This window comes from Mesorhizobium sp. M1006, from assembly GCF_040318825.1.
In the GTDB taxonomy this organism is placed as follows: domain Bacteria; phylum Pseudomonadota; class Alphaproteobacteria; order Rhizobiales; family Rhizobiaceae; genus Mesorhizobium.
Window position 1 is genome coordinate 53,058 of sequence record NZ_JAMYMZ010000012.1, and the last position, 55,848, is coordinate 108,905.

Below are 55,848 nucleotides of genomic sequence, written 5' to 3' on the forward strand. Positions count from 1 at the left end.
CGATCAGCAGCTATGGGAGCGATTGCTGGCGCTTGTGTTGGCGTCGGCCATCGTCATGGGCAGCCCGGGGCCGGCGACGATAAGCGTCACCGCGATCGGCGCCGCGTTCGGCCTGCGCGGTTCGCTGCGCTATGCCTCGGGAATCGTTGTCGGGACGGTTCTCGTGCTTTTGGTGGTGGCGACGGGCATCATGGCCGTTCTCACCGCGCTGCCGAAGCTCGCGGCGCTGTTGGCGGTCGCGTCAGCAGCCTACATCCTCTATCTGGCGTTCAAGATAGCGACGGCGCCGCCGCTGGCGGCACGCATTGGTGGGGCGGCACCTCCCACTTTCCTGGGCGGGTTCCTTCTGGCCGTTGCCAATCCGAAAGCCTATGTGGCGATTGCCGCCGTGTTCGCCGGCGCGTCTCCTGGCGCGGGCGGTCTTGCTATTTCAGCCAAGCTGGCGGTCCTCGCCTTGATGATTGCTGCCATTCATCTCTTGTGGCTTCTCGCCGGCGCGGCTTTTGCACATTTGCTGCGCAAACCGCTGGCGTCGCGGATCATCAATCTGGTGTTTGCCGTGACGCTGGTTGCAACAGCCGCCCTGGCTGCCTTGCCGTGAGCCTTTCTGGCATGCGCGGCGGGTGTCTCAGCCTTTCAATTCAGGTTTCGCATCGAGCTCACCAAGCCGTTTCATTGCCGTCGGCGGCATCGGCGGCGGGTTCGGCGTCTGTGCCGCCTCGACGAGAAGCTGGTCGCAGGCGGCTTCCGTCTCGCCGATCAGCCGTTGCATGAATTCGTCCTTGCCGAGGCCGGGCGGGATCGGTGGCAGGAAGCGCGCCTTGATCGTGCCGGGATAGCGCAGGAATTTGCGGCGCGGCCAATAGAGACCGGCAACGTGGGCGACCGGGACCACCGGAATGCCAAGTTGCGTGTAGAGTTCGACGATGCCGTATTTATAGACCGGCTCGTCGCCCGGCGCCCGGCGCGTGCCCTCGGGATAGATGATCAGCTGACGCGGATTGCGCGCCAATTCCTGTTTGGTCGCGGCGATCACCATTTTCAATGCCTTCGAGCGGCTGCCGCGGTCGACAGGAATCATCCGCATCTTCAAAATGTACCAGCCGAAGAACGGGATCCAGGTCAGCTCCCGTTTCAATATGTAAACGGGATCGTCGAGATAAGGCAGGAAAGCGATCGTGTCCCAGAAGGACTGGTGCTTCGGCGCCAGGATGAAAGAGCCGTCAGGCAGGTTTTCCTGGCCGGTGATCTCACTTCTGGTGCCGGCGATCTTGTCGTAGAGCCACATGCTGGTGCGCGACCAGAATTTCGGCACGAACCAGGCGCGATGGCGCGGCGACAGGAAATAATACGGGGTCCAGAGGATCATCTGGACGATCAAATTGAGGTAGAAGGCGAGATTGAACGCCAGCGAGCGGAAATACAGCATACAGCAAGTGCCCGGTGAGGAGGTGTGCGTTGGTTACACCAAGCGCCCGCAAAAAGGAAACGCTGCGAGGCGGGCGATCGGCCCGGCCTTGCGAGGGCCGTCTTCGTCACGTTTCCCATGCGGCCTGCAGCAGGCGCTGTCTCAGGCGCGGGGCGGCGAAGTCGAGGAATGCGCGCAGCTTCACCGGCAGTAGCCCCTGGCCGGCATGGACGAGGCTCACCGGCCATGGGTCTGGCTCAAACTCTTGCAGCACCGGGCGCAGCGTACCCGACCGGACTGCGGCGGCGATCTGGTAGGAAAGCAGCCTCGTCACGCCGACGCCGGCAATCGCCGCATCGATCGCTGCCTCAGCCGTGTTGACCCGTAACCTGGAGCGGATCGGCACGCTGAATTCGGTCTTGCCGGTGGCGAAGCTCCAGGCTGCGGCGGTGAGCCCTTCGAAGGTGATGGCACTGTGTGCTGCAAGCTCCTGCGGCGTTTTCGGTGTGCCGTGCTCGGCGAGATAAGTCGGGCTCGCGCAAACGACGCGGCGGATTGAACCCAGGCGGGTGGCGATCAGGCTCGAATCGGCAAGCTCGCCGATGCGGACGGCGAGGTCGAAGTGCTCTTCGACCAGCTGGGTTATCCGGTCGGCGAGTGTCAGCCGCACACTCACCTCAGGATAGGCGGAGAGGAAGCTGGTGACGACCGGCAGCACATGCAGGCGGCCGAATACGATCGGCGCAGTGACGATCAGTTCGCCGGTCGGGGCGCTGTATTCGCCGGCGGCTATTCGCTCGGCCTCGCCGACCTCATCGAGAATGCGACGACAGGCGGCGAGATAGGCGTGGCCTGCATCGGTCAGCGACAGCTGCCGCGCCGAGCGGTTCAACAGCCGTGTCTTCAGGTGCTTTTCCAGGTCCGAAACCTTGCGGCTGACCGTCGTCAGCGGAATGCCGAAGCGGCGCCCGGCAGCCGAGAGGCTGCCTGTCTCCGCCGCGGCAACGAAAAGCGACATGGACTGGAGGCGATCCATAGCTCTCCCGAAAATTTGCCCTTCCGGAAAACGGAAGGATGGATTGCAGATATGGCATCTGCATCTCGAAGATGGAAGGACGTATTTTCCTGACTAGCAATGCAGCGCAGCTCGGCGCTTGATGAGGCTTCCATGAACGCTCACACCAGCGATGTTGCTTTCACCCCGACGGTGAAGGCGATTCAGGCGCGCAAGGGCTCGCGCCAGGCCTATGCCCGTGTCGAGGAGCGTGGCGGCTGGCAGGCGGCAATTACGCCCGATCTCGCCGCCTTCATCGAGGCGCAGACCAGCGTCTTTCTGTCGACCGCCAATGCGGACGGGCAGCCTTACATCCAGCATCGCGGCGGGCCTGCCGGTTTCCTCACGGTGCTCGACGAACGGACGATCGGCTTTGCCGATTTTTCCGGCAACAGGCAGTTCATCACCCAGGGCAACCTCAGCGACAACCCACAGGCTTTCCTATTCCTGATCGATTATGCGCACCGGCAGCGCATCAAGATCTGGGGCAAAGCGCAAGTCGTCGAGGGCGATGCCGAGCTGACGGCAAAGCTGATGCCGCAAGACTATAAGGCGCGACCCGAGCAGGTCATTCTGTTTACGGTTTCGGCTTGGGATTCAAATTGCTCGCAGCACATCCCGCAGCGTTTCGAAGCGGCCGACGTGGCGGCGGCGCTCGGCGAACGCGACAAGCGCATCGAACGGCTCGAACAGGAGATCGCACGCTTGCGATCGGATGCAGCAGCCAGGGAATAAGAGCCAGGGAATAAAAGTGCCGGTGCCGTTCAGCTTCCGCCTGCGGCGTCGGCCAGCGCGACGCTCTCGGTTTGCTTCACCGGCATGATGCCGCGCGCCAGCGCCAGCAGGTATTTGTTGTATTCGGTGAACAGCACGCGCAGCGCTTCCGGCTTGGTCAGCCAGCCGCCATTCTCGAGGTTAGTGTTGACCACCGGATAGGGCTCGAGCCTTGCGCCGTGCAGCAGCCGGCCCATTTCCAGCAGGCTACGCGGCATATGATAATTATTGGTGACGAGAATGACGGTGCCGTAGGCATGGTCCTCGACCCATTTGGCACTTTCCTCGGCATTGCCGATCGTGTCGAGCGCGGCGCGGTCGATGTCGACGCAGCAGGAAAACAGCCTCTTGTCGCCGCCGGTCGCGGCCTGAAGCTGGCGGCGGCTGGCGGAGGGATGGACGCCGCTGATCAGCAGCCGCTCGCCCTTGCCTAAGGCAAGCAGGCCCATCGCAGCGTCGAGGCGCGATTGGCCGCCGGTCAGCACGATGATAGCGTCGGCCCTTGCCGGATTGGCGGGCGTAGTCAGGCGGCTGACGGTATTGGCGAACCAGCCGAAGCCGGCGACAAACAGCGCCATAAAGGCCAGCAGAAGGAGAGCCGAGATGCGCAAGGAGCGCCCTGCCAGCAGCCGCCCACGTTCGGCGAACTGATCCGGCTTGGCAAATTCATCAGGCTCGGCGAATACAGGCGGGCGCGCAACCAGCACTGGCATGCATCCAGCGGTATCGGTCGAGTCCCGAACGTCCATCATGAAATGGTTAATCCCGAAATACGGCCTTTGGTAGGAAAAAAATGCAATTTTCGTGACGATGCGTTTTCATCCGTGATCGATCTTTCCTTTAGCCGGCGTCCGGCTGGCGAATGTCGATGTCGCTGAGATAGGTAACCACGGTGAAATGGGAGGTTGCCGCCGTCAGCGCGCCGATCACCAGCACCATGACAGCGACCCCGAGATAACCCGCCGAGCCGATGGCGAAATTGCCGAACAGGGCGGTCGCCTGGTCGGCCTGCGGCGTTGCCATGTTGCGTGACGACCACCAGGAGAAGACGATGAAGACCAGGATCGCCGCGGCGCCGCCTGCCGCGGCGCCCTTCATGCCGGTGACCAGAAAATGCCGGCGGAATTCGCGCGCGATGAAGCGCGCCTCGGCGCCGACAAAATGCAGCACCTCGATGATGTGGCCATTGCCGGCCATGGCGCCGCGCGTTGCGAACACAACGGTCAGCACCGTCGCCGACAGCATCAGCGCCAGCACTGCAATACCGATCGTTACCGTGGTGCGGGCCATGGCAACCAGCCGGTCGACCCAGGTGCGATGATCGTCGAGCGAGGCACTCGGCAGCTTCGGCGTGATCGCCGCGCGCAGTGCGGCGAAATCGGGCGGACTATTCTCGTCGATGGTGATGATGATCAAGCGCGGCACCGGCAGCTCATCGATGTTCAGGCCCGAGCCTAGCCAAGGCTCGAGCAGTCGGGCCGTTGCTTCGCGATCGATGATCCTGGCGCTTTTCACGCCAGGGAATTCGCCGGCGATCTGCGAGGCCAGCGCAAGTGCGGCCTCCATGTCGAGGCCGTCGACCGGCTTGATCTGGATGGTCGCTTCGCGCGAGATCTGGTTCTCCCAGACGGAGGCGGTGTCACGCACCAGCGTGACTGCGCCAAACGTCAGACAGGACAGAAACGTCATGATGGCAATGACCAGCACCAGCGCCCGGCCGGCGATGTTCTGCGCCGGCACGATCGGCGCCATTTTGCGCTGGACGCGGGGCTTTGCCGCCGCGGCGTCCTGACCCTCGAAATGTTCGACGGAGAGCTCAGTCATAGATGTCCAGCCTTCCGCCGGCCAGGATCATTCGCCGTGCGTCGACCTGTTCCATCAGGCCGAGGTCGTGTGTGGCGATCACCACGGCGGTGCCCAGCCGGTTGAGTTCGATGAACAACCGCAGCAAGCGTCGCGCCAGCGGCGGGTCGACATTGCCGGTCGGCTCGTCGGCGAGCAGGATCTCGGGCTGCTCGATCAACGCCCGGGCAATGGCGGCGCGCTGCTTCTCGCCGCCAGACAGCACCGGTGGCAGCACATGCATGCGCTCGCCGAGGCCGACCCATTTCAGCAGCTCGGTGACGTCGGTGCGATAGGTCGCCTCCTCGCGGCCGCGCACGCGCAGCGGCAATGCCACGTTCTCGTAGGTGGTCATATGGTCGAGCAGGCGAAAATCCTGGAACACCACGCCGATGCGACGTCTCAGATGCGGCAATTCGGTGCGCGAGATGCGCGAGCGGTCCTTGCCGAAAATGGTGATCAGGCCGCGCGTCGGCTTCAGCGACATGAACAAAAGCCGCAGCAACGTCGTCTTGCCGGCGCCTGAAGGTCCGCTCAGGAACTGAAACGAGCGCTCCGGAATGTGCAAGGAGATGTCGCGGAGAATCTCCGGACCCATGCCATAGCGGAGGCCGACATTTTCGAAGCGGATCACTTTCGACGACCTGAAATTCTCGGCGGCAAGATGCCAGCCCTTTCTGTGGAAAGACCATCGGCCGGCATGGTTAACCGACGGTTAATTTGGGGGCTTTTCGAGCGAGTCACAGGGGTTCCGGTGGGGAAGCGTTAACCATTTCCGTTTACCCAAAAGAAACGAACAGCGAACAGGTGCGGTAGTGTTGGGCCATGATGGCTGAGGATCGAACCGCGCGCCCGGTTTCCGGCGAAATCATGACCGATCCGGCCGCCGAGCCGGAACGCATCATGCGCGACGTGACCGCCGAGGTCATCGATGCCGACTATGAGGTGCTGCCCCGCCATTTTACACGTCAAGACTTTGCGCCGCCGCCTGCGCGCATGATTTCCATGCCTTCGATCGAAGGCATGGACATGTTGCGCAAGCCCGAAACCGCCGTCGAACGGCCGTTGTGGGTGCATGGTGGGCCGATCTTCTGGATTGTCGGCGTCGGTGCCGTCTTTGCCGCCTTCTGGATTTCGGGCGGCCATGCGCTGGTTCGTTAGAGCGGCGCCAGAAAATCAACAGGTCACCAGATAAACGATTCGCGACGGTGGGACATCCGACCGTTCGCGGGTGCCCTGCGAAAGATTTGGCCTTGCCAGACGGCACGACATGCCTAGAAACGGGTTGAAGACCGTTTCGGTCGGCTTCGCCTACAAAGGCGATCATTCTGGAAGGGCAGCCAATGCCAGTTGTGCGCGGCAAGGAAATCGAAGTCCTGTTTTCGGCGTCCGCCATCGCGCGGCGGAACCTGGAACTTGCCAAGGAGATCGCCGGGCACGACTACCACGACCTTCTGGTAATCTCGGTGCTGAAGGGATCGTTCATCTTCGCCGCCGATCTTATCCGTGCCATGCACGATGTCGGCCTGTCGCCGGAGGTCGAGTTCATCTTCATCTCCAGCTATGGCGCCGGCACGACCAGCGGTGAGGTGAGGGTGCTGCGCGACATCGACAACGAGGTCGCCGGTCGCGATGTGCTTTTGATCGATGACATTCTGGAATCCGGCAAGACGCTGAGTTTCACCCGCGACCTCATGCTGTCGCGCGGCGCAAGGAGCTGTGCCATCGCCGTGCTGCTCGACAAGCGCATGCGCCGCCAGACCACGCTCAACGCCGACTATGTCGGCTTTGACTGCCCCGATTATTTCGTCGTCGGTTATGGCATGGACGTCGCCCACGCGTTTCGCGAATTGCCGTTCGTCGGCATCGTCAAGGGCGACGCCTGAGGCCTTTTGAAAATTCTACTCCGGCGGTCATCTGACGCGGTTTTCTGCGCTTCCGGTGCTCACGGACTCGAACGTCCGCTCCGGGTCTCGAAAACCACGTCATATGACTCGGCGGAGCGAATTTTGAAAAGGCCTCATGGCCTTCCTGGCTTTCAGGAAACATCAACTTTTCCTCGCCAAATATCCTGCCCATGGCAAATCTCCTGATCGTCGAGGACGATGAATCCGTCCGCACTCTCGCCGCTCGCGCGCTCGAGCGCGCCGGGCATAATGTCACTGTCGCCGCGGACGGCGCACACGGCCTTTCTCTGATCCGGGCGGCGCAAGGGAGCTATGACCTTGTGCTGTCCGACATCCGCATGCCGGAGATGGACGGCATCGAGATGGCCAAGGCGGCAGCGGCGCTGTTCCCGGCGATGAAGATCATGCTGATGACCGGCTATGCCGACCAGCGCGAGCGCGCCGACGAATTGGACGGCATTATTCTCGACGTCGTGCAAAAGCCGTTCACGCTGGCTGAAATCCGCGCCCGCGTCGAACAGGCGCTCGCCTGCTTCGCCTAAGTCCAAGGCCGACCGCCTTCAGGCAGGGTCGCAGGTCGCCGTATTGGCTGGCACGCCGCTCCGGTGCCGGCCGGCATTGAGCGCAAAAAGCCCGGCGCCGATGATGAGGGCTGCGCCGGCCGCCGTCGCTGGTCGCGGCACCTCGGCAAAGAACAGAAAACCCCATAGCGGCGACCAGATGATACCGGTGTATTCGAAGGTGGCGACGCTGTTGGCGGGCGCCAGCCGGTAGGCCTGCGACAACAGGATCATGCCGGCCGAGGCAACGAAGCCGCATGCCCCCATCTTGAGGAGGTCCGGCGTCGCCGGCCAGACCCATGGCCGGACGAGGAATTCGAGGCTCGGATGCACGGCGTGGTCAATGCCTGCCAGCCAAAACAATGCCGCCACCAAGGCGGCGCCGACCAGATAGGCGCCGTTCTGATAGAACGCCATGACAGTCGAGGATTCGGTGTCGCCGATCTTGCGTGCCATCAGCTGCGAGAAACCGTAGAGCAGAGCCGAACCTAGCGACAGCAGCGCTGCCCAGTCGAACAAGCCGGCGCCCGGGCGCACCATCACCAGCACGCCGAGCATGCCGACCAGGACGGTGGCGAGCGCCTGCCAGGACACGCGTTCGCCGAGATAGGGGCCGGCCAGCGCCATGATGAACAGCGGCGCCATGAAATAGAGCGCCACCGCGTCAGCCAGCGGCAGGGCGGCGATTGCCAGATAGTAGGCCGTGTAGGAGGTGAACTGGATGAAGGCGCGCATCGTCAGCATGCCGAACCGCTTCGACAGGATCGCCTGCAATCCGACATCGGCGTGGACGAGGAAAACCAGGATCGGCAGGGCGACGATCGAGCGGATCGCCATCACCTCGGTGACCGGATAGTGGCTCGACACCGCCTTGACCAGCGGGTCCTGCAGCGAAAAGACCAGCACGCCGAGACAGAGGCTGAGGATGCCGAGCACAAGCCGATTCTGCATAGGCGCTCCTGTCTCCCGCGTGCGCGGCCGAAAGCAGGCCTGCATCCAGGTAAAAAGAACCCGCCACCGTTTCGGGCAGCGGGTACGAGTGAGGACTTTTGATTGGTCCGCAGCCGATTTCGCGGCCGCATATCCAATGGGTAAGGCGACTATCGTCCGCCGTTTGACATGTTGCAAACGAATTGGAATGATGCCAGCAATCAGATTTTCTTATGACGGGCACATGCGACCCAATCTCGACAGCGACCTGTTGCGCACCTTCGTGGCGGTCGCCGACACCGGCAATTTCACCAAAGCGGCGGAGCGGGCCGGCCGCACCCAGTCGGCGGTCTCGATGCAGATGAAGAGGCTCGAAGGCATGATCGGCGACAGCCTGTTCGAGCGCGGATCGCGCGGTGTAGTGTTGACGCAGCGCGGCGGCGAACTCATCGCCAACGCCAGGCGCATCGTTTCACTGCTCGACGAGACGGCGGCATCGATGGTCGCGGCGCCGCTTGGCGGGCCGGTGCGCATCGGAATCCCGGAGGAATATGGCCACGCGATCTTGTCGCGGGCACTCGGCGCCTTTGCCAAGCGCCATCCTCAGGTCGACATCACCGTCCGCTACGCGCATTCCGGTGCGCAGATCGCGGCGCTCGCCGCCGGCGAGCTCGATCTGGCGGTGGTGTTCGAATGGCAGGATCTGTCAGGCGGTGAGGTGCTGATGCATGACCCGACCGTATGGGTGACGTCGGAGCTGCATCACATGCATGAGGAGCGGCCGGTGCCGATCGCGCTCTACAACCGTGCCGGTTGGTGCAAGGATTTCGCCATAAAGTCGCTGGAACAGCGCGGTCTCGCCTATCGTGTCGCCTATACCAGCGATACCAATGGCGGCCTGCGGCTCGCCGTCACCTCCGGGTTGGCGATTGCGCCGATCTCGCGCAGCAACATCCCGGCCGGCTGCCGCGAGCTTACGGCCGCCGACGGGTTCGGCGACATCGATTCCTCGAACGTGGTGCTGCGGCGCAATCCGAACGCTTCCGGCGAGGCCATCGACGGCATGGAAGAGGCGATCCGCGAGGCGTTCACCAACCGTTAAAACGTGCCGCTCAGTCCGGCGGTGGCGGCCTCCACGGACCGCACGGCGATCTTCCGAATATTGGGGGCAGCCTTACTTCAGCTCCAGCAACCGCTCCAGATAGCTGCGCTCGATATCGGGGCTGAGTGCGTTGCCGAGCCGCTTGCGGATCGCTTCGAGGATCTGGCGGGCACGCTGCACATCGATCTCGTCAGGCACTCTCACCGAACTTCCGTCATCGGGACCCTCGCTGGTGCGGGGCCGCCCGAGCGGGTCACGGTCGGCATTCTGCTGGCGTCCGCCCTGGCCGTTGCCGCCTTGGTCGCCTTGCATCGCCTGCAGTTGCTTCATCATGTCCTTGGCGCCCCTGCGCAAGGCTTCCAATGCGCGGCCCTGGTGACCGACGGCCTGGTCGCCTTCGCCCTCGCCGAGCGCCTGTTCGGCATTGCCCATGGATTTGCCGGCCTCGCCAAACCCCTCATTGGGGTCGAGGCCCATGCCTTCGAGGCTCTTCCTCAATTGATCGAGCTCGCTCTGCAGCTTGCCCTGGCCTTCCTGCAATTGCTTCAGCGCGTCAGCAAATTCCTGCGGCGTCATCGGGTTCGGCCGGCCGAGCGGATCGCGGTCGTCACCTGGGCCGGGCTTGCCCTCTTCGCCCATCGGGCCTGGCTCACTGTTCTCGCCGAGCTGCTCGTCGCGGTTCTGCCCGCGCTGTTGCTGGCCGCGCTGCATCTGGTCCATGCGGAAAGTGTCGTTCATCATCTCCTGCTGGCGCCGCATGATTTCGCCCAGCTTGTCCATCTGCTGGCGCATCTCGCTGTCCTGCTGACCGCCCTGTTGCTGGCGGCCTGCCTGCAGATTGTTCATCATGTCCTGCAGCTCCGACAGCAATTGCTGCGCCTGGTCGCGATTGCCGGATTTCGCCAGGTTCTCGATCTGGTCCATCATGCGGTCGATGTCGCTCTGGCGCAGTTCCTGGCCGTTCTGCTGCATCTGTGGCGCATTCGGATTCTGCTGCGCCCGCGCCGCGAATTCCTGCAGGAACTGATTCATCGCCTCGCGCAGTTCCTTCATCGCCTTCTCGATCTCTTGGTCGCTGGCGCCGTTCTTGATCGCGTCCTGCAGCGCCTGCTGCGCCTGACGCAGCCGCTTCTCGGCCGCCGAAAGATTGCCTTCCTCGATACCGAGCGCGATCTCCCAGAGGTAAGCGACCTCGTCGCGCAACTGGTCGTCGCTGTCGGCCATCTTCAGCCGGGTGCGGGCGCTCATGATGGCGAGATAGTGCGTCATGTTGTCGAACGTGTCTTCGGGCCTGAGCGTGATCGCATCCATCAGGTCGAGCACGCGGTCCTTGGCATAGGCGTCGAGCGCCAGCATGCGGCGCTGCTCGACCACAGCCCGCGCCAACGGGTTGGAGAATGGCCGCTCCGGCATCACCAGCGTCTTGGTTTCGCTGGTCGCCGTGTGTCCGGCACCGTCGGTGACGACAAGCGACAGCTTGACGTTGCCACCGGCCCAGACATGGTCGGTCAGATCCTTCGTCGTCTTAGCGGCATTGGCCTTGCCGCCGCGGCGCGGCAACGTCAGCGGCATTTCCGGCGGGCCATAGAGCGGATGCGCGTTGGGCACTTGCGGATCGGCCAATGCGAAAACCGCCTTGGCGGAGGCCGCGCCATAGTCGTCGTCGATCTGGTAGTTGAGTTCGAAGGCGCCGTTGACGGCGCGCTTCGGCTCGCCGACAAAGCGGATCTGCGGCGGCTTGTCGGGAATTATGGCGAAGGCCCAGCGGCCGAGCTCGCCGTCGCTGGACTGCAGCGTCAGCGTGCCGTCGGCCGTTAACTTGCCGCTGAACTGGCGCACGGTGGAAGGCGGTGCCGGACTTGCCTCAGTCTTGGCGGCTTGCGGCCCGGTCGGATCGATGGCGCGGGTGTTGCCGCCGGTGTCGGCGTAGCTCAGCGTTTCCTCGCCCGAACCGCCGGTGACGCGCAGCGACACATCGCTGCCCTCCGGAACCGTGAAGGTCGGCGGCGCTTGAGTGGCGTTGTTGGCCAGGACCGGGGCGTTCAGGAATACCGGCGGCCTGCCGGTATAGGCCGGCGGCGTCACCCAGGCATCAATGCGCGGCGGCACGACGTCGCGGGCGGCACGGGCAACAAAACCGTCGCTCAGCCTGCCGCCCGATGGCCCAAAGGAGAAGGCAAAGGCAGTGACCAACAAAAGCGCGGCAACGGCGCGCAGCGCCCACGGGTCGCGTTCCGGCACGCGTGTGCGCGGCACGTCGCCGCCAAGCTCGCCCAGCCGGTCCGCCATGCGCCGCTGATGCTCGCGCCACAGGGCTTGCGAAAAAATGCTTTCCTTGCCGCTCGGGCGATCGGTCTGGACCTGCACCGGGCTGTGCAGCAATCGGTTGGCCGCCTCGATGCGGCGGTCGACCTCGGCACTGGATGGCGTGCGGAAGAAACGCAGTGGATAGAGTGCGGCAAGCGCTGCGACGCCGAATGCCGTGATAAGACCGATCCGCGCCAGATCGGGCAAAAATGGGAACAGGCCGAGCCACGAAATGCTGAGGAACAGGCTGGCGACGATGATCAGTGGCAGCAGCAATGGCCAGCCGCGTTCGACGATTATCGAGACCTGCGTCCCCAGCCGGCTCAAGGCAAGGCGCCTGGCCAGACTGCGATCGCTGGTGAAAATGGGTCGTTGTGTCATCGGCCCTTCCTGGCCGGGCGGGATAGCCCAGGCCTCACGAATCTATCGCATGGGCCCGAAAAGTCGATTTTCGGGAAGCACGATGCGAAGACCTAAAATCTTAGCGCGTACTCCGTGCGTCCAAGCGGATGCACATCGCCCTAAGGATACCAACAAACACGGCGAAGGCGAGGCGGTTCCCCAAAACGTGAACAATAATGCCCCGGATATTGTCAGAATTTCGCCGGATTGGCGTTTGCGCCGCAGACCAGTACGGCAACGCGCTCGCCTGCAGCCGGTGCGTAGCGGCCGGACAGGAGCGCCGCGAAGGCGGCCGCACCGCCCGGCTCGGAGATGATTCGCACGCGGTCCCACAGCGCCGCCTGGGCGGCGATAATGTCGTCGTCGCCGACCAGGATCGAGCGCTCGACGAATGCCTCGGCGATAGGAAACATCATTTCGCCGACACGCTTTGGCGCGAGCGAATCGGCGGCGATGCCCTCAGCCGGCGCGTCGACGGGTCGGCCCGCCTCGAAGGCGCGATGAAGCGTCGGCGCACCCTCCGGCTCGACCGCGATTATCCTGATGCGGCCGGAAAACCAGGCAGCGATGCCGCCGACCAGCCCGCCGCCGCCGACGGCGACCAGCAGGGTGTCGAGCTTCGGCAGGTCGGCCTCGATCTCGAGGCCGAGCGTGCCTTGCCCGACCAGCGTCTCCTCCTGGTTGAAGGCGTGGATCTGCAGCGCGCCGGATCTTTCGGCGAAGCTCTCGCTGGCGGCCAGCGCCTCGGCATAACGGGCGCCGCCGACGATCAACTCGGCGCCGTAGCCGCGGATGCGGTCCAGCTTGGCCTGCGGGCTCACTTCCGGAACAAAGATGGTCGCCTTGTGGCCGAGCCGCATGGCGGCATAGGCGACGGCGGCACCGTGGTTGCCGCCCGACGCGGCGACGACGCCGGCCGCAGGAACCGGCCGTTCGAGGAGATTGGTGAACGCACCACGTGCCTTGAACGAGCCGGAATGCTGCAAGCACTCAAGCTTCAGGTCGACAGGCAGGGGCGGGCGGCCGAAATCGGCCATGTCGACGCGCAGCACCGGCGTGTGGCGCACGAAGGGCCGGATGCGGGGTTCTATCGCCGCAATGCGCTCGCGTGTGATCGTGTGGCCGTGCAGCATGCTTTCACTCCCAGAGTTGACATTACTTAGTAACTTGGCAAAGTGCCTAAATGCAAGAGGTCGACGTTTTCAAAGCGATTGCCAACGAGCGCAGGCTCCAGATCCTCGATTGGCTCAAGGACCCGCGGGCGCATTTTCCGCCGCAGACGGACGGCGATCTGGTCGAGGACGGCGTCTGCGCGCTGCTGATGGCGGAGAGGCTGGGGATCACCCAGGCTACGCTCAGCGAGCATATGCGCGTGCTCACCCAGGCAGGGCTTTTGCGCAGCAAGCGCATCAAGCAGTGGATATTCTATCGCCGGAATGAGGACAGAATCGCCGAAATCAGGGCGCTCATTCAGCACCGGCTGTAGCTGCAGAGTTCTACTCCAACCAGTCCGGCACCGAGTCCAGTCCGATCAGCTCGTCATAGGTCTGGCGCGGACGCACAACGTGGAAGCGGTCGCCGTCGACCAGCACTTCCGGTACCAGCAGCCTGGTATTGTAGGTGCCGGCCTGAACGGCGCCATAGGCGCCGGCGGTGGAGACAGCGATCAGGTCGCCGGATTTCAGCCGGGGCAGGTCACGGTCGAGCCCGAGATAGTCGCCGGTCTCGCAAACCGGGCCGACGACGTCGACCTTCATGCGTGGTGCAGCGGCCGGCTGCTGCGCCACCGGCTTGATGTCGTGAAAAGCGTCGTAAAGCGTCGGCCGGATCAGGTCGTTCATCGCGGCGTCGACGACGAGGAAGTTCTTGGCGTCGCCCTCCTTCACGAAGATTACTTCCGACACCAGGATGCCGGCATTCCCGACGATCAGCCGGCCTGGCTCGAACATTACCTTCAGCCCAAGTTTGGCAACATGTTTCCTGACGATCCGGGCATAGGCATCGGGCAAAGGCGGCGGGTTGTTGTCGACGCGGTAGGGAATGCCAAGGCCGCCGCCGACATCGATGTGCTCGATGGCATGACCGTCGGAGCGCAAGGCGCCGACCAGCTCCACCAGCAGCGCAAAGGCGTCGTCGAAGGGCTGCAATTCGGTGATCTGGCTGCCGATATGGGTGTCTATGCCGGTGACCTTGATGCCCGTCAGCTCAGCCGCGCGCGCATAGACCTTCCGCGCATGCTGCCACGGAATGCCGAACTTGTTCTCGGCCTTCCCAGTCGAAATCTTCTTGTGCGTCCTGGCGTCGACATCCGGGTTGATGCGCAGCGAGATCGGCGCGATCTTGCCCAGCGCGGTGGCGCGGGCCGACAGCAGCTCCAGCTCCGGTTCGGATTCGACGTTGAAACAGAGAATGCCGGCCGAGAGCGCAGAATCCATTTCGTGCGCGGTCTTGCCGACGCCCGAAAACAGGATCTTGCTTGCCGGGATGCCGGCCGCCAAAGCGCGGCGCAATTCGCCCTCCGAGACCACGTCGGCGCCGGCGCCGAGCCTTGCCAGCACCCTAAGCACGGCCTGGTTGGAATTCGCCTTCATGGCATAGCAGACGAGAGCATCGAGCCCGGCAAAGGCCTCGGTGAAGACGCGAAAATGCCTGGTCAGCGTCGCCGTCGAATAACAGTAGAACGGCGTGCCGACGCTGGCGGCGATGTCTGATATCGCCACGTCCTCGGCATGCAGCGCGCCGTCGCGGTAGTCGAAATGGTTCACGAGATTGGTCCGAAATCAGAGCAGCGGGTCGAGGATGAATTTCTTGTCCTCGACAGGTTTTTCCGGCTCCGGCGGCAAGGGTTGCTTGACCTTCTCGGCGTCCTTGCGGGCCTGCACGGCTGCCGCGTACGGCGTGTCGAGCGCAGCCTTCCTGCCGCAGGCCGCAACGGTGGCCATTGCCGCCAGCAGCGTCAGCGTCACCAAAATCCTGCTTCCGGTCATCGTGCCATCCGTCCGAAACTGTTGCCCGCAGCCGCTTCTAGCCGAGTTTTGCGGCCATTGCACCCCGCGTCTTACGCCTTGGCGAGCCGCTTTTTCCAGTAGCGGATCTGCTTGCGCACCTCGGACGGCGCGGTGCCGCCGAAGCTCGTGCGGCTCTTTACAGAATTCTGCACGGCAAGAACCGAAAACACGTCGGCGCCGATACCGGGGTGAATGGACTGCAGATCCTCCAGCGAAAGCCTGTCGAGCCCGACCTTCTTCTCCTCGGCCAGCGCCACCGCCCGACCAGTGATATGGTGCGCCTCGCGGAACGGCAGGCCGAGCGTGCGCACCAGCCAGTCGGCGAGGTCGGTCGCAGTCGAATAGCCGGCGCCGGCCGCATTCTTCATCGCGGCAGTGTTCACCGTCATATCGCGCACCATGCCGGTCATCGCCGCCAGCATCAGGTCGAGCGTCTCGGCCGCGTCGAAGACGGATTCCTTGTCTTCCTGCATGTCCTTGCCATAGGTCAGCGGCATGCCCTTCATCACCGTCAGCAGGCCGACGAGATGGCCGGTGACGCGGCCGGTCTTGCCGCGCACCAGTTCGGCAGCGTCCGGGTTCTTCTTCTGCGGCATGATCGACGAACCCGTCGAGAAACTATCCGATAGCCTGACGAAGCCGAATTGCGGCGTCGACCAGATGATGATCTCTTCGGCCAGCCGCGACAGATGCGTCGCGCAGATCGCCGCCAAGCCCAGGAACTCGAGCGCGAAATCGCGGTCCGAAACACTGTCGAGCGAATTGCGCATCGGCTCGCGGAAGCCAAGCGCCTTCGCCGTCTGGTGCCGGTCGATGGGAAAGCTGGTGCCGGCGAGGGCGGCGGCGCCGAGCGGGCTTTCATCCATCCGCTCAATCGCATCGCGGACGCGCGACAGGTCGCGTGCAAACATCTCGACATAAGCCATGCAGTGGTGGCCGAAGGTCACCGGCTGCGCCGCCTGCATGTGGGTGAAGCCCGGCATCACCGTTGCCGCATGCTCCTCGGCCCGATCCAGGAACGCCGTGATCAGGCCCTTCAGCGCCTCGGTGACGCGAAAGCACTCGTCCTTGACCCACAGCCTGAGGTCGACCGCCACCTGGTCGTTGCGCGAGCGGGCGGTATGCAGGCGGCCAGCGGCGGGGCCGATCAGCTCGGCCAGACGGGCCTCGACATTCATGTGGATGTCTTCCAGCCTGGTCGAAAACTCAAATGTACCAGCCTCGATCTCTGCCAGGATCGTGTTCAGCCCGTGAGCGATTTTTTTTTGGTCGGCCGCCGAAATAATGCCCGTTTGCGCCAGCATCTGGCTATGGGCGATCGAGCCGCGAATATCTTGCGCATAGAGTTTGCGGTCGAACGAGATCGATGCGTTGATCGCTTCCATGATTGCGGCCGGACCCGAGGCAAAACGTCCGCCCCACATCTGGTTGCTGGCCTTCTTGTCGTTCATCGCTATAACCCGTGCTCCGGAGCAGTTTTTGAAAAATGGCAGACGGCAATAGATTTTTCCCGGCTTTGCGTCTCATCCTCGCCGCTTTGGTTGCGGGCGTGCTGGCCGGCGCGGTCGCGGTATATGTCAGGGAAAGCAGTTCTGGCAACAAGGCGCCCGCGCAAGTGGCCGCCGGCGGCGGCAAGGACGACGTCGCCTGCGCCGCCAAGACCGACCGTGCCAAGAAGATCGCCGCCGCTGCCACCGGCCAGGTTGCCGCGCTTTTGCCGGCGGATCCGCCGCAATCGCTGAAAAGCCTTGCCTTCAACGGCCCCGACGGCAAGCCGACGACGATCGCCGATCATGCCGGCAAGACGGTGCTGCTCAATCTGTGGGCGACATGGTGCGCACCTTGCCGCGCCGAAATGCCCGCGCTCGATGCGCTGCAGAAGGAGATGGGCAGCGATGCGTTTCAGGTTGTTGCCGTCAACGTCGATGCCGGCGACGATGCCAAACCGAAGAAGTTCCTGGAGGACACCGGCGTCAAGTCGCTCGGCTACTATCGCGATGCCACGATGGCGCTGTTCAACGACGTCAAGACGCGCGGCCTGGCGCTCGGTCTGCCGGTCACCATGCTGATCGATGGGCAAGGCTGCCTGATCGCCCATATGAATGGCCCGGCCGAATGGTCGGGGCCGGATGCCAAGCGTCTGGTCGAGGCGGCGCTTCAGCCGGGATAGGCTCAGACCGTGCGCAGGCGCGGCTTGAGCACGGCAATGCTTGCGCCGCGTCGGCTGGCGGTGCGGATTGCCGGAGCGGCCACGCCCGTCAGTTCCCCGAATGTCTCGATCGGAGCCGGTTTGCCGAGGTAGTAGCCTTGCCCGATCTCGCAAGCCTCGGCGTCTAGGAACTGCAATTCACCCGGCGTCTCGATGCCTTCTGCCAGAACCGGTAGGCCGAGACCGCGTCCAAGCCCCAGCACGGCGCGAACGATCGCCGCGAACTGGGCGTTCTTGTCGACCGATTTGATGAACGACCCGTCGATCTTGATCTTGTCGAAGGGAAAGGCGCTGAGGTTGGACAGCGAAGAATAGCCGGTGCCAAAATCGTCCATCGCCACATGCACGCCAAGCGCCTTGACCTGCCTCAAGGTTGCCAGCGCGCGCGGCATGTCCTTCACCAGGGCCGTTTCGGTGATCTCCAGTTCGAGCCTGCCGGGGGCCAGGCCGGATCTCGTCAATGCGTCGTGCACCTTGCGGCTGAAATTCGGATTGTGAAGTTGCACGGCGGAGACGTTGACGGCGACCATCAGCGGGTTTGTCCAGCGAACAGCATCGTTACAAGCCGTCGTCAGCACCCAGTCGCCGATCTGCGCGATAGCGCCACTGTCCTCGGCCACGGGGATGAAAACGGCCGGAGAAATGTCACCCCGCTCAGGGTGCTGCCAACGGACCAGGGCTTCGAAGCCGATCATCCTGCCGCCGCGGATCTCCTTCTGCGGCTGATAGACGAGGTGGAACTCCTTGCGGGCGATCGCCTGGCGCAATTCATGCTCCATCACGCGCTTGTCGCGGGCCGCGGTGCCCATGGCTATCTCGAAAAACCGATAAGTGTCCCTGCCTTCGGTTTTGGCGCGATGGAGTGCCGTGTCGGCATGGCTGATCAGGCCGGCCTGGTCTTCGGCATCCAGCGGAAAGAAGGCGATGCCGATGCTGGCCGAGACGAGGCCGGAGCCGACCGAAACCCTGTTTTCCTCCCGGATCGCCGCCAGCAAGTCCTCGGCTATCCGGCCTGCGGCCAGGGGGTCGGGGAGGTTCGGAGCTATGATGGCAAATTCATCGCCGCCGAGACGCGCGAGCATCTGTCCGTGGCGCGGGATGCCGGAAATGCAGTGCGCCAGCTTCTGCAGCATAGCATCGCCGGCCCCGTGGCCATAGAGGTCGTTGACTTGCTTGAACCGGTCGAGGTCAAGCAGCAGGAGCGCCAGATGTCCATCCTTGCCGCCACGATCCATTGAGGCGAATTCTGCTTCCAGCCGGGAAGAAAAGCTCCGCCGATTGGCAAGCCCGGTAAGCGGATCGAAATGCGCGAGGCGGAGGATCTCTTGTTCTGCCTTCTTGCGCTCACGGATGTCGCGAACGGCAAGCACCGTATGAGGCCTGCCGCAGTAGGTGATTTTCCTGGCGATCAGCTCGACAGGAATTCTCGCCCCGTCGCTGCCCCTTACCTTCGCTTCCTGCGCCTGTTCGCCGAAGCCGGACATATCGGCTGCGCTCTGTCCGTCGAAAAGCTCGCCGAATTGCATCGTGTTCAGGGTGGCTGTCGCTGTTCCGGTCAGCTTCGCCATACTGTCATTGGCGCTGACAATGCGGGTGCCATCGCAAACGATCAGACCTTCCACCGCCGCATTGGCGAGATCGTGCATGCGATCGGCCTCGAGCTTCTGGCGGCGAAAGCGCAGGTCGATCCACAGCGCGGCACCCGATAGCACAAGGATTATCAGGCTGGCGACCGCTGCGGCAAAGGCCTGGGAAATGGGCTCGATGGAATGTTCGGATATTTCAATCGAGGAATCCGGAATGATCGACACCGCAGCCATCGCGATGAAATGCAAGCTGCAAATCGCCAGCGTCAAAAGCGCGGCGCCGCCGAAAGTCGCGAGCGCTGACGGACGGCGCAAGACGACAAGGAGCGCCAGTGCCGCGAGGGTCACGCCGGCCAGAAGCGATATCGCGACAAGGAGCAGGTTCCATGCGACCCGGCCTTCGACCTCGAAAGCTGCCATGCCGATGTAGTGCATCGTCGCGATGGCGCCGCCCAGAATGGCGCCACCGACGAGGAAATGGTCGATGCCGCGGCGCAAGGTGGCGACCCACATCCCAAGCGCGGTCATGATAATGGCGGCGGCAAGCGAAAAGGCGGACAATCCCGGATTGTATGCATTCGGTATTCCCGGCGTAAACGCGGTCATGGCGATGAAATGCGTCGCCCATATGCCGAACCCGGTCGAGGCCGCGGCGATCATCAGCCAGACAAGCCGGTTTCGCTCGGTCGATCGGCCGACATGCTTAAGGAGATTAACCGCCGAGAAGCAAGAAATTCCACAGATGAGTGCGGCAAGCGCAACCAGTCTCGGATCGTGCTGACTTACAATACAATTATAGACCGTCAGCATCCTGGTTCACTCGGTCTGCCAAAATTAACAGGGGAGGTGTGACTGATTAGCTCTTGGAGATTTTAACGAATGGTTAACCCGTGGGCCATGCGGCGGGTCTTTTCGGGGGAAAACCGACGCCGCTGCGCCCAAAAAGACGGTGATGTGATTTCTGGCGCCCGGTTTCAGTAGCGAGTGCACTTTAGGAAGGAATGATGTTCATTGATCCGCAATAAAACCGTTGTCCGATTGTCATCAGCGCCACATATTGGCTTTGCGGAAGTGCCCCTTTCGCCAATGACAAACGGGAGATGAAACATGAAGTTCTTCGGCTTTGCGGCCGGTATCGCCGCCACCGTGACCCTGCTTTCCACCACCTCCGCCTTCGCCGTCACGCAGATCAGCTGGTGGCACGCCATGACCGGCGCCAACGCCGAGGTCGTCGCCAAGATCTCCAAGGATTTCAACGCCAGCCAGAGCGACTATGAGCTCGTTCCGGTGTTCAAGGGCACCTATCCGGAGACGCTGAATGCCGGCATCGCTGCCTTTCGTGCCGGGCAAGCGCCCGATATCCTCCAGGTGTTCGACGTCGGCACCGGCGTGATGATGGCGGCCGAGGGTGCGATAAAGCCGGTGGCCGATGTGATGACCGGCGCCGGGATGACTTTCGACAAGAGCCAGTATCTGCCCGGCATCGTCGGCTATTATTCGAAGCCGGACGGCACCATGCTATCGTTCCCCTACAACTCTTCCTCGCCGATCCTCTATTACAACAAGGACATCTTCCAGAAGGCAGGCCTCGACGTGAACAATCCGCCCAAGACGTGGAACGAGGTGTGGGAAGCTGCCAAGAAGATCAAGACGAGCGGCGCCGCCCCTTGCGGCTATACCTCGACCTGGCTGACCTGGATCCACCTGGAGAATTTCGCGGCGTGGAATGACGTGCCTTGGGCCACCCAGCAGAATGGCCTGGCTGGAGGTGATGTCGAACTCAAGATCAATGCGCCGATTTTCGTCAACCACTTCCAGGCGCTCGCTGGCCTGGCCAAGGACGGCACGTTCAAATATGGCGGACGCACCTCCGAAGCCAAGCAGATATTCCTCGCCGGCGAATGCGGCATCTTCACCGAATCGTCGGGCGGCCTCGGCGATATCGTCAAGTCCGGCATGAACTATGGCATCGGCCAGCTTCCGTATGATACCGACGCCAAGGGCGCACCACAGAACACGACGCCGGGTGGTGCCAGCCTGTGGGTGTTCGGCAACAAGTCGGACGAGGAATACAAGGGTGTCGCCGCCTTCTTTGCCTATCTGTCCAAGACCGATGTGCAGGAATATCTGCACCAGAAGTCGGGATACCTGCCTGTGACGCTCGCCGCGTATGAGGCGACGAAGAAATCAGGCTTCTATGACAAAAACCCCGGCCGCGAGACACCCATCCTGCAGATGACGGGCAAGGCGCCGACCGACAACTCGAAGGGCGTGCGCCTGCCGAATCTGCCGCAGGTGCGCGATATCCAGAACGAGGAGCTGGAGAAGATGCTGGCCGGCCAGCAAACCGCCCAGCAGGCACTCGACAATGCGGTTGCGCGCGGCAACGTCGCGATCAAGGAAGCGCTGGAGAACTGACGGGATTATCTCGGTTAGTCGGTTGGAATATCGCCCACGCGGGCTCGCGTGGGCGACACCTGGATAGCGAGGGAAATCAGCCTGTCTCCACGCGTCGTATTTCCCAACAAGATCCTGCCCTACCTGCTGGTGGCGCCACAGCTCGCCATCACCCTGGTTTTCTTCTACTGGCCGGCCGGTCAGGCGCTTTACCAGTCGATGCTCAGGCAAGACCCGTTCGGGCTGAAGAGCAGGTTCGTCTGGTTTGCCAATTTCCGGAAGGTGCTGGCCGATCCGGCCTACCTCAACTCGATCAAGGTCACCGTAGTGTTCTCTCTTGCGACCGCGATCGTTGCCATGGTTGTGGCCCTGCTGCTCGCGGTCATGGCCGAGAAGGCCGTGCGCGGCAAAGGCCTCTACCGCACACTGTTGATATGGCCTTACGCCGTGGCGCCGGCGATTGCCGGCATGCTTTGGCTTTTCCTGTTCAATCCCTCGATCGGCTCGTTGGCCTATTTGCTGAGAAGCCTCGGCATCGTATGGGACCCGCTGCTCAACGGCACCCACGCCATGATCCTGCTGGTGTCGGCTGCTGCCTGGAAGCAGATCAGCTACAACTTCCTGTTCTTCGTCGCCGGCCTGCAGGCGGTGCCGAAAACGCTGATCGAAGCGGCGGCCATGGACGGCGCCGGCGAAACCAAGCGCTTCTGGACCATCGTCTTCCCGCTGCTTGCGCCGACAAGCTTTTTCCTGCTGGTCGTCAACACCGTCTATGCCCTGTTCGACACGTTCGGCATCGTTCATGCCGTCACCGGCGGCGGGCCGGGCAAGACGACCGAGACGCTGGTCTACAAGGTCTACAATGACGGCTTCGTCAATCTGATCCTGGGCGATTCGGCGGCGCAGTCGGTCATCCTGATGGCCATCGTCATTGCGCTCACAGCGATCCAGTTCCGCTATGTGGAACGCAAAGTCCATTACGGCTGAGGGCAGCGATGATCGGCCAGTCCCCGCTCCGCACCTTCATCGCCCATGCCGTGCTCATCCTCGGCATATTGATCGTGGCTTTTCCGATCTACTACACCTTCGTTGCCTCGACGCACACGCTGCAAACGATCCTCAGGCCGCCCCTGCCGCTCTTGCCCGGCGGCCAGCTATGGAACAATTACAGCGAGGCGCTGTTCGGCGGCATCGGTCGTATCGGCGGGGTCAGCGTCGGCAGGCTGCTCCTCAACACCATGATCATGGCGCTCGGCGTTGCGGTGGGAAAGATCTTCATCTCGATCCTGTCGGCCTACGCGATCGTGTTCTTTCGCTTTCCGCTGCGCATGACCTTCTTCTGGCTGATCTTCATCACCTTGATGCTTCCAGTCGAGGTGCGCATCCTGCCGACCTACAAGGTGATGGTCGATCTCGGCATGATCGACACCTATGCCGGCCTGATCGTCCCGCTGATCGCCTCAGCCACCGCAACGCTGCTGTTTCGCCAGTTCTTCATGACCATACCGGGCGAATTGGTGGAGGCGGCGCGTGTCGACGGTGCCGGGCCATGGCGCTTCTTTTTCGATATTCTGGTGCCGCTGTCGCGGACAAACATCGCCGCGCTGTTCGTGATCCTCTTCATCTATGGCTGGACGCAGTATCTTTGGCCGCTGCTCGTCACCAACAGCAACGACATGAATACCATCGTCATCGCGCTGAGAAAGATGGTTTCCTTCGCCGATGCCGACACCCAATGGCACCTGGTGATGGTCACGGCAATGCTGGCCATCGTGCCGCCGATCCTGGTGGTCGTGCTGATGCAACGCTGGTTCGTGCGCGGTCTGGTCGAATCCGAAAAGTGAGAAGCCGATGGCGACCGTGGATCTGAAGGATGTCAGGAAAATCTATCCCAGCGGCGTCGAGGCCGTGAAGGGCGTTTCCATCGCCATTCCCGACAAGGAGCTTTGCGTGCTGGTCGGCCCCTCCGGCTGCGGCAAGTCTACGCTGCTGAGGATGATCGCCGGGCTGGAGACGATTTCTGCCGGTACAGTCGCCATCGACGGCAAGGTGGTCAACGCCATTGGCCCGACCGAGCGCGACATCGCAATGGTGTTCCAGAACTACGCGCTCTACCCACATATGAAGGTCTATGACAACATGGCCTATGGCCTGCGCAACCGCGGCACGCCGAATGACGAGATCGACAGCAGGGTACGCTCGACTGCCAAGGTGCTGGAGCTTTCGGCGCTGCTCGACCGGCGCCCGCGCGAGCTTTCCGGCGGTCAGCGCCAACGCGTCGCCATGGGTCGCGCCATCGTGCGCAACCCGAAGGTCTTCCTGTTCGACGAACCGCTGTCCAACCTCGATGCGAAATTGCGCGGGCAGATGCGCATCGAGATCAAGAATCTGCAGCGCTCGCTTGGCGTCACCTCGGTTTATGTCACGCACGACCAGCTTGAGGCGATGACGCTGGCCGACATCCTCGTCGTCATGAACGCCGGCCTGGTCGAGCAGACCGGCGCGCCGCTTGATGTGTACGAGAAACCGGCCTCGACCTTCGTCGCTTCGTTCATAGGCGCACCGCCGATGAATCTGCTGGCGCTCACAGGGGCCTCCCCAAGCTCGGTATTGGCGGACGGTACTGTGATTGGCTTGGCGCCTCGACAGGGCAAGGCAGTGACACTAGGCTTTCGCCCGGAGGACGCCGACATCACCTTCGCGGCAGAGGCGCCGGCCGGCGCGCTCGCGCTGCCGGCAACAGTGGAAGCGGTCGAACCGGTCGGTGCCGAAAGCTTTCTCCATTGCGTGGCAGCCGGCAACCGCATCGTCGTGCGCGTCTCAGGCCGCGCCAGCGCCAAGCCAGGCGACCAATTGCGCGTCGTGGCCAGGTCCGAAAAGCTGCATTGGTTCGATCAGGCGGGCAAACGGGTCGATTGAAGTCGGCCTTGCGCAAAACCGTTCAGGCAAACACATGCGCCTTGCCCGACACGGTCAGCCGGACGATCTCGCCGATCGCCGGCGCGTCCATGCCCGGCTTGCGCAGGATCAACGGCGTATTGCCGATAGCGGCGGCGTCGGGCGGATCGGGGCTGTTCAACAGACGCACCGCGATGGTGCACATCGAGCCGGCGAACTCCGATTCTGTCACCTCGCCGAACAGCATGTCCGGCGTGCCGGACATGCCTTCACGCGATGTGCGCTTAAGCAACACCTGCTCCGGCCGCAGCATGATGCGGGCGACGTCGCGCCGCTCCGAGCTGTCGACAGCGATGCGGCCGAGCGGCGAGATGGCGAAGCCATCGGCGATCCTTGCCGGCAGGACGATGGCGTCGCCAAGGAACTCGGCGACCATCCTGTCCTTCGGCTTGAAATAGAGCTCGCGCGGCGTGCCGACCTGCGAGAATTTGCCGTCGCGCATCACCGCGACCTGGCTGGCGAATGACAGCGCCTCGGCCTGGTCGTGGGTGACCAGGATGGTGGTGATGCCGGCGGTTTCAAGGAGCTCGGCCACGGCCTTGCGCATCGAGGCGCGCAGGCCGGTGTCGAGCGCCGAGAACGGCTCGTCGAGCAGCATCAGCCGCGGCTTCATGGCCATGGCGCGGGCGAGCGCGACGCGCTGCTGCTGGCCACCGGAGAGTTCGTGCGGACGGCGCTTCAGGATACCTTTGTCCAGCCCGACGACATAGGCGAGCTCGGCGATGCGCTCACTGCGCTTTTCCTCGTGACGCCCCATGCCGAAGCCGATATTGGCGGCGATGCTCAGATGCGGGAATAGAGCGCCGTCCTGCGCCACCAGCCCGATGCCGCGGCGATGCGCCGGCACGGCCGTGTCGCCATCGGCCAGCACCTCGTCATCAAGCACGATGCGGCCCTGGTCCGGCGCCTCGAAGCCGGCGATCAGCCGCAGCAAGGTGGTCTTGCCGCAACCGGACGGCCCGACGATTGCCGTACGGCTGCCGCTGGCCACGCTGAGGTCGACGCCGGCAAGTGCTGCCACGGGCCCGTAGTGCTTGTGGATGCCGCTCAGCTCGAGAAAGCTCATCGCCCGGCCATCCGCTTCGACTGGACGTAGAGCAACCAGGTCAAAGGCAGCGACATCGCCACCATGATCAGGGCATAAGGCGCCGCCGACGCATAGTCGATCTCGCCGCTATAGGACCAGAACGCCATGGCCAGCGTGCGGGTGCCGTTGGGCGCCAGCATCTGGGTTGCGGTCAATTCGTTCATGATACCCAGCGCGACCAACGCCATGCCGGCTGCGGCGCCCGGCGCCGACAGGCGGATGGTCGTCGACCACAGCGCCTTGAGCGGCGACCGGCCGAGGCTGGAGGCGGCGCGTTCGAGCTCGACCGGCGCCTGTGCGATCGACGCCCTGAGGCTAATCAGGGCGCGCGGCAGGAACATCAGCGCATAGGCGACCAGGATGGTGAACAGGGTCTGGTAGAGCGGCATAGCGATACGCACGGCGATGGTGACCAGCGCCAGGGCGATGACAACGCCGGGCAACGCGCCGACGATATAGTTGCAGCCCTCCAGGACGCGTTGCAGCCGCCCCGGCGCGCGGATCGAAATCCACGCCATCGGCATTGCCGCGACGGTGGCAAGCAGCGCGCCGGCAATTGCTAGGAACAGCGTTTGGCCAAGCGCCAGGCCGATCTCGTCGAGCCGCCAGACATCGGCGCCGCCGGCCATGAGCCAGCGGCCGATAGTGGCGAACGGTACGCCGAGCGCCAGCAGCGTGGTAATGGCAGGCAGCAGCAGGCAAGGAATGGTGGCGCGCCCAAGGCCCGTGCGCTGCTGCTGGCGCGCAGCACCCGAACCGACGCGGGCATAGCGCTCCTCGCCGCGCACCAGCACCTCCAGCCCGAGCAGCACAAGGCAGCAGGTCACCAGCACGCCGGCCAGCATGTTGGCGGCGGGACCGTTGAAGGTCGACTGGAACTGGTCGACGATCGCGGTGGTGAAGGTGTCGAAGCGGATGAAGACATAGAGCCCGTATTCGGCCAGGAGATGCAGGCCGACCAGCAGGGAGCCGCCGCAAATGGCGAGCCGGAGCTGCGGCAGCACGACACGCCTGAACACACGCCACGGGCCGAGACCAAGGGCTGCCGCTGCATCCTCGAGAGCGGGATCAAGCCGTCGCAATGCCGCCGCCACCGGCAGATAAAGGAACGGGAAATAGGCGATGACGGACACAAGCACGCCGGCCCACAGGCCGTGCAGTCTGGGCACCATGGTGATCCAGGCGTAACTGTGGACGAAGGCGGGAATGGCGAGCGGCGCCACCGACAGCCAGGACCATAGGCGGGCACCCGGCAGATCGCTGCGCTCGGTCAGCCAGGCCAGCGTGACCGACAGCACGATCGAGATCGGCACCGCCAGAACCACCAGCAGGCTGGTGTTGACCAGAAGTTCGCCGACGCGCGGCCTGAACACCAGCGCCGCCACCGTTTCCCAGCCGGTCTGCACCGCCACCCAGACGATGAAGGCAAGCGGCAGCAGCGCGAAAAGCGAGACAAAGACGGCAGCCAACGCAATCCATGAGACCGACCAACGACGTGCCCGCACGGCCGTGGCGTCGGCCGGCAAGCCTGGGCGTGCGAGATCGATCGCGGATTGCATCAGATCAGACGTTGCGCCAGCTCCGCCCGGAGGCGGAAACGATCGGCGGCGGATAATCTCGCGGGTAGCTTGTGGTCATAGGCAAATGCCATCTTGAAAACAGAGCGCTCCTGTGGAAAGCGAATTCCCACAGGAGCGCAGTCGGTTGCCCTTTTAGGACGAACGCCGGCTAAAGCAAGCCGGCCGCCGTCATCAGGTCGGTCACCTTTTTCGAGTTCAGCGTCGTCGGGTCGACTTTCGGCGCCTGCAGATCGGCCAGCGGCACCAGCTTCGGGTTGGACTCGGCGCCCTTGCCGACTGCGTATTCGAACGAATCGCCTGTTTTCAGCACGTCCTGGCCACGATTGCCGGTGACCCATTTCAGGAAAGCCTGCGCTTCCTTCGGGTGCTTGCTCGAGGCCAGTACGCCGCCGCCGGAAATCGAGACGAAAGCACCGGGATCCTGATGCTTGAAATAGTGCAACTCGACGTTCTTGCTGTTCTCGCCGGTCTTGGCCTGATCGCCGTAGTAGTAATAGTGATAGATCACGCCGCCTTCGACCTCGCCGGCATTGACCGCCTTCATCACCGTGCTGTTGCCCTTATAGGCGGTAAAATTCTCCTTCATCGCCTTCAGCCATTCGGCCGTCGCCGCCTCACCCTTGAGCTGCAGAAGCGCGCTGACGATCGCCTGGAAATCGGCGCCGGAGGGCGAAGCGGCCCAGCGGCCCTTCCAGCTCGGATCGGCGAGATCGAGCAGCGATTTGGGCAGCTGGTCGGCGCTCAGCTTGGTCTTGTTGTAGGCAAAGACGGTGCTGCGCGCGGCAACGCCGACCCATTTGCCGCTCGCCGGCTGGTACTCCTGCGGAACCTGGGCCAGCGTCTCGGTGTCGACCGGTGCGAACAGGCCGGCCGCCTCGACCAATGCCATGGCCGGCGAATTCTCCGTCAGGAATACATCGGCGGGCGAAGCGGTGCCTTCCGCAACGATCTGATTGGAGAAATCGCTGTCGCCGCCATTGCGGACGGTAACCTTGATGCCGGTTTCCTTGGTGAATCCCTCCGCCCAGGCCTTGGTCAGGTTTTCGTGCTGGGCGTTGTAAACGACGATGCCCTCGTCCTCTGCTATTGCCGGGCCGGCGATCAGGCTGATTGCAAGTGCTGTCGCGCCGGCAAGGGCGGAAAGAGCATATTTCATGGCGTCGTCCTCGATTTCGATGGTCTTTGGCTTGGCACGCTGCACCTACCAATACCTGACTGGTGCAGTCAACATTGCTGACCCACTCAATCGCTCAAAAGGAGCAAACTTTCGTGATGCTCAGCTAATTTGCCTTGGACATTATTTCGCCGGCCCCGTAACAAATCAGCGCCGAGACGCGAATATCGGGGAGTGAACTCTTGTGAGCGGCAAGGACGAAGCCGAGCTTTCACGGCTGCTGCGGGCCGCGATCGCCGGAGACGAAAGGGCCTATGCCGACTTTCTGCACCGGATCGCCGCGCTCGTTCGTGGCTTTGCCCGGCGCAAGATCGTGCAGGGCGGGGTGGATCCCGAGGATGTCGTGCAGGAAACCTTGCTGGCCATTCATGTGAAACGACACACCTGGCGCCATGATGCGCCGGTGCTGCCTTGGGTCTATGCAATAGCCCGCTTCAAGCTGATCGATGCGTTCCGGCGGCGCGGTCGGCGGATCGAGATCGAGATCGACGAAATCGCCGAGACCTTTGCCGAGCCGGAATCGGAGACGGTGAGCGAGCGCGACGTCAACCGGGCGCTCGACAGCCTGCCGCCGGCACAGCGTTCCGTCGTCTCGGCCGTATCGGTCGAAGGCCGGTCAATCGGTGAGACCGCGGCCAAATTCGGCATCAGCGAGACGGCTGTGCGGGTGTCACTGCACCGCGGGCTTGCCGCCATTGCCAAACGGTTCAGGGCGGGGCGGGAATAACATGAGGACCGAAGATTTCATCAAGGCGCTTGACGCCGATGCCCGCAGCAAGGCGCTGCCGCTAGGCACCGCCTGGTGGCTTGCCGCCGGCGCGGCCATCGTGATCGCGGCCGCGGTTTTCTGGCTGACGATCGGCCCGCGCCCCGACATTGCGATCGCCATGCACACGATGCGGTTCCTGTCCAAATTCGTCTTCACGATTGCTCTTGCCGCCAGCGCCTTTGTCCTGGTGCGTGGGCTGTCGACGCCCGGTGCATCGACCGGCCGGGCGGTGAGCTGGATGGTCGCCGCGCCGCTGCTGGTGATTGTGGCTGTGATTCTCGAACTCTTCGCCGTGCCTGCGTCCGACTGGGGCACGCGCCTGGTCGGCACGAACATGGTCATCTGCCTGACCTTCATTCCGTTGATCGGGATCGGCCCGCTTGCCGTCTTTCTCGCGGTGCTGCGCCATGGCGCGCCGACAAGGCCGGTGCTTGCCGGTGCGGCCGCGGGCCTGCTTGCCGGCGGGCTGGCGGCGACCTTCTATGCGGCTCATTGCTTTGACGATTCGCCGCTTTTCGTCGGCACCTGGTATACGATCGCGGTCGCCATCCTTGCCGTGCTCGGGGCGCTCGGCGGACGATTTTTTGTGCGCTGGTAGCGAGGCGATCAGCGTGTCGGAACGGGATGCTCGCCGCGATAGTCGTAGAAGCCGCGCCCGGTCTTGCGGCCGAGCCAGCCGGCCTCGACATATTTGACCAGCAGCGGGCAGGGGCGGTATTTCGAATCCGACAGCCCGTCATGCAGCACCTGCATGATCGACAGGCAGGTATCGAGCCCGATGAAATCGGCAAGCTGCAGCGGCCCCATCGGATGGTTGGCGCCGAGCTTCATGGCGGTATCGATGGCGTCGACCGAGCCGACACCTTCATAGAGCGTGTAGATCGCCTCGTTGATCATCGGCAGCAGGATGCGGTTGACGATGAAGGCCGGGAAATCCTCCGAGACGGTGATCGTCTTGTCGAGCTGCTTCACATAGGTTTTTGCCGCCTCGAAGGTCTGGTCCTCGGTGGCGATGCCGCGCACCAGTTCGACCAGCTTCATCACCGGAACCGGATTCATGAAATGTATGCCGATGAAGCGTTCCGGCCGGTCGGTCTGCGAAGCCAGCCGTGTGATCGAGATCGATGACGTGTTCGTCGCCAGGATGGCCTCGGGGTTGAGCTGCGGGCAGAGCTGGGCATAGATCTTGCGCTTGACCGTCTCGTCCTCGGTCGCTGCTTCGATCACCAGATCGGCGCCCGCAAGGTCGGCCATGGCCGGTGCCGCCGAAATGCGCGCCATCGCCTCATTGCGCAGCTTTTCCTCGAGTTTGCCGGAGCCGACCTGACGGGCCATGTTGCCGCTGATCGTAGCGATGCCCTTTTCGATGCGGTCGGGCGAAATATCGTAAACCAGCACCTTATAGCCCGCCAGCGCCGACACATGGGCGATGCCGCCACCCATCTGGCCCGCGCCGATGATGCCGATCGTCTCGATCTTGCTCATTACCCGATCCCGTCGAGGCCTTTGCGGCCCGTTTTTTGTGCAGTGCAAACTAAAAGGGCGGGGCGACTTCGTCTACCCCACCCCTCAGAATTTAATACGCTTTGGCAGAAGGCGTCAAAGCGCCTTTTGCAGTTCCGGCAGAATGACGAAGAGATCGCCGACGAGACCGTAGTCGGCGACCTGGAAGATCGGCGCTTCCTCGTCCTTGTTGATGGCAACGATCACCTTCGAATCCTTCATGCCGGCAAGGTGCTGGATGGCACCGGAGATGCCGACGGCAATATAAAGGTCGGGCGCTACCACCTTGCCGGTCTGGCCGACCTGCCAGTCGTTCGGCGCATAGCCGGCATCGACGGCGGCGCGAGATGCGCCAACCGCCGCACCGAGCTTGTCGGCGACCGGCAGGATGACCTCCTGGAACTTCTCGGAGGAGCCCAGCGCACGGCCGCCCGAGATGATGATCTTGGCCGAGGTCAGCTCTGGACGGTCGGTCTCGGAGAGCTTGTTCTCGACAAAGCTCGACAGGCCGGGATTGGCCGCCGCCTGGACCGTCTCGACCGACGCGGAACCGCCCTCGGGCGCTGCCTGGAAGGAAGCGGTACGCACCGTGATGACCTTCTTGGCGTCACTGGACTGCACCGTCTGGATGGCGTTGCCGGCATAGATCGGGCGCTTGAAGGTGTCGGGCGACACGACTTCGATGATTTCAGATATCTGGGCGACATCGAGCAGCGCCGCCACGCGGGGCGCGACGTTCTTGCCCGACGAGGTCGCCGGCGCGATGATCGTCTCGTATGGCTCAGCAAGCGAAACGACGAGTGCCGCCAGCGGTTCGGCGAGACGCTCGGTCAGTTCGTCGGCGTCGGCGAGCAGTACCTTGGTGACGCCCTTGAGCTTGGCGGCGGCGTCCGCTGCCGGCTTGGCGCCTTTGCCGGCAACCAGCACATGCACGTCCGAACCGATCTGGAGCGCCGCCGAAAGCGCCTTGGCGGTCTGGTCGGAAAGCGCAGCGTTGTCGTGTTCGGCAATCAGAAGAATAGCCATGATGTTTTCCTGACTTTCGTCTTCGAGGCTCCTGAAATCCGGTCAGGCCGAGTCGAAAACGGTTGGTTTCGAGAACCGGAGCGGAGCGTACTTCAGTACGTGAGCACCGGAAGCGGAGAACCGGCCGTTTGCAGGCCGGCCTCATCGGATTTCCTTAGAGCACGCCGGCTTCGTTCTTCAGCTTGTCTACCAGTTCGGCGACGCTCTCGACCTTGACGCCCGCCTTGCGGCCGCCCGGCTCCTCGGTCTTGATCACTTTAAGCCGCGGCTTGACGTCGGCGCCGTAATCGGCAGGGCTCTTCTCGTCGAGCGGCTTCTTCTTGGCCTTCATGATATTGGGCAGAGAAGCGTAGCGTGGCTGGTTCAGCCGCAAATCGGCCGTGACGATCGCCGGCATCTTCAGTTCCAGCGTCTGCAGGCCGCCATCGACCTCGCGCGTCACCGTGGCCTTGTCACCGTCGAGCACGATCTTGGAGGCGAAGGTGCCCTGCGCCCAGCCGAGAAGTGCGGCCAGCATCTGGCCGGTCTGGTTGGAATCGTCGTCGATCGCCTGCTTGCCGAGAATGACAAGGCCGGGCTGTTCTGCCTCGACGACGCCCTTCAGCACCTTGGCGACGCCCAGCGGCTCAGTCTGCTCGTCGGTCTTGACCAGGATGGCGCGGTCAGCGCCCATGGCGAGCGCCGTGCGCAAGGTCTCCTGTGCCTGCTGCGGCCCGATCGACACGACGATGATCTCTTCGGCCTTGCCAGCTTCCTTCAGCCGGATCGCCTCTTCGACCGCGATCTCGTCGAACGGGTTCATCGCCATCTTGACGTTGGCGAGTTCCACCGCCGAACCGTCCGCCTTCACCCGGACCTTGACGTTCGCATCCACAACCCGCTTCACGGGCACAAGGATCTTCATTTGCCTGCCACCTCTTTCACGATAGTCTTTTCACGCTCGTCGGGCGCGCTATAGCAGCGTGCACCTCTTCATAGTTGTCGAAAGCCGACATTCCGGACGGAATTCTGGTCTTCGCCACGCCAGTAGGGTGGCGCTTCCGTAGTTGCGGCGACCCCGCGCGTCAATATCCGAGGCGCACTCGGATCCTCGGCGAAGCACTCAAATCGGTTCAGTCCGGACCGGAAACGCTTCCCCGGCCCCAGCGCGGCGCCGGCTGCGCAGGTTGTGGGTCGCTTGGCGCCGGCTCCCCGGCTACGGGCGCCGGACCGGCGACCACGGCCGGCTCCTCGTCTGCGCCGGCGAGTAGCGGTACGCCGCGGCTGCGCAAGACAAGCACCAGCACGGCTCCAGCGATGATGCCGCCGATATGGCAGGCCCAGGAAACCTGATCCTCGCCCCCCTGGGAGAACATGAAGATCTGGAACAGGATCCACAGGATCAGCGGGATGAAGGCCGGGATGCGCAACGGGATGCGCGCGAAGACCAGCACCCATACCTTCACCCGCGGATAAAGGATCAGATAGGCGGCGACCACACCGGCGATGGCGCCCGACGCGCCAATCAGCGGCACCCGCGAATCCCAGGCAACCAGACCCTGGAAGAAAGCGCCGGCAATGGCGCAAAGCAGATAGAAGACGAGGTAGCGGATGTGGCCGAGTGCATCCTCGACATTGTCGCCGAACACCCACAGGAACAGCATGTTGCCGCCGAGGTGGAAGATATCTGCGTGCAGGAAGGAATAGGTCAGGTAGCTCAGGCTCTCCGGAATGACGACGAATTGCGGAGCGAGCTCGACGCTGTCATGCACGACCGACGGGATGAAGCCGAGGCCCAGCACCGCGGCGTTGGAGAAGTCCTCACCGCCAAGCGTAGTGATAAGGTAGATCAACACATTGAGCGCGATCAGGCCGATGGTCACATATTGCAGCTTGATGTGCCGCAGCCTGTTGGTGTCGTAAAGCGGGATAAACATCAGGCCTCTCCCGGTTCCGGCAGATTCAGCGGTTCTTGCCGGGAACCCATAGCACGTCGGCATTTCCGTTGTCATTGACCGCGCGTGCGGCGACGAACAGAAAGTCCGAGACACGGTTGATGTATCTTATCCCCTCGCGGTTGACCTGCTCGTCTGGATCTTGCGACAGCGCAACCATGACGCGCTCGGCGCGGCGGGCCACCGTGCGGGCGAGGTGAAGGGCAGCCGCTGCCGGCGTACCGCCGTTGAGCACGAAGGATTTGAGCGGCTCAAGGTCCTTGTTGAGGAGATCGATATCCTGTTCGATGCGGTCGGTCTGCGAGGCGATGATGCGCAACGGCTCGTAGTCGAGCGGCTTGCCATTATCGGGGACTGCCAGATCGGCGCCGAGGTCGAAAAGGTCGTTCTGGATGCGGCCGAGCATCGCATCGATCGCCGGATTTACTGCCGCGGTATGAATGCGGGCCATGCCGATGCAGGCATTGGCCTCGTCGACCGTGCCGTAGGCGTCGATGCGAAGGTCGGATTTCAGCCGCCGCTCGCCGGAGCCGAGACCGGTGGTGCCATCGTCGCCAGTGCGGGTGTAGATCTTGTTGAGTTTGACCACGGGGTACCTCCCGGCTGGTGCTGGGTCACTTACGGGTGAAATACACCGCCAGCATGATCAGCACCAAGGCCACGAACTGCAAGAGCACGCGCGTCTGCATCAGCTTGTTGGAGGTCATGCTGGAGCCGCCGCGCATCATGTTGATGAGGCCGCGGATCAGCACGATCACCACTGCGACCATGACAAGAACGGCGAGGATGTTGAAGACGGTTGCCATGGTGTGTTCCAGTTGAATTGCGTTCAGGCGCGTTTGGCGAGCAGACGGTAGAGTGCAGAAGCCGGCAGGATGCGTTTAAGGATCACACCGATCCTGGCCGGCACTGTTACCACATAATGCGGGCGCGGGCGCCGCGACAGAAGCGCATGGCGCAAGGCGGCATAAACCACCTCCGCCCCGGGCTTCAGCCGCGATGTGCTGCCGCCGGCCCGCAGCCGTTTGAGTTGCGCCGCATAGGCAAGGCGATGAACGGAATTCTCGTGATCGATATTTGCCAGGAACCACGCAAGGCTGTTGCTGGCGATCTTCGATTTCACCGGCCCCGGCTCGATCAGCGAAACATGGATGCCGCTACCCCGGAGTTCTTGATAGAGGGACAGCATCAGCCCTTCGATAGCGTGCTTCGATGCCGAGTAGGCGCCGCGAAAAGGCACCGGCGCGAGGCCGAGGATCGATGAGCAATGAACGAGACGACCATGGCCCTGACGGCGCATCACCGGTACGACGCGGCGAGTGAGATCATGCCAGCCAAAGACATTGGCTTCGAACTGCTGCCGTAAAGCCTCGACCGGCAGGTCCTCGACGGCGCCGGGTTGTCCGTAGGCGCCATTGTTGAAGAGCGCACCGAGCCGGCCGCCGGTCCGTTCCAGCACCGACGCCACCAGCGCCTCGATCGATCCGGGCTCGGTGTAGTCCAGATAAAAGGCCTCGATGCCGTCGGCCTCGAGCGCGGCGATATCTTCGGGCTTTCGGGCCGTTGCGAACACCCGCCAGCCTTCCCTCTTAAGAGCATGGGCGCAATAGGCGCCTATACCGGAAGAGGCACCTGTGACAATGATGGTGCGCAACTCTTCTCCGGGAGGAATGGTGGTTTGACCTAGGGTTGTCATTTACCGCAAACCCTTCCCATATTCGCGGCGTCGGGACAATCGAAGGGAACGCGGTTCTTGTTGCGGAAGATCGTAGCCCTCAAACGCGTCCTCTACGACGCGCTCGGCCATTTCAACACCGACGACGGCTGGGCAATGGCCAGCCATCTGGCGATCACCGCGCTGATGGCGCTTTTTCCTTTCCTGATCTTCGCCACGACGCTGGCGAGTTTTTTCGGCGCGCAGGCTTTCGCCGACACCGCCGTGCACCTTGTGTTCGACACATGGCCCGAGCAGATCGCCAAACCGATCGCGCGCGAGGTACTCAACGTGCTTACCGTCCGGCGCAGTGACCTGTTGACCTACGGTATCGTGCTTGCCGGATATTTCGCCTCGAACGGCATCGAGGCGCTGCGCACCTCGCTCAACCGGGCCTATCGTGTCTCGGAAACGCGCGGCATCATCTACCGGCGGGTGCAGAGCATCATCTTCGTGCTGATCGCGACGGCCGGGTTTTTGGCCATCAGCGTGCTGCTGGTCTTCGCGCCGTTGCTGGCACGGCTGGCCGAGTCGCATTTCGAATGGATAAAGCCCTACATGGGCACGATCACGCTGTGGCGTTACGTCATCGCCTCGGTCGTCATCATCGGCGGCCTGTTCGCCGTGCATTTCTGGTTGCCAGCCGGCAAGCGCCGCTTCGTTTCGATCGTGCCTGGCATCATCTTCACGCTGGTCGGCTGGCTCATCGGGTCGACCATCTTCGCCGCCTATCTCGATCATTTCTCGTCCTATGTGACGACCTATGCCGGCCTCGCCTCGATCATGATCGCCGTCGTCTTCCTCTACATCGTATCAGCGATCTTCATCCTCGGTGGCGAGCTCAACGCCGCGATCAGCCGCTATTTAGAGGCGCGTGCCCGCGTCGGCGGCTGAGCCGTCGCCAGCCCGACGCCGAGCGTCGCGATCGCCATGCCGGCGATCTGGAGCGGGCTCAAGTGCTCACCGAACAATGCCCAGGCGATGACCGCGGTGACGGCCGGCACGAGGTAAAACAGCGAGGCGACCTTCGACATTTCGCCGTCGCGGATCATCACCATCAACAGGAAGATGGCGCCGATCGACAGCACCAGCACGAGCCAGGCCATGGCGAAGATCAGTTCGCCATTGACGATGACCGTTCGCGTCTCGAAGGCTAGCGAGGCCAAGGCCATTACAGATGCGCCGCCGACATATTGCCAGAACGTGGCAGCCACCAGATCGCCGCCGGAAGCAAAGCGCTTCTGCCAGATCGTGCCGGCGCTCATGCCGAGCACCGAGACAAGTGAGGCGCCCAGTGTTTCGGCCGTCACCCCGCCGCCGAGCGCGCCGAGCTTCGGCCAGAGCACGATCACCACACCGATCAGCCCGAGGCCGAGACCGGCCCAGTGGCGCGGCAGGATGGCCTCGCCGAGAAGCCTGCCGGCGAGCACTGCCGTGATCAGCGGCTGCAGGCCGACGATCAGGGCTGAAAGCCCGGCGGGCATGCCCCGGTGGATGGCCCAGAACACGCCGCCGAGATAGACCCCATGCATCAGGATGCCGGCGCCGGTCGCGTGCAGCGCCTCGTCGCGGGTGGCACGGCTCGAACCAAGCGCGGCCATCAAAGCGACAAGCAGGATTGCGGCCAGGACAAAGCGCGCGGCCAGGAAGGTAAAGGGCTCCGCCCACGGCGTGGCATAGCGCGCGCCGATGAAGCCGGTCGCCCACAGGACGACGAAAGAGGCGGGGATGAACCGCTTGAGGCTGTGCATTTTTCCGGAGGCCACGCGTCGGTGAGGACTGATTGTCGCGCTTGCTCTAATGCCGTTCCGAGCGGAAGGCAAAACCAAACCGTTGATCCATAGGCTCATTTCCATTCAAGGAATGCCTTTGGCGCCGCTAGAGACCGACCAGCCGCCTCACATCGTCCGGCGATGCGCCCGTCTTACGCTGGGCGGCAAGGCCGGTATCGCCAAGACTCTTCGACAGTTTTCGTCCGTCCGGGCCGAGGATCAGGCGATGGTGAAAATAGGCCGGCTGCGGCAGGCCAAGCAGTTGCTGAAGCAGCCGCTGCACGCTGGTCGCGGAATAGAGATCCTGGCCGCGCACGACATGGCTGACGCCCTGCAGCGCGTCGTCCATGGTGACGGCGAGGTGATAGCTGGTCGGGATTTCGCGGCGCGCCACGACCACGTCGCCCCAATCCTGCGGATGGGCTTCGACACGACGCGTCGCGGAGAGCGTCTCGTTCGTGTATTCGGCCCATGACAGGTCCTTGCCGGCGCGCGCTATTGCCGCATCGACGTCCAGCCGCCAGGCAAATGGCACATTTTCGGCCTGGCGCCGCTTGCGTTCGCTCGCCGTCAACGCCTTGTCGGCGGCAGGATAGAGCGGCACGCCGTCCGGGTCGCGCGGCCAGTCGCGGCCACGCTTCTCGCTGTCGGCGATAAAGGCGCGGATCTCACTTCTGCTCATGAAGGCCGGGTAGACAAGTTCTTCCTCGATCAGCCGCTCGAGCATCGCCCGATATTCGGCAAAATGCTCGGACTGGCGGCGCACCGGTTCCTCCCAGCCAAGCCTCAGCCATTTCAGGTCGCGAAAAATGCCTGCCTCGAATTCCGGCGTGCAGCGTGTCGTGTCGATATCCTCGATGCGCAGCAGCAGGCGTCCGCCCGTCGCCTTTGCCAATTTCTGATTGAGCAGCGCCGAATAGGCATGGCCGAGATGCAGTTCGCCGTTCGGGCTCGGCGCGAAGCGGAATGTCAGCAGTGTCATTGTCCGGCGGCAATCGGGTTGTGTGGCGCTTTCGCCAATTGCTACTTTGCGCCGGTGGCGTCGTGCGTCCAGAGGGACACGTGACGAAGCGTGCGGCACTTTTGATTTTGGAACAAGCAGACATGCAACGCATCGCCAGTCTCGACGACATTGCGCAAGGGCTGGATAGGCTATGCTTACTCGACCCACGCCTGGAAAGAGTGCGCGGCATGGCCGGCGAGGTGCCGCTCAGGCTATCGGAGCCGGGGTTCAGGAGCCTTGCTTCCATCGTCGTTTCGCAACAAGTGTCCCGCGCGAGCGCCGACGCCATCTTCGGCCGGCTGACGAGACTGCTCGATCCGCTGACGCCGCAGGCGATACTTGCCGCCGACGAGGTGATCTTTCGCGAGGCCGGGCTGTCGCGACCCAAACAGCGCGGCCTGCTTGCCGTCGCCCGGGCGGTGGCCGACGGGCTCGACCTCGATCACCTCTGTCGGCTCGATGCAAGCGAGGCGATCGCGGCCATGACCAGGGTGCCGGGGATCGGCCCGTGGACGGCTGAAGTCTACCTTTTGTTTGCCGCCGGACACCCGGACATCTTTCCGGCGCGCGACGTTGCATTGCAGAGCGCGGTCGGCCATGCACTAGGCATCGACCCGCGTCCGCCGGAGAAAATGCTGATCCGGCTTGCCGAATCATGGAGCCCGTGGCGCGGTGTCGCATCGCGGCTTTTCTGGGCTTATTATCGCGAATTGAAGGGCAGGGATGCCGCGCCTCCGGCCTGAATCCGCAAAAAAGCATTGAAATCATGCGTTTTTGAGACCCGGCATGATCGACAATCCGCTTCACATCCCTGTCATGTCGGGCTTACAGTATCCGCGCCGACCGGTTCTAGGGTGAAGGAGGTCAACGACGTGACGGTTGCCGTATCTCCGGATGGGCTTCCAGCGCTGGTGCTGAACGCGGATTACCGTCCGCTCAGCTATTACCCCCTGTCGCTCTGGTCCTGGCAGGATGCCATCAAGGCGGTGTTCCTCGAGAGGGTGAACATCGTCGCCGAATACGAACACGCCGTCTCTTCACCGACCTTTTCGATGAAGCTGCCGAGCGTCGTCAGCCTGAAGGCTTATGTGAAGCCGTCGAGGCATCCGGCGTTTACCCGTTTCAACGTCTTCCTCCGTGACCGTTTCCAATGCCAATATTGCGGCACGCCGGACGATCTGACGTTCGACCATGTCATTCCTCGCCATCGCGGCGGCGCCACGACCTGGGAGAATGTCGTCGCTGCCTGCTCGCCCTGCAATCTGAGGAAGGGCGGCATGATGCCGGCCCACGCCAAGATGTGGCCGCTGCAGAAGCCCTACCAGCCGACGGTGCATGATTTGCATAATAACGGCCGGCTGTTCCCGCCCAACCATCTACACGAAAGCTGGATGGATTATCTGTACTGGGATGTCGAACTCGAGCCGTGAGATCATCCGATAATTCGGGAGGCTGGCCGTCTGAAGCGATTTTCTGCGCTTCCGATGCTCACGGACCAATGTCCGCTCCGCTTCGGTTCTCGGCAATCACTCCACCCGACTCAGCCTGCCGAATTCTTGGATGATCTCGTGTCGCGCTAAATCAGTCGCGGGCGAAGGCGCTGCGGAAGGCTACGACTGCCAGGACAAAGCTGGCGATGGCGTTCCAGCCGGCCAGCGACAGGCCGAGGATGCGGAGCGCCGCCTTGTCGCAGGAGGGCGGGACGAATTTGTCGAGCGCATCGAGCACGCCCTTGCCGCCGGTGTCCACCGGCCCGGCGGCTGCGGTGCAATCGGTCGGGCCTGGCCACCACGCCCATTCGACGCCGGAGTGATAAACGCCGAGATAGCCGCCGTAGAGCATCAGCAGGCCGCCAATGGCCAGCAGGCCACGGCTTACCCAGGCTGGCGCCTGAAGAGCCGACGCAAGCACCGCCAGCAGCATCAAGGGCACGCCGACGTAGTAAGGCGTGCGCTGCTCGAGGCAGAGCTTGCAGGGGATGTAGCCGCCGAGATACTGGAAGGCCAGCGCCGAGCCGACCGTGGCGGCCATGGCGACAGCGAGGAACAGGGCGGTGCGCAGCCGCTGGCGTCCGGTATCGGTATTCACGGTCGCTGTCATCGGGCTCAGTCCATTCGGTTCGATGCCGTTCAGACGGCGTATTTGACGACGATATAGAGCAAAATCAGGGCGGCGGCGGCGGCGCCTGCAATCTGGCCAAGGCGCTTTTCGATGAAGTGGCGGATCGGCTCGCCATAGCGGCGCAAGAGCCACGCGAGAAACAGGAAGCGAGCACCGCGCGCCACGATTGCCAGCACGATGAACAGCAGCAAAGGAACACCGATGACGCCCGACAGGATCGTCACAACCTTGATCGGCGGCAGATGGGCGAGGCCGGAGGTGACCAGCATCAGGATGATGAAGCCAACACCCGATGAGACGCGCATCGCCTCGAACTCGTCATATTTGCCATAAAATTCGAGGATCGGCCGCGCCATCGCATCATAGGCATAATGGCCGATGAACCAGCCGGCGATGCCGCCCAGCACCGAGGCGACGGTGGCGACCAGCGCGTAACGATAGGCGCGATCCGGCCGCGACAGCGCCATCGGCAGATAGAGGACGTCGGCCGGCACCAGGAACACCGAGCTCTCGACGAAGGCGATGAAGGCCAGCCACCATTCGGCGGATTTGCTCGCCGCCAGCGACAAGGTCCAGTCGTAAAGTCCGCGAAGCATCGGCACTCCTAATGCACGCCCAAACCAGAAGCGGTCTTGGGATCACGACATGTACAAACAAGACTTGGAAGCGCCCAGCATCAACCTCGTCGGACGAGGTGCGCTTCAATGACATGCGCCGCCTGTCTAGAAAGATTTTCCGCGCTGCACAATGGCAGCTGCTTCACGAAATCGAAAGGCTGAGGCTTGAGCGAGCCCAGATGTCGGGATTTGGCCAGTTGACGAACAGGCCTCCAACCGTATAGTCCGCGCCCATCCAGGCCGCCCGGCCTGAGCCCCTATGGCGGAATTGGTAGACGCGCTCGACTCAAAATCAGGATGCGTCTACCGTCAGCCCGCAGGGTAATAGGATTGGAGGTCAATGGGTTAGGAGTTAAGAGCCGCTTAATTCTCGAACTGCCACCCTCTGCGTAGGTGCAGCATGAGAGCGTTGAGAGGTAAATGAGTTAGCGCCTTGCGGGTGTGGTGAAACTGGTAGACGCGCTGGATTCAAAATCCAGTTCCGAAAGGAGTGTCGGTTCGAGCCCGACCACCCGCACCAACTATCGGCCAACAAACTTTGAGAACGGCAGTCATTTCACCTGTCGCGCCAGAGTTCGAATCGTGTCGGCCGCCCACCTCCACCAGGATACTCCGCAATGTCCGGTGATGGATGGGACAGATCAACACATAAAATCAATATGTTATGAGAGATCGTGTGCAAAAACTGCACACGAAAGGTCCGCTACTCTTCTGGTTTTCGTTCCTGCGATGGAGTAGCCGACGGGCCTCTTGGGACGCCTGTTGAGTAGCTGCGCTGTCCTATCCTGCGAGGACCGTTGCTGGTGTATCCGCGATCTGCCGTCTTTCAGATGGCGGACGTCACCCATGTCGGTCGACCAAGATCAAGCTTGATCCCGCTGACCACGCGACGCCGCTGATGTGCTCGACACCAATGCCCGACTGCGTCGGCGCATTACGCGTGAGCCGTAAGAAATAAAATGACCAGTGCGCTTGAGCCCGCTGCAATATCAAAAAGATGCCCCGGCTTCAGGGAGGCCACACGCGCCGCCCATTCGTCGGCTGTGAAAGCGCGTCGTTGCAATGCAAGTGAAAAAAACTACCGGCCAATCAAAGCGAACATTTCTGGACTGTTTGCCGACCGAGGCGGAGTTTGATGAGGCTCAACTTCAGCCGGGACCGAAATGGCCTTACCGACCGATCCAGATCACCACGCCCGGGAGACGCTCCGGCTGATCGGCCCCGATCCGCAGAACTGGGTGCCGGACCGGGAAGGCATCGACCACAATGTCTTCATCGTTGGCGGTGGGCAGACGGGGGCGACCTTTGCCTTCGCGTTGAGGCGTGCCGGCATCGGCAAGGTTACTGTCGTCGACGCGGCATCGGATGAAAGCAAGGCCGGCATCTGGTTCACTCATGCACGGATGAACCGGCTGCGAACGCCAAAGGGCTTGCCGGGGCCGGAACTCGGCTTGCCGGGCTTGAGCTTTCAGTCCTGGTACGAAGCCCGCCACGGTGCGGAAGCCTATGCCGGATTCGACCGCATCGCACGGACGGATTGGGCGAACTACCTGAAATGGTATCGCGCGTTCCTCGGTATCGGCATCCGTTACGGCACGCGTCTCATTCGCATCGAGCCGGCCGGCGGGCTTTTTCGCCTCCACCTCGAAGCCGACGGCACGCCATCGGTCGAAACGGCGCGCAAGATCATTCTGGCCAATGGCTTTGGCGGCAGCGGCGGTCCAGTGATACCGGCGGTACTTGCCGCCTTGCCGCGGGGCCTTGTCGCACACAGTTCGGCGGCAATCGATTTTGCCTCGCTCAAGGGCAAGGCAATGGCTGTCGTCGGGTCGGCGGCTTCGGCATTCGATGCGGCCGGAGCTGCCCTTGAGGCCGGCGCGAAATCGGTGCGTCTCTTTGCCCGCCGCAACAGCATTGCCAGTGTGCCGATCAACCGCGTGCGCGGCTATCCCGGCGCCTATGACAATTATCCTCGGCTGCCCGATGCGGTGCGCTGGCGCCAGGCATTGCGCTTCCGCGAGGCCGGTTCAACGCCGCCGCTCGATGCGGTGGAGCGGGCGGTGCGGCACCAGAATTTTCATCTCCATCTCGGTGCCCCCTGGACAAATGCGGATGTCGAAGACGGCAAGGTCGTCACCGATATCGCAGGCGAGACGTTTGCGTTCGACTTCGTCGTCGCCGGCACCGGCTATTTCGCCGACCCGACGCGCAAGCCTGAGTTCGCCGATTTCGCCGCCACCATCCGGCTATGGCGCGACCAGTACGCGCCGCCGGAAGCAGAGCTGGATGAATTTTTCGGCGCCCATCCTTATCTCGGCCTCGGCCATGAATTTCTCGAGAAGGCGCCGGGGGAGGCGCCATTCCTGAGGAATATCCATGTCTTCAATCCCGGCGGCTTTGTCAGTTTCGGCCTGCCGATCGGCGATGTGCCGTCGATCAGGCGCGATGTGCCGGCCGTTGTCGCGCGCATCAGCCGCGATCTCTTCCTCGCCGATCTCGACAGCCATGAGAGCCGCATAACCGGGAGCCATCCGGCCGAGTTCGGCGAAGACGCCTATGCCGCTTCCGTCTCGCGGCCGGCGCAGACCATCGCGGTGGAATAGACGCATTTCCATGGACAAACGCCGATGACCTTCAGCCCTGACCTTTCCGACCCGTTCGTCGCCACGGCGGTCGAACTGCGCGAAATCTTCGATCGGGATGCCGTGGCGCGCGACAAGGCCGGCGGCCGGCCCGTCGAACAGATCCGCCTGCTGAAGGAAAGTGGTTTGCCGTCGGCGCAGATTCCCAAGCGCTATGGCGGCAAGGGCGCACCCTGGCTGTCGGTGCTTCGCGTCGTGCGCGAATTCGCCCGCACCGACGGCTCGCTCGCCCATCTCTACGGATACCATCATCTGCCGCTCAATGGCGTGCTGTTCCGTGGCACGCAGGCGCAGAGGGACCGGCTGCTGACACGCTCGGCAAGGGAGAACTGGGTCTGGGGCAATTCCGGCAACGCCATGTCGAAGACGTCGACGGCCAGGCGCAACGGCACGGGCTGGATCCTGAGCGGCTTTCGGCCGTTCTCCTCCGGTTCCCACATCGCAGACTACATCCAGGTTGCCTGGGAGGACGGCCAGGATAGACTAGCGGCAGCGATCCCGGCTGACCGTGAGGGCATCGTCATCGAGGATGACTGGGATGGTGTCGGCCAGCGGCAGACCGGCAGCGGCAAGGTGACGTTCAAGGACGTGCATGTCGGCGACGACGAACTGATTGGCTCGCCCGCGGTGCCGCTGACGCCGTTCCAGACGCTGACGTCACTGTTCCAGCAGGCGGTCCTGCTCAACCTGTTCGTCGGCAGCGCGCAAGGAGCGCTGAGCGAAGGCCGGGACTATACGGTCTCGCAATCGCGCCCCTGGGTCTATTCCGGCTATGAGAAACATACCGACGATCCGTTCGTGCAACGCAAATATGGCGACCTCTATATCCGCACGCTCGCCGCGGCCGAACTGGCCGATATAGCAGCATGCAGCCTCGATGCCGCTTATGGCCAGGGCGAGGCGTTGACCCTGGAGCAGCGCGGGCAGACGGCGATCGATCTCGCCACCGCCAATGTCTACGCCGGACAAGTCGGCCTCGACGCGTCGAGCGAGGTTTTCGAGGTGATGGGCGCCCGCTCAGCCACCAAGGCCAACGGCTACGACAGGTTCTGGCGCAACGTGCGCACGCACACGCTGCACAATCCGGCCGAATACAAGAAGCGCACGATCGGCACCTGGTTGCTGACCGGGGAATTCCCGGCCGGCGGACTGTACCGCTGAGGAGGCGAAAAAAATGGCCAGGCGCAAGGACAAGCTCAAGCTGGGAGCGTTTCTGCTCTTCACCGGTCACCATGTGGCGGCCTGGCGCCATCCAGCGGCAGGCGAGGGGACCAGCCTCGGCGACTACGTCGAACTTGCCCGGCTGGCGGAAGCGGCCAAATTCGACGCGATCTTCTTTGCCGATGGCGTCGCGGCGCGGCTGAGCAACCTCGAGGCCGCCAGCCGCAAGGCGCATAGCGGCGTCTATCCGTTCGAGCCGATCACGCTGCTGTCGGCACTGTCGGCTGTGACCAGGAACATCGGCCTCATCGCCACGGCGTCGACCAGTTTTTCCGATCCCTACAATCTGGCCCGCCAGTTCGCGTCGCTCGACCATCTGAGCGGCGGGCGCGCAGGCTGGAATCTGGTCACCTCTTCCGATCCGGAGGCAGCGTTCAATTTCGGTCACGAGACGCATATCCAGCATGGCGAGCGCTACGACCGCGCCGAGGAATTCGCCGATGTCGTGCTCGGCCTGTGGGACAGCTGGGAGGATGACGCCTTCCCGCGCGACAGAGCAAGCGGGCGCTATTTCGACAAGGACAAACTGCATGTGCTGAACCACAAGGGCCAGCACTTCAAGGTGCGTGGTCCCCTGAACACGCCGCGAACGCCGCAAGGTCGTCCGGTCGTGGTCCAGGCCGGCGCGTCGGGTCCGGGCAAAGAGCTGGCGGCTCGTACCGCGGAAGCGATTTTCGCCGCGCAGATCACGCTCGACGAAGCCACCGCCTTCTATGCCGACGTCAAGGGCAGGCTCGGCAAATATGGCCGCTCGGAGGATGACCTGAAAGTCCTGCCAGGCATTTTCCCGGTCGTCGGCCGCACTGAAGCCGAGGCGCGGGGGAAGTTCGAACAGCTGCAGGATCTCATCCAGCCGGAAGTCGGCCTCGGTCTGGTCTCGGCGCTGGCCGGCGGCTTCGACCTCAGCGCCTATCCGCTCGACGGGCCGGTGCCGGATTTGCCGGAGACCAATGCCGGCAAGAGCCGGCAAGCGCTGGTGATCGATCTGGCGTGGCGCGAGAACCTGACGATCCGGCAGCTTTATCTGCGCATCGCCGGCGCCCGCGGCCACTGGCAGGTGGTCGGCACGCCGCAACAGATCGCCGACACCATGGAAGAGCGGTTCGAGAATTACGGCGCCGACGGCTTCAACATCATGGCGCCGATCATGCCCGGCGGCCTGAAGGATTTCATCGAGCTGGTGGTGCCGGAACTGCGCCGCCGTGGCCTGTTCCGCGACGAGTATGAGGGCAGCACCTTGCGCGACAATCTCGGCCTGAAGCGACCGGCAAACCGTTTTTCGCGGCATGCCGCGGCAGCTGCGGAATAGGCCGGCAATGGCGCGCGACACGCTCTTTCTCATCCAGCCGGGTTTCGCCGACCCAAATCAGCCGGGCCAGACGTTCGTCTGCCCCTATTGCAACCAGGTTGAGGGATTGCTCGCAGCCTTTCCCGATCTCGCCGCCAGACTCGACGTTGAGCGCGTGCCGTTTTCGAGGCCGAGAGGCAAGGTGATCGACGCGCTCGGCGAACGGCACCAGTCGCTGCCGGTGCTGATCATCGGCAGCGATCCGCCCGCCGACTTGCCGACGGCCAAGGGCAAGGTCTTCGCCGATGACACCAGGCGCATTCTTGCACTGCTTGCCGAGCGCCACGGCTTCCCGCAGCTGCATGAGTGAGACGATGACCTTCGATCCCGATACGTCCAATCCATGGATCGCCAAGGCGGTCGAGCTGCGCGACATCTTTGCCCGCGATGCGGTCGAGCGCGACCAGCTTGGCGGCAGGCCTACCGAACAGATACGTCTTCTCAAGCAAAGCGGCCTACTCACCATCGTGATCCCCAAGGAATTCGGTGGCGCCGGGGAACCCTATTCGACGGCGCTGAAGATCGGGCGCGAGTTCGCCAAGGTCGACGGCTCGATCGGCCATATCTACGGCTACCATTTCAGCGCACTGATCGCCGCCAGGCTCAATTCGGACGAACCGCGCTCAGCCGATCTGCTGCGGCGTTCGGCTGCCGGCGACTGGTTCTGGGGCAACACCGGCAACAGTTTTTCCAAAACGCTGTTCGGCCGCAAAGATGGCGAGTGGACGATCGTAAACGGCTTCAAACCCTTCGCCTCCGGCTCGCATGTCGCCGACTATCTTTCGACCTCGTGGGAAGACGAGGTCAGCGGCGAGAGGAAATTCGCGGCGATCCCCGCAAATCGCGAAGGCATCACCGTTCTCGACGACTGGGACGGCATCGGCCAGACGCAGACCGGCAGCGGCAAGGTCGCCTACAAGGACGTCAGGATCCACGACAGCGAGTTGGTGCGCGGTTGGGTCGACGCGTCGTTGCCAATCCGCACCATCGGCCCGCTGCAGCAGCAGAGCGTGTTGCTCAATGTCTTTGTCGGCACGGCCCAGGGCGCGCTGCTGGCGGCGCGAGATTATACGCTCAACAGTTCGCGGCCGTGGATGTATTCCGGCGTCGAGCGCCATATCGACGATCCATGGATCAAGCGGCAGTATGGCGAGCTCTGGGTCAAGACGCGGGCGGCGACGGCGCTGGCCGATCGCGCGGCGGCGGCGATCGATCATGCGATCGCGCGCGGCAAGGCGCTGACCGAGCAAGAACGCGGTGAGGCGGCGGTTGCCGTCGCCGCGGCCAATGTGCTGGCAGGCGATGTTGCGCTCGAAGTCACGACCGAGATATTCGAGGTGATGGGTGCCCGCTCCGCAGTGCGCAAATACGGCTTCGACCGCTTCTGGCGCAACGCACGCATTCACACCTTGCACAACCCTGCCGAATACAAGACCCGCACTGTCGGCACCTGGTATCTGACCGGCGCTTATCCCGAGCCCGGCGTCTTTCGATGAGCGGCCGGCAGCTCCATCTCAACGTCAACATCCTGCATGCCGGCTTCTCGCCGGCGGCATGGCGGATGGACGGCGTCGACCCCTATGCCGCCTTCACCGTTGACCACTATGTGCAGGTGGCGAAGATCGCAGAGCGCGCAAAGCTCGACGCCGTATTCCTTGCCGACCAGGCGGCGATATCGGACCGCATTGACTATCGTCCGATCACGTCGCTGGAGCCGACCATCGTGCTGGCGACGGTAGCCGCCGCAACCGAGCGCATCGGCCTGATCGCCACCGCTTCAACCAGCTTCAACGAGCCCTACAATATCGCCAGGCGCTTCGCGACGCTCGACCATGTCAGCGGCGGACGCATCGGCTGGAACATCGTCACCACGGCCGATCCCGCCTCGGCCCGCAATTTCGGCCTCAACGGTGCCATCGATCATGGCCGGCGCTACGAGCGGGCGGCGGAATTCGCTGACATCGTCAAGGCATTGTGGGACAGCTGGGAGGACGATGCCTTCATCGGTGATGTCGCCAGCGGGCGCTTCGTCGATGCCACCAAGGTTCACGCCATCGACCACAAGGGCGCACATTTCTCGGTGCACGGGCCGCACAATGTGCCGCGTTCGCCGCAAGGGCATCCGGTGGTCGTCCAGGCCGGCGGGTCCGATGACGGCAAGGACCTCGCCGCCCGCCACGCCGAAGCTGTGTTTTCCGCATCGCAGTCTTTCGAGGAAGCGCTCGGCTATGCGCGGGAACTTAAGGCGCGTGCCGTCGCCTATGGCCGCACCGGCGGCGTGCCGCTCAACCTCGCCGGCCTAGCCACCATCATCGGCGGCACCGAGGCCGAAGCGGAGCGGCGGCAAGGAGAGCTCTGGGACCGCATCCCGCTCGACTACAGCCTTGGCCGGCTGTCCGGCGTGCTCGGCATCGATCGCGAGCGGCTGAAGCTCGACGAGAAGCTGCCAGAAGGGATTCAACTGCCCCCCAATGGCGGCCACACCTTCTTCAAGGCCACGCTCGCGCTCGCGCGCAGCAACGATTTCACCGTTCGCCAGCTGATCCGGGCGCTGAACGGCAGCACCGGCCACCGCACCATCGTCGGCACGCCCGAGCAGATCGCCGACGATATCGAAAGATGGTTTGTCGCCGGCGCCGCCGACGGCTTCAACCTGATGCCGGACGTGCTGCCGACCGGACTGGAGGTCTTTGTCGATACGGTGGTGCCGATCCTGCGCCGGCGCGGCCTGTTCCGCACCGACTATGAGGGGCGCACGCTGCGCGACCATCTCGGGCTTGCCAGACCCGAAAGCCGCTTTGCACCGCAGCCGCACAAGGCGCCAGCGCTGCATGAGGCCACCCATTGAATGGTCATCAAAATACAACGGAGGGGAAGGTCCTGCCATTGACCTCATGCCCGGCCAAAATACAGGCCCGACAATGAGCGCTGATACCGAGTTTCTTTGGTACATCCCGAACCAAGTCGATCCCGGTCACCGCGGCGACTCGGCCGTCGAGGACCACAACAGCCTGGAGACGCTGACCAGCCACGCGAAGGCGCTTGAGGAATACGGCTGGAAGGGCGCGCTGATCGGTACCGGCTGGGGTCGGCCCGACACTTTTACTGTCGCGGCCTCGCTCGCCGCGCGGACCACCTCCTTCGAGCCGCTCATCGCGATCCGCCCGGGGTACTGGCGGCCGGCGCACTTCGCATCCGCCGTAGCCACGCTCGACCAGCTGACCGCCGGTCGCGTGCGTATCAACATAGTGTCAGGCAAGGACAACCTTGCTGCTTATGGCGACAGCGAAGGTGACCAGATACATCGCTATGCCCGTACCAGAGAGTTCATGCGCCTGGTTCGCAGACTTTGGACTGAAGAGAACGTGACCTTTGCGGGCGAGCACTTCCAGGTCACTGGCTCTACCGTGATGCCCCGCATCCATGTCCGTGGCGATCGTCGCCATCCCAAGCTCTACTTCGGCGGCGCGTCGGAGGCGGCGGAGCGGGTGTCGGCCAGCGACGCGGATGTCCAGCTCTTCTGGGGTGAGCCGCTCGACGGTGTCCGGGAGCGGATCGAGCGGCTCAAAGCCTTGAGCAGGGAACTCGACCGAGACCTCCCGCCTCTGGAGTTCGGGTTGCGGGTCACCACGCTGGTCCGCGACACCGCTGGGCAGGCCTGGGCGGACGCCGAGGCGAAGGTCGACGAGATGGCCAAGGGCCAGGGAGCCGGCTGGAACGATCACGGTCGGGCGGTAGCGGTGGGCCAGCAGCGTCTGCTCGATCTTCACGCGCGCGGCGAGGTGCTGGACGACAATCTCTATACTGCGCCGGGCAAATATGGCGGCGGCGGCGCTGGCACCACCTGGCTGGTCGGCTCGGCCGCCGACGTCGCCCGCTCGCTCGGCAGATACCGGGATCTGGGCATCACGCATTTCGTGCTCTCGGACACGCCGTATCTTTCCGAGATCAAGCGGCAAGGCGATCAGTTGCTTCCGCTTTTGCGCAACGGGGCCTAAGCCGCGCTTCTTGAATGACCTGGGGTCGTCAGAACACCGGATAAGCCAGATTGCCAGTAGGGAAGACGATGTCACAGCCGGCCGCCTTCAGCATCCGCCCTTCCGACGCTGACCTGCGTGGTGAAGCGGCGCTACGGCGGCGTTATCGAGCGCCGCAAAGCGCGCATACCGGAACCTGGAACGAAGCCCTCGAGGCGATCCTTTCGCATCGCTCGGTCCGCAATTATCTCGCCAAGCCTCTTCCCGAAGGGACGCTGGAACTGATCGTCGCCGCCGCCCAGTCGGCGCCGACTTCTTCCAATCTCCAGGCGTGGAGCGTCATCGCAGTCGAGGATCCGGCGCGCAAGGCGCGGCTTGCCGAACTGGCGGCGATCAATCGCCATATCGAGCAGGCGCCGCTGCTGCTGGTCTGGCTGGCCGACCTGTCGCGGCTGCGCGCCATTGCCGAGGCAAACGGCCGGGTGGGCGAGGGGCTCGATTATCAGGAGAGTTTTCTGCTGGCCGTGATCGACGCCGCACTTGCCGCACAGAACGCCGTGGTGGCGACCGACGCGCTCGGGCTCGGCTCCTGCTACATCGGCGCGATGCGCAATCATCCGCAGGAGGTGGCGCGCGAACTCGGCCTCCCGCCGGAAACCGTGGCGGTGTTCGGCCTGACCGTCGGCTATCCCGATCTCCTGGCTGCGACTGACATCAAGCCCAGACTGCCGCAGGCTGCGGTGCTGTACCGCGAGCGCTATCGATCAGAGCCCGATCCGGACGATCTTGCAGCCTACAACCAGAGGCTTCGTTCATTCCAGCAGGAGCAGGCGATGCCTGTGGTCGACTGGACAGAGTTGGTTTCGAACCGTATCGGTAGCAAAGTAGCGCTGAAAGGCCGTGATCGCCTGGGCGAAGTGCTGAAGGCCCTGGGCTTCAAGCTCAAATAGGCGCGCGCCTGCTCGCGAGACCGCGGCGAGGCTATTCGGCCGCGATAATTGCGATGCGCGCCGGAAGCGCCGCCGGCGGTGGGACGTCGAGAGCGCCGAGCTGGCGCGCCTCGGCCTTCAGCCAGCCATGAAAGCGCTCGACCGTCTCCAGCTTCGCCTTGTGCGGCGTCGTCGCAAAATAATAGGAAAACTCGACCGGCTGCGGTGAGCCGAATGGACTGACCAGACGCCCCGCGGCGAGGTCAGGCTCGGCCAGCCGGAATTTGCCGAGACCGATGCCCTTGCCGGCAGCAGCTGCGTCGAGCACCAGTGACGATTGGCTAAGCCGTATACCGCCCTCGACAAAGCGGCCGGACAGGCCGTTGGATCTCAGCCAGCCCTTCCAGTCAGGGCAGCTTGGATCGCGTTCCGGACCGTCCTCATGCAGGATCGGTGCGTCACGCAGCCCCTCCGGCCCGCGATAGAGACCGTGCATGCGAGCAAATTCCGGGCTGCAGACGGGCAGCACCGCTTCCGAAAACAGCCGTTCCGTCAGCAGGCCGCTATAGGCGCCCGACCCGTAGCGGATGACGCAGTCGACGTCTTCGCTGGCAAAGTCGGCAAGCCTGGTTGATGCGTCGACCAGCACTTCTAGGCCGGGTACCGCGTCGCGCAGTGCGTCGAGGCGCGGGATCAGCCATTTGCTGGCGAAGGAGGGCGCAACCGACACTTTGATCGGCGCATCCTCCTCGTCGCCGGAAATCCGCGCGACCGACTCGACAACGACGTCGAAAGCCTCGGTGAGGCCGGGCATCAGCGCCTGGCCGGCCGACGTCAGCAGAAGCTCGCCACGGTTGCGATGGAACAGCGGTTGACCGAGGTGATCCTCGAGCAGGCGGATCTGCTGGCCGATGGCGGCAGGCGTCACATGGAGTTCTTCGGCCGCCCGCGTAAAGCTCAGGTGGCGGGCGGTTGCGACAAAAGCTCGAAGCGACGTCAGCGGCGGAAGCCTCGCCAGCGTCGGCCGCAGCTTCCTTGATTTTGCGCGAATGAGATCGACCATGGAGCGCATTCAACACGTTCAGGCCGGGCGCGACGAGGGCGGGCTTTGCGCCAAAGTGCCCGGTGGAAAATTTCGTTTGCCGCAGCGTCGCGGCAGCGGGAACGGAAATCTAAAAAATCGTAATGTCTACAATTCTTGTAGAAATAAGATCGGAGCGCTGATTTGGGCGTCGAGCAGCTTTGCCAGATCCTGGAATGAAACGGTCGTGCGAAGCAGTGCTTTCGGCAGACGATAGAAAATCATTCTTCCGGTTTTGCGGCGTGGCAGGGATCATCGCGTCGAGGCGCCGGAGTGTGTTCGGCCGCCGGATGCCATCGTAGCCGTTTTCCGGAGCTCAAGGCCATGTCTGTCAATCGTCGTCATTTCAACCAGCTGCTGTTGCTTGGCGGTGCGAGCTTCGCATTGCCCGGGGTTTCCTTCGCTGCCGAAGGAACGCCGGTCCAGGGTGGCACGCTCAACTGGGCCTACTATCCCGACCCCACCTCGCTGATTGCCATCAACACCTCGTCGGGCACCGGCCAGGCGATCGGTCCCAAGGTGAATGAAGGTCTGCTTGATTTCGCCTATGACCTCAGCCCGAAACCGCTGCTGGCGACGGAGTGGTCGATCAGCGATGACGGCCTGCGCTACACCTTCAAGCTGCGCGAGAGCGTCAAATGGCATGACGGCAAGGACTTCACGTCGGAAGACGTTGCCTTCACCATCTTCCGGCTGAAGGAGGCGCATCCGCGCGGCCGCATCACCTACCAAAACGTGACCGCGGTCGAGACGCCCGATCCGCACACCGCCATCATCGTGCTTTCAAAGCCGGCGCCCTATCTGATCACGGCACTGAGCAGCTCGGAATCACCGATTGTGCCGAAGCACGTCTACGAAACGTTCAAGCCGGCGGAACAGCCGAAGCTCGAACAGACGATCGGCACCGGTCCCTTCATTCTCAAGGAATGGGTGCCCGGCAGCCATCTGATCTTCGACCGCAATCCGGATTATTGGGACGCGCCTCGGCCCTACCTCGACCGCATCGTCCTGCACGTCATCCTCGACCCGGCCGCGCGTTCGGCGGCTCTTGAAACCGGCGAGATCGATATCGGCGCCAATCCCGTGCCGCTGGCCGACATCGAACGGCTGAAGGCAAACCCCGCTCTGGTCGTCGACACCAACACCTACGCCTATTCCGGCCCACAGCAGCAATTGTTCTTCAATTACGAGAACGAAATCCTGACCAAGCGCGATGTGCGCCTTGCCATCGCCCACGCAATCGACCTGCAGAAGCTGGTCGACATCGCGCTCTACGGCTATGCGCAGGTATCGCCGAGCCCGATCAGCACGGCGCTGCCCAAATGGTATGACCCCAGCATCAAGGCGCGCGAGCCCGATACCAAACTGGCGGAGAAGCTGCTCGACGACGCCGGCTATCCGCGTGGCGCCGATGGGACGCGCTTCAAGCTCCGGCTTGCCTACAACGCGTTCCTGCCGGCGTCCTATGCCGATTTCATCAAGCAGTCGTTGGCGACGGTCGGCATCGATGCCGAGATCCTCAAGCTTGACCTGTCGACGTTCCTGAAGACCGTCTACACCGACCGCGCCTGGGACCTGGTCGTCGAGTCGCTGTCGAACACCTTCGATCCGACGCTCGGTGTCCAGCGCGCCTACTGGTCGAAGAACTTCAAGATCGGCCTCGTCTTCTCCAACGCCAGCCACTATGCAAACCCCGAGGTCGACCAGATCCTCGAAGCGGCGGCGATCGAGCCCGACGAGACCAAGCGGCGCGAGCTCTGGTACAAATTCCAGCACATCATCCATGACGACGTGGTGTCGGTCGATCTGGTCGCCGCCGGCGCCCAGATTGTTGCCAACAAGAAGGTCAGGGATTTCGCGCCAGGCGCTCAGGGGATCAACAACAGCTTCGCGCAGATATGGCTCGCGCCAAACGCCTAAGCGTTCTGCAAGCCCTCTGGTTGGGATCGGCACGTGAAACTCCGGTCCCGACTTTCTCCATGAAGACAAATCGCGCCAATTCGGAGTACCGACCATGACCATCAACCGACGCCTGTTCAATCAGTTCCTGCTGCTGGCCGGCGCGAGTGCTGCACTTCCCGCCGGGGCATTCGCAGAAGACGCAAAGCCGGTGGCCGGCGGCACGCTCAATTTCGTCTACTATCCCGAGCCGAACCAGATCGTTTCCATCAACACCAGCGCTGGCGGACCGGCCACCATCGGTCCGAAGATTTTCGACGGCCTGCTCGCCTACGACTACGATCTCAATCCGCGACCGCAACTGGCCACCGAATGGTCGATCAGCGACGACGGGCTCGAATACGTCTTCAAGCTGCGCCAGGGAGTGAAGTTCAGCGATGGCCATGATTTGACCTCCGAGGACGTGGCCTTTTCTATCTCCCGGCTGCGCGAAGCGCATCCGCGCGGTCGCATCACCTTCCAGAACGTCACCGACATCGACACGTCGGACCCGCATATCGTGAAGATCAAATTGTCGAAGCCGTCCGCCGCCCTGATTTCGGGGCTGGCCGCGACGGAATCGCCTGTCGTGCCCAAACACATTTACGAGAAGCTGAAGCCGGCCGACGATCCGTCCTTCGAGCAGATCATCGGCAGCGGGCCGTTCGTGCTGAAGGAATGGGTAAAGGGCAGCCACATCCTCGTCGAAAAGAATCCGACCTATTGGGATGCGCCTAAACCCTATCTCGACCGGATCATTTTCCGCTTCATCACCGATCCGGGCGCGCGCGCCGCGGCGCTCGAAACGGGCGAGGTCGACATCGGACCGAACCCGGTGGCCTTCGCCGATCTGGAGCGTTTCAAGGCGCTGCCGCAATTCGTCGTCGACAGCACGGTCTTCGCCTATAGCGGCCCGCTGCACCAACTGATCATCAACCTCGAAAACCCGATCCTGAAGGAGAAAAAAGTCCGCCAGGCAATCGCACATGCGATCGATCTCGATGCGGTCAACGCCATCGTGTTCTACGGCTATGGCCAAGTGTCGCCGACACCGATCAGCGTCGTCAACAAGAAGTATTTCGATCCCGACGTGAAGGCCGCGACCGTCGATACGGCGCTGTCGGAAAAACTGTTAGACGAGGCCGGTTTCAAGCGAGGAGCGGACGGCATCCGCTTCAAGCTAAGGCTCACCAACAATCCCTACAATCCGTGGGGCTATGCCGACTTCCTCAAGCAGGCGCTGGCCAAGATCGGTATCGACGCCGAGATCCAGAAGTTCGACTTCGGCACCTATGTCAAAACCATCTACACCGACCGCACTTGGGACCTGTCGACCGAATCTTGCGGCAACATCTTCGACCCGAGCGCCGGGGCGCAGCGGCTCTACTGGTCAAAGAACATCAAGAAAGGGCTGCCGTTCTCCAACGGCGCGCATTGTGAGAACCCGGAGGTTGACCGGTTGCTGGAAGCCGCATCGGTCGAGCTAGACGAGGCCAAGCGCAAGCAGCTCTTCTTCAAGTTCCAGGAGATCATCGCCGACGAGTTGCCGATCATCAATCTGATCGCGCCACCGACCATCATCATCGCCCGCAAAACCGTCAAGAACTACGCGCCTGGCGCCGAAGGCCTGTCAGCGAATTTCGCCGACGCCTATCTCGACCCGAACGCCTAAATCTGCCGGGCAATCATGAGAGAAGGGCCGCATAGAGCTGCGGCCGTTTTCGTTTCTTCCATTTCGCAAAGCTGGTAACTTCAGGCCAAAGCACGCAGCCTTGGGCTGGCGCCGACCAGAAGGCCGGCAAGGGCTATGGCCTGCGCCAGTTGTTCGCCGATCGAGCTCGATTCCCAGGCGACGCCGCGCAGCGGATGGCCGATGGCGAACAGATTGCCATGGGTCTCGCCATCACGGGAAATCACCTGGCAGTCATGCGTCGCGTCGATGCCGAAGCCGGTCGCATGCGGCCTGAC

General features: G+C 63.1%; 55 protein-coding genes and 1 tRNA gene (2 of these 56 running past the window's edge). 28 read left to right on the forward strand and 28 right to left on the reverse strand.

Translation table 11 applies throughout. The features are described 5' to 3' along the window. Positions 1-601, forward strand: the 3' portion of a protein-coding gene (locus tag NKH60_RS14130; protein ID WP_352831652.1) for a LysE family translocator. The gene continues 20 nt to the left of window position 1, outside the view; 601 of the gene's 621 nt are visible here — the last part of the coding sequence; the start codon falls outside the window, past its left edge; the stop codon is at positions 599-601. 27 nt (positions 602-628) lie between these two features. On the opposite strand, the gene NKH60_RS14135 is transcribed toward NKH60_RS14130, so the two are convergent. Both NKH60_RS14135 and NKH60_RS14140 read right to left on the reverse strand, forming a co-directional pair. Continuing rightward, entirely contained in the window at positions 629-1,429 is an 801-nt protein-coding gene (locus NKH60_RS14135) for a lysophospholipid acyltransferase family protein (protein WP_352831654.1), read from the reverse strand. A gap of 106 nt (positions 1,430-1,535) precedes the next feature. Further along, positions 1,536-2,444 carry a LysR family transcriptional regulator gene (locus NKH60_RS14140; protein ID WP_352872523.1) on the reverse strand — a complete coding sequence of 303 codons (909 nt, stop codon included), beginning with the start codon at positions 2,442-2,444 and terminating at the stop codon, positions 1,536-1,538. A gap of 132 nt (positions 2,445-2,576) precedes the next feature. On the opposite strand from NKH60_RS14140, the gene NKH60_RS14145 reads away from it, so the two are divergent. Then, positions 2,577-3,197, forward strand: coding sequence for a pyridoxamine 5'-phosphate oxidase family protein (locus NKH60_RS14145; protein ID WP_352471424.1), 621 nt, complete (start codon positions 2,577-2,579; stop codon positions 3,195-3,197). A gap of 29 nt (positions 3,198-3,226) precedes the next feature. On the opposite strand, the gene NKH60_RS14150 is transcribed toward NKH60_RS14145, so the two are convergent. The 3 genes from NKH60_RS14150 to ftsE form a co-directional block, all read right to left on the reverse strand. After that, on the reverse strand, positions 3,227-3,814 hold the full coding sequence (locus NKH60_RS14150; RefSeq protein WP_502898558.1) for a YdcF family protein: 588 nt from the start codon (positions 3,812-3,814) through the stop codon (positions 3,227-3,229). A 262-nt stretch (positions 3,815-4,076) separates the two neighbouring features. Then, positions 4,077-5,060: a cell division protein FtsX gene (locus NKH60_RS14155; protein ID WP_352820110.1), complete on the reverse strand. Its 984-nt coding sequence runs from the start codon at positions 5,058-5,060 to the stop codon at positions 4,077-4,079. Further along, a complete protein-coding gene (ftsE, locus tag NKH60_RS14160; RefSeq protein WP_023677923.1) occupies positions 5,053-5,712 on the reverse strand; it encodes a cell division ATP-binding protein FtsE in 660 nt (219 codons plus the stop codon). The genes NKH60_RS14155 and ftsE overlap by 8 nt, the downstream gene beginning before the upstream one ends. Before the next feature lie 236 nt (positions 5,713-5,948). Here ftsE and NKH60_RS14165 point away from each other — a divergent pair, with 236 nt between their 5' ends. The 3 genes from NKH60_RS14165 to NKH60_RS14175 all read left to right on the forward strand — a co-directional run bounded on the left by NKH60_RS14165 (position 5,949) and on the right by NKH60_RS14175 (position 7,527). Beyond that, positions 5,949-6,239 carry a hypothetical protein gene (locus NKH60_RS14165; protein WP_352683073.1) on the forward strand — a complete coding sequence of 97 codons (291 nt, stop codon included), beginning with the start codon at positions 5,949-5,951 and terminating at the stop codon, positions 6,237-6,239. 182 nt (positions 6,240-6,421) lie between these two features. After that, the gene (hpt, locus tag NKH60_RS14170; protein ID WP_352616025.1) at positions 6,422-6,964 is read left to right on the forward strand and encodes a hypoxanthine phosphoribosyltransferase; all 543 of its coding nucleotides are present in this window, start codon (positions 6,422-6,424) and stop codon (positions 6,962-6,964) included. Between the two features lie 191 nt (positions 6,965-7,155). Beyond that, on the forward strand, positions 7,156-7,527 hold the full coding sequence (locus NKH60_RS14175) for a response regulator (protein ID WP_352540192.1): 372 nt from the start codon (positions 7,156-7,158) through the stop codon (positions 7,525-7,527). Positions 7,528-7,545: 18 nt separating this feature from the next. Here the strand turns inward: NKH60_RS14175 and NKH60_RS14180 are convergent, their stop codons facing one another. Next, the gene (locus NKH60_RS14180) at positions 7,546-8,496 is read right to left on the reverse strand and encodes a DMT family transporter (RefSeq protein ID WP_352471417.1); all 951 of its coding nucleotides are present in this window, start codon (positions 8,494-8,496) and stop codon (positions 7,546-7,548) included. 223 nt (positions 8,497-8,719) lie between these two features. Between NKH60_RS14180 and NKH60_RS14185 the strand changes: the two genes are divergently transcribed. Further along, positions 8,720-9,577: a LysR substrate-binding domain-containing protein gene (locus tag NKH60_RS14185; protein ID WP_352831662.1), complete on the forward strand. Its 858-nt coding sequence runs from the start codon at positions 8,720-8,722 to the stop codon at positions 9,575-9,577. Positions 9,578-9,649: 72 nt separating this feature from the next. Here NKH60_RS14185 and NKH60_RS14190 read toward each other — a convergent pair whose 3' ends face one another. Beyond that, entirely contained in the window at positions 9,650-12,265 is a 2,616-nt protein-coding gene (locus tag NKH60_RS14190) for a TIGR02302 family protein (protein ID WP_352683070.1), read from the reverse strand. A 212-nt stretch (positions 12,266-12,477) separates the two neighbouring features. Next, positions 12,478-13,419, reverse strand: coding sequence for a threonine/serine dehydratase (locus NKH60_RS14195; protein WP_352540190.1), 942 nt, complete (start codon positions 13,417-13,419; stop codon positions 12,478-12,480). A 50-nt stretch (positions 13,420-13,469) separates the two neighbouring features. Between NKH60_RS14195 and NKH60_RS14200 the strand changes: the two genes are divergently transcribed. Further along, positions 13,470-13,772 (forward strand): ArsR/SmtB family transcription factor, encoded by a 303-nt coding sequence (locus NKH60_RS14200; protein ID WP_352471409.1) that lies wholly within the window; start codon positions 13,470-13,472, stop codon positions 13,770-13,772. Positions 13,773-13,782: 10 nt separating this feature from the next. On the opposite strand, the gene lysA is transcribed toward NKH60_RS14200, so the two are convergent. The 3 genes from lysA to argH form a co-directional block, all read right to left on the reverse strand. Then, positions 13,783-15,051, reverse strand: coding sequence for a diaminopimelate decarboxylase (gene lysA / locus NKH60_RS14205; protein WP_352831663.1), 1,269 nt, complete (start codon positions 15,049-15,051; stop codon positions 13,783-13,785). Positions 15,052-15,066: 15 nt separating this feature from the next. Further along, positions 15,067-15,273 carry a hypothetical protein gene (locus tag NKH60_RS14210; protein WP_352831665.1) on the reverse strand — a complete coding sequence of 69 codons (207 nt, stop codon included), beginning with the start codon at positions 15,271-15,273 and terminating at the stop codon, positions 15,067-15,069. Between the two features lie 71 nt (positions 15,274-15,344). After that, positions 15,345-16,745 carry an argininosuccinate lyase gene (argH, locus tag NKH60_RS14215; protein WP_352540187.1) on the reverse strand — a complete coding sequence of 467 codons (1,401 nt, stop codon included), beginning with the start codon at positions 16,743-16,745 and terminating at the stop codon, positions 15,345-15,347. Between the two features lie 35 nt (positions 16,746-16,780). On the opposite strand from argH, the gene tlpA reads away from it, so the two are divergent. Beyond that, positions 16,781-17,464 carry a thiol:disulfide interchange protein TlpA gene (tlpA, locus tag NKH60_RS14220; protein WP_023677933.1) on the forward strand — a complete coding sequence of 228 codons (684 nt, stop codon included), beginning with the start codon at positions 16,781-16,783 and terminating at the stop codon, positions 17,462-17,464. Between the two features lie 2 nt (positions 17,465-17,466). Here tlpA and NKH60_RS14225 read toward each other — a convergent pair whose 3' ends face one another. Continuing rightward, positions 17,467-19,899 (reverse strand): bifunctional diguanylate cyclase/phosphodiesterase, encoded by a 2,433-nt coding sequence (locus NKH60_RS14225; RefSeq protein ID WP_352849983.1) that lies wholly within the window; start codon positions 19,897-19,899, stop codon positions 17,467-17,469. A 297-nt stretch (positions 19,900-20,196) separates the two neighbouring features. On the opposite strand from NKH60_RS14225, the gene ugpB reads away from it, so the two are divergent. From ugpB to ugpC, 4 genes are all read left to right on the forward strand, one after another. Next, entirely contained in the window at positions 20,197-21,507 is a 1,311-nt protein-coding gene (gene ugpB, locus NKH60_RS14230) for a sn-glycerol-3-phosphate ABC transporter substrate-binding protein UgpB (protein WP_352489428.1), read from the forward strand. An 81-nt stretch (positions 21,508-21,588) separates the two neighbouring features. Further along, positions 21,589-22,473, forward strand: a complete 885-nt coding sequence (ugpA, locus tag NKH60_RS14235; RefSeq protein ID WP_352678081.1) for a sn-glycerol-3-phosphate ABC transporter permease UgpA — start codon at positions 21,589-21,591, stop codon at positions 22,471-22,473. Between the two features lie 8 nt (positions 22,474-22,481). Continuing rightward, positions 22,482-23,330 (forward strand): sn-glycerol-3-phosphate ABC transporter permease UgpE, encoded by an 849-nt coding sequence (ugpE, locus tag NKH60_RS14240; RefSeq protein WP_352540185.1) that lies wholly within the window; start codon positions 22,482-22,484, stop codon positions 23,328-23,330. Between the two features lie 7 nt (positions 23,331-23,337). After that, on the forward strand, positions 23,338-24,405 hold the full coding sequence (gene ugpC, locus NKH60_RS14245) for a sn-glycerol-3-phosphate ABC transporter ATP-binding protein UgpC (RefSeq protein WP_352831667.1): 1,068 nt from the start codon (positions 23,338-23,340) through the stop codon (positions 24,403-24,405). Positions 24,406-24,427: 22 nt separating this feature from the next. Here the strand turns inward: ugpC and NKH60_RS14250 are convergent, their stop codons facing one another. From NKH60_RS14250 to NKH60_RS14260, 3 genes are all read right to left on the reverse strand, one after another. After that, a complete protein-coding gene (locus tag NKH60_RS14250) occupies positions 24,428-25,510 on the reverse strand; it encodes an ABC transporter ATP-binding protein (RefSeq protein ID WP_352615997.1) in 1,083 nt (360 codons plus the stop codon). After that, complete coding sequence (locus NKH60_RS14255) at positions 25,507-27,090, reverse strand: ABC transporter permease (protein ID WP_352831669.1); 1,584 nt, start codon at positions 27,088-27,090, stop codon at positions 25,507-25,509. Before NKH60_RS14255 ends, NKH60_RS14250 begins: the two co-directional genes overlap by 4 nt. 169 nt (positions 27,091-27,259) lie before the next feature. Beyond that, entirely contained in the window at positions 27,260-28,267 is a 1,008-nt protein-coding gene (locus NKH60_RS14260; protein ID WP_352831736.1) for an iron ABC transporter substrate-binding protein, read from the reverse strand. A 202-nt stretch (positions 28,268-28,469) separates the two neighbouring features. Between NKH60_RS14260 and NKH60_RS14265 the strand changes: the two genes are divergently transcribed. Further along, positions 28,470-29,012, forward strand: a complete 543-nt coding sequence (locus NKH60_RS14265) for a sigma-70 family RNA polymerase sigma factor (protein WP_023677943.1) — start codon at positions 28,470-28,472, stop codon at positions 29,010-29,012. Position 29,013: 1 nt separating this feature from the next. Next, positions 29,014-29,652, forward strand: coding sequence for an NrsF family protein (locus NKH60_RS14270; RefSeq protein ID WP_352831671.1), 639 nt, complete (start codon positions 29,014-29,016; stop codon positions 29,650-29,652). An 8-nt stretch (positions 29,653-29,660) separates the two neighbouring features. Here NKH60_RS14270 and NKH60_RS14275 read toward each other — a convergent pair whose 3' ends face one another. From NKH60_RS14275 to NKH60_RS14305, 7 genes are all read right to left on the reverse strand, one after another. Continuing rightward, positions 29,661-30,539, reverse strand: coding sequence for a 3-hydroxybutyryl-CoA dehydrogenase (locus NKH60_RS14275; protein ID WP_023677945.1), 879 nt, complete (start codon positions 30,537-30,539; stop codon positions 29,661-29,663). Between the two features lie 114 nt (positions 30,540-30,653). Then, on the reverse strand, positions 30,654-31,583 hold the full coding sequence (locus tag NKH60_RS14280) for an electron transfer flavoprotein subunit alpha/FixB family protein (RefSeq protein ID WP_352831673.1): 930 nt from the start codon (positions 31,581-31,583) through the stop codon (positions 30,654-30,656). Positions 31,584-31,737: 154 nt separating this feature from the next. Continuing rightward, positions 31,738-32,487, reverse strand: a complete 750-nt coding sequence (locus NKH60_RS14285; RefSeq protein ID WP_352831675.1) for an electron transfer flavoprotein subunit beta/FixA family protein — start codon at positions 32,485-32,487, stop codon at positions 31,738-31,740. Positions 32,488-32,695: 208 nt separating this feature from the next. After that, the gene (locus NKH60_RS14290; protein ID WP_352831677.1) at positions 32,696-33,499 is read right to left on the reverse strand and encodes a rhomboid family intramembrane serine protease; all 804 of its coding nucleotides are present in this window, start codon (positions 33,497-33,499) and stop codon (positions 32,696-32,698) included. Between the two features lie 25 nt (positions 33,500-33,524). Then, complete coding sequence (locus NKH60_RS14295; RefSeq protein ID WP_352540181.1) at positions 33,525-34,106, reverse strand: cob(I)yrinic acid a,c-diamide adenosyltransferase; 582 nt, start codon at positions 34,104-34,106, stop codon at positions 33,525-33,527. A gap of 25 nt (positions 34,107-34,131) precedes the next feature. After that, a complete protein-coding gene (locus tag NKH60_RS14300) occupies positions 34,132-34,323 on the reverse strand; it encodes a twin transmembrane helix small protein (protein WP_023677950.1) in 192 nt (63 codons plus the stop codon). Between the two features lie 23 nt (positions 34,324-34,346). Next, the gene (locus NKH60_RS14305; RefSeq protein ID WP_352831679.1) at positions 34,347-35,213 is read right to left on the reverse strand and encodes an SDR family oxidoreductase; all 867 of its coding nucleotides are present in this window, start codon (positions 35,211-35,213) and stop codon (positions 34,347-34,349) included. 57 nt (positions 35,214-35,270) lie between these two features. Between NKH60_RS14305 and NKH60_RS14310 the strand changes: the two genes are divergently transcribed. Further along, positions 35,271-36,125, forward strand: coding sequence for a YihY/virulence factor BrkB family protein (locus tag NKH60_RS14310; protein ID WP_292656768.1), 855 nt, complete (start codon positions 35,271-35,273; stop codon positions 36,123-36,125). Here NKH60_RS14310 and NKH60_RS14315 read toward each other — a convergent pair. Together NKH60_RS14315 and gluQRS are read right to left on the reverse strand one after the other, a co-directional pair. Next, complete coding sequence (locus NKH60_RS14315; RefSeq protein WP_352831681.1) at positions 36,092-36,982, reverse strand: DMT family transporter; 891 nt, start codon at positions 36,980-36,982, stop codon at positions 36,092-36,094. The two genes, NKH60_RS14310 and NKH60_RS14315, sit on opposite strands and share 34 nt — an antisense overlap. 127 nt (positions 36,983-37,109) lie before the next feature. Beyond that, positions 37,110-37,985, reverse strand: a complete 876-nt coding sequence (gene gluQRS, locus NKH60_RS14320) for a tRNA glutamyl-Q(34) synthetase GluQRS (RefSeq protein ID WP_352768048.1) — start codon at positions 37,983-37,985, stop codon at positions 37,110-37,112. A gap of 122 nt (positions 37,986-38,107) precedes the next feature. On the opposite strand from gluQRS, the gene NKH60_RS14325 reads away from it, so the two are divergent. Both NKH60_RS14325 and NKH60_RS14330 read left to right on the forward strand, forming a co-directional pair. After that, entirely contained in the window at positions 38,108-38,749 is a 642-nt protein-coding gene (locus NKH60_RS14325) for a DNA-3-methyladenine glycosylase family protein (protein WP_352471385.1), read from the forward strand. A 129-nt stretch (positions 38,750-38,878) separates the two neighbouring features. After that, positions 38,879-39,436, forward strand: a complete 558-nt coding sequence (locus NKH60_RS14330; RefSeq protein WP_023677956.1) for an HNH endonuclease — start codon at positions 38,879-38,881, stop codon at positions 39,434-39,436. Positions 39,437-39,587: 151 nt separating this feature from the next. Here NKH60_RS14330 and NKH60_RS14335 read toward each other — a convergent pair whose 3' ends face one another. Continuing rightward, positions 39,588-40,106, reverse strand: coding sequence for a disulfide bond formation protein B (locus NKH60_RS14335; protein ID WP_352471383.1), 519 nt, complete (start codon positions 40,104-40,106; stop codon positions 39,588-39,590). A 29-nt stretch (positions 40,107-40,135) separates the two neighbouring features. Beyond that, a complete protein-coding gene (locus NKH60_RS14340) occupies positions 40,136-40,723 on the reverse strand; it encodes a YqaA family protein (RefSeq protein ID WP_352471381.1) in 588 nt (195 codons plus the stop codon). 456 nt (positions 40,724-41,179) lie between these two features. On the opposite strand from NKH60_RS14340, the gene NKH60_RS14345 reads away from it, so the two are divergent. The 9 genes from NKH60_RS14345 (at position 41,180) to NKH60_RS14385 (ending at position 50,882) form a co-directional block, all read left to right on the forward strand. Continuing rightward, a tRNA-Leu gene (locus NKH60_RS14345) sits at positions 41,180-41,264 on the forward strand. Positions 41,265-41,907: 643 nt separating this feature from the next. Continuing rightward, positions 41,908-43,347 (forward strand): NAD(P)-binding domain-containing protein, encoded by a 1,440-nt coding sequence (locus NKH60_RS14350; protein WP_352831683.1) that lies wholly within the window; start codon positions 41,908-41,910, stop codon positions 43,345-43,347. A 24-nt stretch (positions 43,348-43,371) separates the two neighbouring features. Next, positions 43,372-44,547, forward strand: coding sequence for an acyl-CoA dehydrogenase family protein (locus tag NKH60_RS14355; RefSeq protein WP_352540175.1), 1,176 nt, complete (start codon positions 43,372-43,374; stop codon positions 44,545-44,547). A gap of 13 nt (positions 44,548-44,560) precedes the next feature. Next, positions 44,561-45,916 (forward strand): LLM class flavin-dependent oxidoreductase, encoded by a 1,356-nt coding sequence (locus NKH60_RS14360; protein ID WP_352471376.1) that lies wholly within the window; start codon positions 44,561-44,563, stop codon positions 45,914-45,916. A 7-nt stretch (positions 45,917-45,923) separates the two neighbouring features. Then, on the forward strand, positions 45,924-46,265 hold the full coding sequence (locus tag NKH60_RS14365) for a DUF3088 domain-containing protein (RefSeq protein ID WP_352616979.1): 342 nt from the start codon (positions 45,924-45,926) through the stop codon (positions 46,263-46,265). A gap of 4 nt (positions 46,266-46,269) precedes the next feature. Then, a complete protein-coding gene (locus tag NKH60_RS14370) occupies positions 46,270-47,451 on the forward strand; it encodes an acyl-CoA dehydrogenase family protein (RefSeq protein ID WP_352616976.1) in 1,182 nt (393 codons plus the stop codon). Beyond that, positions 47,448-48,803, forward strand: a complete 1,356-nt coding sequence (locus NKH60_RS14375; protein WP_352872535.1) for an LLM class flavin-dependent oxidoreductase — start codon at positions 47,448-47,450, stop codon at positions 48,801-48,803. The genes NKH60_RS14370 and NKH60_RS14375 overlap by 4 nt, the downstream gene beginning before the upstream one ends. A 73-nt stretch (positions 48,804-48,876) precedes the next feature. Continuing rightward, positions 48,877-49,953, forward strand: a complete 1,077-nt coding sequence (locus tag NKH60_RS14380; RefSeq protein ID WP_352831685.1) for an LLM class flavin-dependent oxidoreductase — start codon at positions 48,877-48,879, stop codon at positions 49,951-49,953. Between the two features lie 68 nt (positions 49,954-50,021). Further along, positions 50,022-50,882, forward strand: coding sequence for an NADPH-dependent oxidoreductase (locus NKH60_RS14385; RefSeq protein WP_352831687.1), 861 nt, complete (start codon positions 50,022-50,024; stop codon positions 50,880-50,882). Between the two features lie 31 nt (positions 50,883-50,913). On the opposite strand, the gene gcvA is transcribed toward NKH60_RS14385, so the two are convergent. Beyond that, positions 50,914-51,924, reverse strand: coding sequence for a transcriptional regulator GcvA (gene gcvA, locus NKH60_RS14390; RefSeq protein ID WP_352471368.1), 1,011 nt, complete (start codon positions 51,922-51,924; stop codon positions 50,914-50,916). Positions 51,925-52,266: 342 nt separating this feature from the next. On the opposite strand from gcvA, the gene NKH60_RS14395 reads away from it, so the two are divergent. Beyond that, positions 52,267-53,862, forward strand: coding sequence for an ABC transporter substrate-binding protein (locus tag NKH60_RS14395; RefSeq protein ID WP_352831688.1), 1,596 nt, complete (start codon positions 52,267-52,269; stop codon positions 53,860-53,862). Positions 53,863-53,956: 94 nt separating this feature from the next. Next, positions 53,957-55,552, forward strand: coding sequence for an ABC transporter substrate-binding protein (locus NKH60_RS14400; RefSeq protein ID WP_352872538.1), 1,596 nt, complete (start codon positions 53,957-53,959; stop codon positions 55,550-55,552). A gap of 80 nt (positions 55,553-55,632) precedes the next feature. Here the strand turns inward: NKH60_RS14400 and NKH60_RS14405 are convergent, their stop codons facing one another. After that, positions 55,633-55,848 carry the final stretch of an FAD/NAD(P)-binding protein gene (locus tag NKH60_RS14405; RefSeq protein ID WP_352831690.1) on the reverse strand. It continues 1,224 nt past the right edge of the window, so only the last 216 of its 1,440 coding nucleotides appear in the window; its start codon lies beyond the right edge, outside the window; the stop codon is at positions 55,633-55,635.

Excerpts from the sequence above, each read along its gene's own strand:
- NKH60_RS14400 (WP_352872538.1), top strand. The coding sequence starts at position 53,957 with ATGACCATCAACCGACGCCTGTTCAATCAGTTCCTGCTGCTGGCCGGC.
- NKH60_RS14370 (WP_352616976.1), top strand. The coding sequence starts at position 46,270 with ATGACCTTCGATCCCGATACGTCCAATCCATGGATCGCCAAGGCGGTC.
- NKH60_RS14325 (WP_352471385.1), top strand. The coding sequence starts at position 38,108 with ATGCAACGCATCGCCAGTCTCGACGACATTGCGCAAGGGCTGGATAGG.
- NKH60_RS14145 (WP_352471424.1), top strand. The coding sequence starts at position 2,577 with ATGAACGCTCACACCAGCGATGTTGCTTTCACCCCGACGGTGAAGGCG.
- NKH60_RS14185 (WP_352831662.1), top strand. The coding sequence starts at position 8,720 with ATGCGACCCAATCTCGACAGCGACCTGTTGCGCACCTTCGTGGCGGTC.
- NKH60_RS14250 (WP_352615997.1), bottom strand. The coding sequence starts at position 25,510 with ATGAGCTTTCTCGAGCTGAGCGGCATCCACAAGCACTACGGGCCCGTG.
- NKH60_RS14380 (WP_352831685.1), top strand. The coding sequence starts at position 48,877 with ATGAGCGCTGATACCGAGTTTCTTTGGTACATCCCGAACCAAGTCGAT.
- NKH60_RS14340 (WP_352471381.1), bottom strand. The coding sequence starts at position 40,723 with ATGCTTCGCGGACTTTACGACTGGACCTTGTCGCTGGCGGCGAGCAAA.
- tlpA (WP_023677933.1), top strand. The coding sequence starts at position 16,781 with ATGGCAGACGGCAATAGATTTTTCCCGGCTTTGCGTCTCATCCTCGCC.
- NKH60_RS14375 (WP_352872535.1), top strand. The coding sequence starts at position 47,448 with ATGAGCGGCCGGCAGCTCCATCTCAACGTCAACATCCTGCATGCCGGC.
- ugpC (WP_352831667.1), top strand. The coding sequence starts at position 23,338 with ATGGCGACCGTGGATCTGAAGGATGTCAGGAAAATCTATCCCAGCGGC.
- NKH60_RS14225 (WP_352849983.1), bottom strand. The coding sequence starts at position 19,899 with ATGCTGACGGTCTATAATTGTATTGTAAGTCAGCACGATCCGAGACTG.
- NKH60_RS14155 (WP_352820110.1), bottom strand. The coding sequence starts at position 5,060 with ATGACTGAGCTCTCCGTCGAACATTTCGAGGGTCAGGACGCCGCGGCG.
- NKH60_RS14275 (WP_023677945.1), bottom strand. The coding sequence starts at position 30,539 with ATGAGCAAGATCGAGACGATCGGCATCATCGGCGCGGGCCAGATGGGT.
- NKH60_RS14290 (WP_352831677.1), bottom strand. The coding sequence starts at position 33,499 with ATGTTTATCCCGCTTTACGACACCAACAGGCTGCGGCACATCAAGCTG.
- NKH60_RS14385 (WP_352831687.1), top strand. The coding sequence starts at position 50,022 with ATGTCACAGCCGGCCGCCTTCAGCATCCGCCCTTCCGACGCTGACCTG.
- NKH60_RS14200 (WP_352471409.1), top strand. The coding sequence starts at position 13,470 with ATGCAAGAGGTCGACGTTTTCAAAGCGATTGCCAACGAGCGCAGGCTC.
- NKH60_RS14395 (WP_352831688.1), top strand. The coding sequence starts at position 52,267 with ATGTCTGTCAATCGTCGTCATTTCAACCAGCTGCTGTTGCTTGGCGGT.
- gluQRS (WP_352768048.1), bottom strand. The coding sequence starts at position 37,985 with ATGACACTGCTGACATTCCGCTTCGCGCCGAGCCCGAACGGCGAACTG.
- NKH60_RS14355 (WP_352540175.1), top strand. The coding sequence starts at position 43,372 with ATGACCTTCAGCCCTGACCTTTCCGACCCGTTCGTCGCCACGGCGGTC.
- NKH60_RS14280 (WP_352831673.1), bottom strand. The coding sequence starts at position 31,583 with ATGGCTATTCTTCTGATTGCCGAACACGACAACGCTGCGCTTTCCGAC.
- NKH60_RS14365 (WP_352616979.1), top strand. The coding sequence starts at position 45,924 with ATGGCGCGCGACACGCTCTTTCTCATCCAGCCGGGTTTCGCCGACCCA.
- NKH60_RS14190 (WP_352683070.1), bottom strand. The coding sequence starts at position 12,265 with ATGACACAACGACCCATTTTCACCAGCGATCGCAGTCTGGCCAGGCGC.
- NKH60_RS14255 (WP_352831669.1), bottom strand. The coding sequence starts at position 27,090 with ATGCAATCCGCGATCGATCTCGCACGCCCAGGCTTGCCGGCCGACGCC.
- NKH60_RS14305 (WP_352831679.1), bottom strand. The coding sequence starts at position 35,213 with ATGACAACCCTAGGTCAAACCACCATTCCTCCCGGAGAAGAGTTGCGC.
- NKH60_RS14285 (WP_352831675.1), bottom strand. The coding sequence starts at position 32,487 with ATGAAGATCCTTGTGCCCGTGAAGCGGGTTGTGGATGCGAACGTCAAG.
- NKH60_RS14135 (WP_352831654.1), bottom strand. The coding sequence starts at position 1,429 with ATGCTGTATTTCCGCTCGCTGGCGTTCAATCTCGCCTTCTACCTCAAT.
- NKH60_RS14270 (WP_352831671.1), top strand. The coding sequence starts at position 29,014 with ATGAGGACCGAAGATTTCATCAAGGCGCTTGACGCCGATGCCCGCAGC.
- NKH60_RS14360 (WP_352471376.1), top strand. The coding sequence starts at position 44,561 with ATGGCCAGGCGCAAGGACAAGCTCAAGCTGGGAGCGTTTCTGCTCTTC.
- NKH60_RS14315 (WP_352831681.1), bottom strand. The coding sequence starts at position 36,982 with ATGCACAGCCTCAAGCGGTTCATCCCCGCCTCTTTCGTCGTCCTGTGG.
- ugpB (WP_352489428.1), top strand. The coding sequence starts at position 20,197 with ATGAAGTTCTTCGGCTTTGCGGCCGGTATCGCCGCCACCGTGACCCTG.
- NKH60_RS14140 (WP_352872523.1), bottom strand. The coding sequence starts at position 2,444 with ATGGATCGCCTCCAGTCCATGTCGCTTTTCGTTGCCGCGGCGGAGACA.
- NKH60_RS14210 (WP_352831665.1), bottom strand. The coding sequence starts at position 15,273 with ATGACCGGAAGCAGGATTTTGGTGACGCTGACGCTGCTGGCGGCAATG.
- NKH60_RS14165 (WP_352683073.1), top strand. The coding sequence starts at position 5,949 with ATGACCGATCCGGCCGCCGAGCCGGAACGCATCATGCGCGACGTGACC.
- NKH60_RS14195 (WP_352540190.1), bottom strand. The coding sequence starts at position 13,419 with ATGCTGCACGGCCACACGATCACACGCGAGCGCATTGCGGCGATAGAA.
- NKH60_RS14150 (WP_502898558.1), bottom strand. The coding sequence starts at position 3,814 with ATGGCGCTGTTTGTCGCCGGCTTCGGCTGGTTCGCCAATACCGTCAGC.
- ugpE (WP_352540185.1), top strand. The coding sequence starts at position 22,482 with ATGATCGGCCAGTCCCCGCTCCGCACCTTCATCGCCCATGCCGTGCTC.
- NKH60_RS14180 (WP_352471417.1), bottom strand. The coding sequence starts at position 8,496 with ATGCAGAATCGGCTTGTGCTCGGCATCCTCAGCCTCTGTCTCGGCGTG.
- argH (WP_352540187.1), bottom strand. The coding sequence starts at position 16,745 with ATGAACGACAAGAAGGCCAGCAACCAGATGTGGGGCGGACGTTTTGCC.
- NKH60_RS14350 (WP_352831683.1), top strand. The coding sequence starts at position 41,908 with ATGGCCTTACCGACCGATCCAGATCACCACGCCCGGGAGACGCTCCGG.
- NKH60_RS14175 (WP_352540192.1), top strand. The coding sequence starts at position 7,156 with ATGGCAAATCTCCTGATCGTCGAGGACGATGAATCCGTCCGCACTCTC.
- hpt (WP_352616025.1), top strand. The coding sequence starts at position 6,422 with ATGCCAGTTGTGCGCGGCAAGGAAATCGAAGTCCTGTTTTCGGCGTCC.
- NKH60_RS14300 (WP_023677950.1), bottom strand. The coding sequence starts at position 34,323 with ATGGCAACCGTCTTCAACATCCTCGCCGTTCTTGTCATGGTCGCAGTG.
- NKH60_RS14260 (WP_352831736.1), bottom strand. The coding sequence starts at position 28,267 with ATGAAATATGCTCTTTCCGCCCTTGCCGGCGCGACAGCACTTGCAATC.
- NKH60_RS14335 (WP_352471383.1), bottom strand. The coding sequence starts at position 40,106 with ATGACAGCGACCGTGAATACCGATACCGGACGCCAGCGGCTGCGCACC.
- gcvA (WP_352471368.1), bottom strand. The coding sequence starts at position 51,924 with ATGGTCGATCTCATTCGCGCAAAATCAAGGAAGCTGCGGCCGACGCTG.